We start from the raw sequence: 55,966 nt of genomic DNA, 5'->3' as shown, positions 1-55,966 counted from the left end.
GTACCGAAGTTCAGAATCGCCAGCTTTTCACCCTGACGTTTCACGACTGCTTTACCCAGCGGCAGACTCTGCAGCGGAGCCAGCGGCGTGCCGATACCGGTGCCGCGCGGATAGCGCACTGCACTTGGGCCAGCCTGATGGTGATAGCCGGTGTAAAGCATCTGCCGACACTCATTCTCATCGCTCGGCGTCATGATCACCATATCCGGCACGCAGCGGAGATAAGCGAGATCAAACGCGCCCTGGTGAGTCTGACCATCCGCGCCAACAATACCACCGCGATCGATAGCAAACAGGACCGGCAATTTCTGGATAGCGACGTCGTGGATCAGCTGATCGTAGGCGCGTTGCAGGAAGGTCGAGTAGATGGCCACAATGGGTTTATAGCCGCCAATCGCCATACCGGCCGCGAAAGTCACCGCATGCTGCTCGGCGATCGCCACGTCAAAATATTGCTTCGGGAATTCACGTGAGAAGGCCACCATGCCGGAGCCTTCACGCATCGCTGGCGTAATCGCCATCAGCTTCGGATCGTCGGCGGCCATTTCACACAGCCAGTTGCCGAAGATTTTAGAGTAGCTCGGCAGACCTTCTGCGCTTTTCGGCAGTTCGCCAATCGCCGGGTCAAATTTAGGAACGGCGTGCCAGGCAATCGGATCTTCCTCTGCCGGGGCGTAGCCTTTACCTTTCTTCGTCATGATATGCAGGAACTGCGGCCCTTTCAGGCTGCGCATGTTGCTCAGCGTATTGACCAGCGTCAGCACATCGTGACCATCAACCGGGCCGATGTAGTTAAAGCCCAGCTCTTCAAAGAGCGTGCCCGGCACGACCATGCCTTTGAGATGCTCTTCGGTGCGTTTGACCAGCTCTTTGATTGGCGGCAGATTTGTCAGCACCCGTTTACTGCCTTCGCGCAGTCGTGCGTATGTTTTACCCGACAGGATCTGCGCCAGGCGATTATTCAGCGCGCCGACGTTTTCGGAGATCGACATCTCGTTGTCATTGAGGATGACCAGCATGTCCGGCTTAATATCACCAGCATGGTTCATCGCTTCAAACGCCATGCCTGCGGTAATCGCACCATCGCCAATAATACAGGCGGTACGACGGCCCTGACCTTCACGTTCTGCCGCAGCGGCCATGCCCAGACCGGCACTGATTGAGGTCGACGAGTGACCGACGCTCAGGACGTCATATTCACTTTCACCGCGCCACGGAAACGGGTGTACGCCGTTTTTCTGACGGATAGTGCCGATGCGATCGCGGCGACCCGTCAGAATTTTATGCGGATAAGCCTGATGACCTACATCCCAGACCAGATGGTCAAACGGGGTGTTATAGACATAATGCAGCGCGACCGTCAGTTCAACCACGCCCAGACCCGATGCAAAATGGCCGCTGGAGCGGCTCACACTGTCTAACAGATACTGACGCAGTTCATCACACAGCGCAGGCAACTTCTCTTTCGGCAGGGCGCGTAGCGCCTGAACGGTGTCTGCCAGCGCCAGTGTCGGGTATTTAGCAATATCAAAACTCATCAGAGACTCATTATGGAAGTTATTTGTCGCGTTCAATTATGAAGCTCGCCAGCGCCTGCAGTGCTGTGGTGTTATAGGAGTGCGCAGCGAGCAATTCTAAAGCATCAAGAGCTTCCTGATACAAATCCCGCGCCTTGGCACGAGCATTTTCAAGGCCTAACAGTGAAGGATAGGTGCTTTTCCCCAGATCCTGATCGGCACCCTGGCGTTTTCCGATCACCGCTGTGTCACCGATCACATCCAGAATGTCGTCCTGCACCTGAAATGCGAGACCAATCGCCTCTGCATAGCGGTCGAGCAGCGGCAGCGCTTCGCGGCCCGCATCGCCTGCCGTTAATGCGCCTAAGCGCACCGCTGAGCGGATCAGCGCGCCAGTTTTATGGCGATGGATCTGTTCCAGCTGATCAAGATCGACGGATTTGCCTTCTGCCGCTAAATCCAGTGCCTGTCCGCCACACATCCCGGCTACGCCGCTGGCTTTTGCCAGTTCGGAGAGCATCAGCAGACGGTATTCGGCGCTGACACCGGGCATTGCTTCATCGGCCAGAATGGAGAAAGCCAGCGTCTGCAGGGCGTCACCCGCCAGAATCGCAGTGTCTTCGCCATATTTAATGTGACAGGTTGGCTGCCCGCGACGCAATGCATCATCGTCCATCGCAGGGAGATCGTCATGAATCAGAGAGTACGCATGAATGCATTCAACTGCGGCGGCAGGGGCATCCAGACTCGCCGGATTGGCGTGGAGCATTTCGCCGGTCGCGTAGACCAGAAAAGGACGCAGACGTTTACCGCCTAATAATGCCCCATAATGCATGGCATTCACCAGAGGAGAACTCTGAAAAGGAAGTGGCTCTATAAAACGCGTCAGCGCGGCGTTGACCTGCTGCTGATAGGCGTCGAGTAAGCGGGCAAAATCCATTAGTGGTTTTCCGGCATGAAAGCAGTGAGGTCGGCATCTTTATCATCGTTCAGCAGAATGCGGACCCGCTGTTCAGCCTGCTGCAGCGTCTGCTGGCCATTCCGCGCCAGCTGCACGCCGCGTTCAAATTCGTTCAGGGCTTCTTCCAGCGGCAGTTCACCACTTTCCAGACGGCTGACAATCTGCTCCAGCTGCTGCAATGACGTTTCAAAGCTGGCTGGCTGTTCGGCTTTTTTCGGCATATTTCGTGTCGACTCACGGTTGGGACATTATCTCGCAATCGGTCATGGTAGCTGAGACCCTATGATTAGCAAAATAATCAATGCGGCGGCTGATGAAGAAGCAGTCACCTGACAAAGGTGATATACTCCCGCGCCTCGGATGCGGTTGCGCCTTGCAGCCCGCAATTTTGTGATTTTACCAGCTAAGTGCCGCCTGTTTTAGCACTTATTTGCCCAACGAAGCTGTATCGCCATGAAGTTTATCATCAAGTTATTTCCTGAAATCACCATCAAGAGTCCGTCGGTGCGTTTGCGCTTTATCAAGATTCTTGCCAGCAATATCCGCAACGTCCTGAAAACCGTCAGCGACGACATCGCCGTTGTGCGCTTCTGGGATCACATTGAAGTGCGGTCAAAAAATGCGGCGCTGGCTGACATTATTCCCGATGAGCTTTCCCGCATTCCCGGTATCCATCACGTTTTAGCGGTTGAAGATCGTGAGTACACCGATATACATCACATCTTTGAGCAGACGTTAACGCAGTATCGCGACACTCTTGAAGGCAAGAGCTTCTGCGTACGTGTGAAACGTCGCGGTAAGCATAGCTTCAGTTCACAGGATGTAGAGCGCTATGTGGGCGGCGGCCTGAATCAGCATATTGAAAGCGCCCGCGTGCAGCTTAAAAACCCTGACGTGACGGTGAACCTTGAAGTTGAAGAGAATCGCCTGACACTGGTGACTGCACGTTACGAAGGTCTGGGTGGTTTCCCAATCGGCACGCAGGAAGATGTGCTGTCGCTGATTTCCGGCGGTTTCGATTCCGGCGTATCCAGTTATATGCTGCTGCGTCGTGGCAGTCGCGTGCATTACTGCTTCTTTAACCTTGGCGGTGCCGCGCATGAGATTGGCGTGCGTCAGGTTGCGCACTATCTGTGGAATCGTTTTGGTCGTTCACACCGCGTGCGCTTCGTGGCGATCAATTTTGAGCCGGTCGTCGGTGAGATCCTCGAAAAAGTGGATGACGGCCAGATGGGCGTGGTGCTGAAGCGCATGATGGTGCGCGCTGCTTCGACGATTGCTGAACGCTACGGCGTGCAGGCGCTGGTCACGGGTGAAGCGGTGGGGCAGGTGTCGAGCCAGACGCTGACCAACCTGCGACTGATTGATAACGCATCCGATACGTTGATTCTGCGTCCGCTGATTTCTCATGACAAAGAGCACATCATCAGAGTTGCCCGGGAGATCGGCACCGAAGATTTCGCCAGCACGATGCCGGAATATTGTGGTGTGATCTCAAAAAGCCCAACGGTGAAGGCGGTGAAGGCGAAGATTGAAGCGGAAGAGCAGAATTTCGACTTTGCGATTCTGGATCGGGTGGTGGAAGAAGCGACCAATGTCGATATCCGTACTATTGCTGAGCAGACAGAAGAGGAGGTGGTTGAAGTTGAGACCGTCGCGCTTCTGAGTGACAACGACGTCGTGCTGGATATCCGCTCTATTGATGAGCAGGAAGAGAAGCCACTGACGCTGAACGCTACAGAAGTGAAATCACTCCCATTCTATAAACTCAGCACGCAGTTTGGCGATCTCGATCAGAACCGGACCTGGCTGCTTTACTGCGATCGCGGTGTGATGAGCCGTCTGCAGGCGCTTTATCTGCATGAGCAGGGTTTTAAGAACGTTAAAGTTTACCGCCCGTAGTCACCATGTTGAGCCAGTCAGTGCCTGTTCAGGTCTGACTGGCTTTCTCGTTTTAAGCCTTTCTATCTAAGACTGAGTCTTTACGCCTGATAGTCATAAATGCCGGGAGCCAGCACCAGCTGTGCAGCTACCTCACGCGCCATCTCTTTTCCCACCAGCAGATCGATTAACTTCAGCGCAAAATCCATTGCGGTACCTGGCCCCTGGCTGGTCAGCAGATTGACGCGCGGATCCCAGACGACACGCCGCTCCATCCACTTTTCCTCCGGAATTGTCTCTTTCAGACCAGGAAAGCCTGTCATATTGCCGACCGGAAAGAGATCGTGAGGGATCAAAACCGTGCCTGAGGCTGCGCATATTGCCGCGACAATCTTCTCATTGAGGTGAAACTGACGCACCGTTTCGACTAACAGCGGACTGTCACGGAAGGTCTCAGCCCCTTTAAGGCCACCGGGCAGCACAATGGCGGCGAAATCATTGTCGGCGACTTCAACCAGCGTGACATCAGTCAGCAGACGAACACCGCGCGAGCAGACAATCTCACGGCTGCCATCGCTTTCGACGCTGGCGGTAACAACCTTCAGCCCGGCCCGAACCAGCAGGTCGATGGTGGTGACAGCTTCTGTTTCTTCACTGCCATGTGCCAGGCAAACCAGCACCGATGCGTTCGCGGTCATAATGGGACTCCTTGCGTTTTACAATGTCATACAGACGGGTATTCTCCGTGAGCACCAGGCCGTGCGTCCGGGCGCGGCGTAGCAGAAAGCCGCTGATATAGTCGATTTCGGTGAGCCGCTGGGCGCGAACGTCCTGCAGCATGGAAGAGGTGTTGGCCGCAGTGCTTTCGATCACGTCGAAGATGATGTCCTGCAAACTGTCACTGGCCACGTTCTGGCCTTCACGCTCCATGACCCAGCTGATCTCTTCGCACAGCTGCGCGATCTGCTCCGGATACGCGCGCAATGCCCCGTTCTGGCACTCATACTCCACGCTGAGCGGGTTAATGACACAGTTGACGGCCAGTTTGCGCCAGCAGGCCGCCCGGATATTGTCATGCCAGGCAACGTCGGGCAGGGCAGGGTGCAGTATATCGGCGAGATCACTGTAAGCGGCACTTTTGCGGTTACCGGGACCAATGTGGGTGATGCCACTGGCGATGTGCTTGATGACGGTGCCATCACGCATCGCCGCATGCGTGGTGACGCCACGCAGGAGTGGCTGAGTCAGCCCTTTCAGTTCCTCCAGCGTGCCCATACCGTTGTGCAGCAGCAGCACCGGGCAGTTTTCTGGCAGCACACTTTCCAGATTCTTCACGGCGGGTGAGACCTGTGGCGCTTTGAGTGTGACCAGCAGCAGCTGACTTTCCGCCAGAAACAGCGGATCGTTGGCGATAAATGTGCGATTCGAAATGTTGCCCTGTGGATCAATCACATTGGCTGAGCAGTAAGGCTGCGGCACGCGCAGCCATCCCTGTACTTCATGTCCCTGGCGGGCAAGCGCTGTCAGCCAGACCTGACCCAATGCACCGCAACCTAACACGGTAATTTTCATGCTGCCTCCCGCTGGCGGGCTAGCCATCTGTTATTGACTGTCACACCTACATTATAGCGTTGTGTGCAGCCTGATTTTATTTAGCACCTTAAGACGCGTATTATGCATGTCACTTTAGCGTCAGGAGAAGAAGAGATGCCATCTTTCGATATCGTTTCAGAAGTCGATCTGCAGGAAATTCGCAATGCGGTGGAGAATGCCAACCGTGAAGTGTCTACCCGCTTCGATTTCCGCAACGTGAGCGCCGAGTTTGAGCTCAACGAAAAGAATGAAACCATCAAAATCACCAGCGAGTCCGATTTTCAGGTTAAGCAACTGGTCGATATTTTGCGAGAGAAGTTGCTGAAGCGTGGGATTGAAGGCGGTGCTTTAGAGGTGCCGGAAGAGATTGAGCACAGCGGCAAGAGCTGGGCGGTCGATGCCAAACTGAAGAAAGGCATTGAAAGCGACGTGGCGAAGAAGCTGGTGAAGCTGATCAAAGACAGCAAGCTGAAGGTGCAGACCCAGATTCAGGGTGAAGCGTTGCGTGTGACCGGTAAAGCGCGTGACGATTTGCAGGGTGCGATGGCGATCGTGCGCGGCAGCAATCTGGGCCAGCCGTTCCAGTTTAAAAACTTCCGCGATTAAGTGGGGGAGGCTGTTTTTTTGGCCTGAATGCAGTGATAAAAAACCCGGCTCAGGCCGGGTTTTTTGTTATCTACCGCGTGCGCGTGCGCGTGCGCGATTCTAACTATCTGAATTTGCAAAACTTAGTCTGAGATATTTATGTGCTCGCACCTTGCTTATATCGCTTTGTGAGATGGATGTCGTCTGGAACATCGCGTTCAGGCTCAGGAAGCCTGTGCCTTTCGCAAAGACGCAAAAGCGCCATCCATGGCTGGCTCAGCGCGGGCCATCCCTGGCCCGCGATGCTTTGCTACAGGCACAGGCTCCCATCGCTTTAAGCTGATTAGTGGTCTGTAAGAAGGATTGTGCTGGGTGATATTTACTCAGAAATTTAAATGCGGCTGAACCTGGCAGCAACGCAAAAGCTAAGGGGCGCAGGGGACACGGTCAGAGGAGGAAAGCGTCCCGCGCCAGGACGGCGCGGGCCGAGCATGCCACGGATGGCGGCTTTTGCGTCTTTCCGATCTGAACGTGTTCCCTGAGCCAGCTCGATCCTGAAGCGAAACGAGCTGACGTTATCACTAAACTTTTTAAAGCTAGCAACTCCCCAGCAGCGCTTCCAGCTCAGGCCGGCTGGTGACCTTACTATCAATTTTGATATACGCGCTTTTCTCTTCCGGCACGATAAACACGGAATTAACGCCTTTCTGAGCCTTCAGACGCTGCTCCAGATTCGGCACAGCCAGTGCAGCATCACTCAGCACAATGCGCAGGCTGCTGACATAAGGCGGCTCCTGCATCGTCATGCTGACAAACAGCCAGGCTGCGGCCACCATCGCGCCCACCAGGAACACGGTCTGTGCATCGAAATGACCAAACACCCAGCCACCCATGCTGCCGCCAACGGCCACACCCAGGAACTGGCTGGTAGAATAAATCCCCATCGCCGTACCTTTGTATCCTGCAGGCGACTCTTTACTGATCAGCGAAGGCAGAATCGCTTCCATCAGGTTGAAGGCGAAGAAGAAGAGCTGAACACCCACTACCAGCGTCCAGAAGTGGCCTTCTGCACCCCACAGCACGATCTCAGCAATGACAATCATCCCGACGCAGCCGACAAAGACGCGCTTCATACGGCGCTTCACTTCGGCATAAATGATGAACGGCACCACGCCGGCAAAGGCGATTAGCATCGTGGAGAGATAGACTTTCCAGTGCTCGGGGGCCGGGAATCCAGCCTGTTCAAACTGCCCAGGCAACGCAACAAAGCTCGACATCAGCAGGACGTGCAGACAGAAAATACCGATGTTGAGCTTTACCAGACGCGGGTTAGCCATCACTTTGCGGAAGCTGCCTTTCACCATGCCCGATTCTCGGTTCAGGACATGATGAGAGGCCGATGGCACCACGAGAAGAGTGATCACGATGCCCAGTGACGCCAGAATCGCAATCATCCAGAACAACGCATGCAGACCCAATGCATGAGTCACAACCGGGCCGACCACCATCGCAATCGCGAAGGTCACACCAAAACTGATGCCGATAAACGCCATCGCTTTGGTGCGGTTCTGCTCGCGGGTTAAATCGGATAACAGTGCCATCACGGCAGCGGCAATTGCGCCCGAGCCCTGTAATGAGCGGCCCAGTATAATGCCCCAGATGGAGTCGGTGCAGGCTGCGATAATACTGCCCAGAACAAACAGCAACAGTCCGCCGACGATCAACGGCTTGCGGCCGATGCGATCAGAGAGCAGACCAAAAGGAATCTGAAATATTGCCTGGGCAAGGCCATAGATGCCAATCGCCAGACCAATTAAGGTTTCACTCGCGCCCTGTAATGCCATGCCATAAGTGGTCAGTACCGGCAGGACCATAAACATTCCAAGCATTCGCAGGGAAAAGACCGTACCGAGGCCCCATGTGGCGCGCAGCTCCACCGGAGTCATTTTATTATCGTTCATTCCAACCTCTGTTAATGTGCTGCTTTTATTCTAGGGGGCGGGGCAGGGCGGGTAAAACAATAGTTTTTAAGCAGTGGTAACAAAAAGAAAGGGCGCGAAAATCGCGCCCTTTTCATGCTGTATTGGTGCCGGTTACCAGACGTAGGTCAGCAGGTCCTTCGAAGCCGGAGCCATCGAATCTACTGACATCATCACGCTCAGTGCGGTGATGGTCACGATAGAGAAGACAAACAGCTTACGCGCCCAGACACGGTCATCTGCGGTTTTATAACCCGATAATGCCATGCCCAGCCACCAGACGCTGACCGCAGCGGCCACCACCAGATATTTGTAGCCTGCGTAACCGCCCAGCGTCAGCATCAGCGTGGCAATCATAAACGCCAGGATATAGAGCGTAATATGATTCTTCGCGACGGAAATGCCTTTCACCACCGGCAGAACCGGGATGTTCGCTGCCTGGTAATCTTTAAAGCGGAAGATAGCAATCGCGTACGAATGCGGCATCTGCCACAGGCTAAAGATCGCCAGCAGGATCAACGCGCCAGCATCAAACTGGTTAGAGACCGCGCAGTAGCCGATAACTGGCGGCGCAGCACCTGACAGACTGCCAATCAGCGTTCCGTAAACGGAATTACGCTTCATGTACAGGCTGTAGATGCCCACGTACACCACGAAGCCCATCACCGCCAGCCACATGGCCAGCGGATTAGCACCGAAGTAGAGCAACGCAAAGCCAGCAATACCCAGCACAGTGGCATAAACCAGGCTTACTTTCGCGGAGATAAGGCCTTTTACCAGCACCCGATTCCTGGTTCTCTCCATCTTGATGTCGATGTCGCGGTCAATCACGTTGTTGAAAACACAACCCGATGCAACCACCAGTGACACGCCCACCAGGGTGATGAGAAACAGGGCGTAATCCGTGTTGCCTTTTGAGGCCAACAGGAATCCGCCGATCACAGAAATTAAATTCCCGAAAATAATTCCTGGTTTTGTAACTTGCAGGTATTGCTTAAACATTACGCGTGACTCTTTAGTGAGGCATCATGTTGTAGTTGAGGTTCCACATGATCCACAGTGAGCCTACTACGACAATCAGGATGATGATGGCCGAGAAAACAATGGCTACCATGTTCCAGCCACCCTCAGATTTGCTGTCTAAGTGCAGGAAGTACACCAGGTGAACCAGCACCTGAATGACCGCACACACCAGAACAACACCGAGGATAGTACCGTGAGATGCACTGCCATCCATTACCATCCAGAACGGGATCGCCGTCAGAATGATAGAGAGGATGAAGCCGATCATGTAGGACTTCACGCTACCGTGTGAAGCGCCATGTTCGTTAACAGAATGACTCATTACATGGCTCCCATCAGGTAAACAACGGTGAAGACGCAAATCCAGACCACGTCCAGGAAGTGCCAGAACAGGCTCAGACACATGATACGGGTACGGTTAGTCGCGTTCAGGCCACGTTTGGAAATCTGGAACATCAGGACCAGCATCCAGATCAGACCGGAGGTCACGTGCAGACCGTGGGTACCGACCAGCGTAAAGAAGCCAGACAGGAAGCCACTGCGATCCGGACCAAAGCCTTCAGCAATCAGGTGATGGAATTCATAGATTTCCATCCCGATGAAGCCCAGACCGAACAGGAAGGTCAGCGCCAGCCAGCCGATAACGGCACCTTTTTGCTCCTTGTTCATGGAGATAACAGCCATGCCGTAAGTGATCGAACTCAACAGCAGCAGGGCGGTTTCTACCAGAACAAACGGCAGCTCAAAGATATCTTTACCTGCCGGGCCACCGGCAGTGTTGTTGACCATGACGGCATAGGTCGCAAACAGGGTTGCGAAGATAATGCAGTCACTCATCAGGTAGATCCAGAAGCCAAAGACTTTATTGGCTCCTGCATCGTGATGCCCATGCTCCGCATGGGCGTCGTGGTGATGTTTAATCAGAGTTTCAGTTGACATTATTTCAGACCTGCTTTGCTGATTTCGTCAAAGTGCTGGTTCTCAATCTTCTGAACTTCGGCAACCGGAACGTAGTAATCCACGTCTTCGTCGAAGCTCTTCACGATCCAGGTAACGATCATGCCGAGGAATGAAAGACCCGCCATCCACCAGATATGCCAGATCAGCGCAAAGCCCATCACAGTAGCGAATGCACAGATGACGATTGCCGCACCACTGTTTTTCGGCATATGAATCTCTTCATACGATGCCGGCTGCTTATACGCTTCGCCTTTCTCTTTCATTTCCCAGAACGCATCACGCTCGTGGACATGTGGGATCACAGCAAAGTTATAGAACGGTGGTGGTGAAGAGGTTGCCCACTCCAGCGTACGACCGCCCCACGGGTCACCTGTCACATCACGGTTCTGGTCGCGGTCACGTACCGAGACGTAGAACATGGTCAGCTGACACAGGATACCCAGCGCAATCAGACCCGCACCAACCGCAGCAACCACCAGCAGAGGATGGAACTGTGGATCGATATCCTGGCTCAGACGACGGGTCATACCCATGAAGCCCAGTGCGTACAGCGGCATAAAGGCAACGAAGAAGCCAATGATCCAGAACCAGAATGCGCGCTTACCCCAGGTTTCGTTCAGGGTGAAGCCGAATGCTTTCGGGAACCAGTAGGTCACGCCCGCCATACAACCGAAGACTACACCACCGATGATTACGTTGTGGAAGTGTGCAATCAGGAACAGGCTGTTGTGCAGAATGAAGTCAGCGCCCGGAACGGCCAGCAGTACGCCGGTCATACCCCCTACAGAGAAGGTTACCAGGAAGCCAACGGTCCACAGCATGGCAGAGTGCATCTGAATGCGGCCCTGATACATGGTGAACAGCCAGTTAAAGATTTTAACCCCGGTCGGAATCGCGATGATCATCGTCATAATACCGAAGAAGGCGTTAACGTTGGCACCCGCACCCATGGTGAAGAAGTGGTGCAACCAGACGATGAACGACAGCACGGTAATGGCGATGGTCGCCCACACCAGTGAGGTATAACCAAACAGACGTTTTTTGGAGAAGGTCGCGGTAATTTCTGCGAACACACCAAACACCGGCAGTACCAGGATATACACTTCCGGATGGCCCCAGACCCAGATCAGGTTGACATACATCATCATGTTGCCGCCCATTTCATTGGTGAAGAAATGGAAGCCGAGATAACGATCAAGGGTCAACAGCGCCAGGGTCACGGTCAGAACCGGGAACGCAGCGATGATCAGGACGTTGGTGCACAGCGCAGTCCAGGTAAATACCGGCATTTTGAACAGGCTCATGCCCGGTGCGCGCATCTTCAGAATGGTCACAAAGAAGTTAATACCGGTCAAGGTCGTACCAATACCTGAAAGCTGAAGGCTCCAGATCCAGTAATCGACCCCGACGCCGGGACTATACTCCGCGCCGGAAAGCGGCGGATAAGCCAGCCAGCCGGTCTGTGCGAACTCGCCCACACCCAGAGACAGGTTAACCAGGATCACACCGACCGCGGTAAACCAGAAACTCAGGTTGTTCAGGAAGGGGAACGCAACGTCACGTGCACCAATCTGCAACGGAACGGCGATGTTCATCAGGCCAACCACGAAAGGCATCGCCACGAAGAAGATCATAATCACGCCGTGCGCGGTAAAGATCTGGTCGTAGTGGTGCGGTGGCAGGATGCCCGCTTCACCGGCCGAAGCCATCACCTGCTGGGTACGCATCATAATGGCATCAGCGAAACCACGAATCAGCATGACGAACGCCATGATGATATACATGATACCCAGACGTTTGTGGTCAACTGACGTCAGCCATTCAGACCACAGGTATTTCCACTTACCAAAATAGGTAAGCGCAGCGACCAGCGCAGCACCACCTATCAGGATAGCGGCAACCGTAACCATGATAATCGGCTCATGGTACGGCACTGCATCAAGTGTTAATTTTCCTAACATCGTATTATTCCTCGGCTCCCGCGGAAGCGGCGTGACTCATGTCCATACCTTCATGCTGTGGCATGTCCATTTTCCCGTGGCTCATCTTGAACTTGTCGATGACTTGCATGAACAGTTTCGGATCAGCTGAAGAGAAATATTCCACCGGATGATTTTCGCTTGGCACAGCCACTTTCTCGAAATCTTCCATGGTGGTCAGCGTGTTAGGGGCTGCTTTAACTTTAGCCACCCACTGCTGGAATTCCGCATCGTCTTTGGTTGCAATGGCTTTAAACTTCATGCCAGAGAAACCACGACCACTAAAGTTCGCAGAGATACCGTCGAACGTGCCTGGCTCATTCGCAATCAGATGCAGTTTGGTCTGCATACCCGCCATCGCATAAATCTGGCTGCCGAGCGTTGGAATGAAGAAAGAGTTCATGACGGAGTTAGAGGTGATTTTGAAGTTCACCGGAGTATTTGCCGGGAAGGCAATCTGGTTCACAGTCGCAATACCCTGTTCCGGGTAAATGAACAACCATTTCCAGTCCAGTGCAACCACATCGATCTCAACCGGTTTCACATCAGATTGCAGCGGTTTGCTGGGCTCCAGTGCGTGGGTTGATTTCCAGGTCAGTACGCTGAGGAAGAGAATGATCAGGATCGGAATGGTCCAGACCACGGCTTCCACTTTGTTAGAGTGTGACCAGTTAGGGCTGTACTTCGCATTCGTGTTGGACGCCCGATACTTCCAGGCAAACACCACGGCCATCAGGACTGCGGGAATCACGACGATCAACATCAGGCCAAAGGCAGTCAGTATCAGCGAACGTTGCTCCAGTGCAATCTGTCCTTTGGGATTTAACAATGCACTATCGCAGCCACTCATTAATAAAGTGCCTGCAATTAATGACAAAATCCCCAAACTTTTATTGTATTTACTGAGTCTCATTTAACGACCTCAATGACAAAGGGCTCTATTGTCGTTTAAGTGTGCGCGCATTTTACGGGAAGGTTTATGCAGTGTAAACCAGCTTAAGGATGTGTCAGATACGTGTTGACACCTTTTGCTAAGGGTGTCACAGATGTTGCGCCAGGTGACAAATAATTAACGCAGACAAGCAGTTGGCATCAATATAACAAAAACCAATGGAAGTAACCGTAAAAAAATCAGGGAAAGGAATAACCCTTACTTTTAACTCCCAAATATTTAACAAGTCTGCATCATTTGCGCGATGAAATTTAACTAAAGTAATTGCTAACCGGTTTTTAGTATTTCCGCTACGCCTCCTAAGGATCTATTCTTATTTTTTAAAAATAACACGCGATGATAAATGACGGCGACTTATCCGGATGTCAAAAAATAAGCCGCACCCCGTTAACCTATCGATTTCACTTAAGCATCTGACGCGGGCAACACCGGCGTTCTCTTCAGTGCCCGATAGTCCAGCAAGACCCCGGCAAACACCGCCAGCAGGGAGAGGCTCATGCCCAGCTCAAACAGGCGGGTCAGCAGCGGTGCCAGCGCAGTCAGCCCCAGTGCATTCAGTGCCAGCACGACCAGCCAGAGAGCCAGCACGCCGCAGCCAGCTGCAAACAGACGATTAGTCCAGCGATAGCCATGAGGATAGTAGCTACGTGTGAGGAAATTGCCACTCTGCTCGACCTGATTCAATGTTTGCCGGCAAAAAGCCAGCAGCACCAGGCCTGGCAGACCCGCCATCACCGTGAAAGCATAGAATGTCGGCCAGCCCCAGAGTTCCACCAGCCAGCCCGCCGCCGGGCCGACATAGACCCGGCCGACTGCGGAGAGCGCCGATAACAGGGCAAACTGGGTGGCTGAGAACGACTTATTGCACAGCGTCATTAACAATGCGACAAAGGCCGCGGTGCTCATGCCGCCGCAGAGGTTTTCGACAAAGACTGCACTGGCCATGCTCCACAACTGTTTGTCGGTCACTGCCAGCAGCCAGTAACCAAAGTTCGAGACAGCCTGCAGCAGACCGAAAATCATTAGCGCCCGGAACAGGCTCAGACGCTGCATCAGTACGCCGCCATAAAGCGCGCCGATAATGGTCGCCAGCAGACCCAGCGTCTTATTGACCAGGCCGACGTCACCGGCATTGAACCCGACGCCGCGGATCAGAAAGGTAGTCGTCAGTGAGGCGGCAAAGGCATCGCCCAGCTTGTAGAGAATAATCAGCGTAATGAGTAGCCAGGCGTTGTTGCGCTGAAAGAAATCCTTGAGCGGATCGACAACTGCCTGTCGCAGTGAATGCGGGGTGGAAGTCCGTGTGTCCGGCTCGCTCGCCATCAGTGTGGCAATAATGCCCGGCACCATCATCAGCGCCATCAACCAGTAGGTCGCCTGCCAGCCCAGATAACGGTCAGCCAGCCACAAGGCCAGCCCGCCTGAAATCAGCATCGCCAGCCGATAGCCCAGCACGGTAATGGCTGCGCCGCTGCCGCGCTCTTCAGGTGGCAGAATATCCGTTTTCCAGGCGTCAAAAACGATGTCCTGGGAGGCGGAGCAGAAAGCGATCAGCACTGCCAGCGCCGCCATCAGGGTCAGATCGCGTTCTGGCTGCAGAAATCCCATCGCGACAATCCCGCCTGCCAGCGCCAGCTGACTCAGCAGTAACCAGCCGCGACGCCGGCCCAGAAACGGCGGCGTATAGCGGTCCATCATCGGCGACCAGAGAAATTTAAAGACATAGGCCTGGCCGACCAGTGAAAAGAAGCCGATGGTTTTCAGATCAACATTTTCCACCGTCATCCACGCCTGCAACGTGCCCGAAGTCAGTGCCAGCGGCAGTCCGGAAGCAAAACCAAGTAGCAGTAGTACGGCGGCATTTTTCTGGCTGAAGAGGCGAAGATAGTGGTTCATGCGGATCCTGCAGATAACAAAAAGCCCTGCACGAGGCAGGGCAGAGGTGAGACGATATTAACGGGCGTTCTGCTTGATGAAGTCGTTAACGCTGGTGTCCTGTGCCATATCCGCGATCACATCGCTCATGGTGGCGTTCACCGCGTCAGTAATCTTCTGGTTATTGGCGTTGAATGCGCCTTCTACGCTGTAAGTCTGGCGGTAGTTTTTAACCTGCTTGTTGCCATTTTTCGCGGTCGCAATAATAGAGATGTCCGCTTTGGTAGTGATGCTGTAGCGCACATTGCCCTGCGTCACGTCAGCGTAGAGATTGTTAACCACAATCTGAAGATCGACCGCGCCATCAGGACCAATCATATAACCACGTGCGGTCATCTGCTTCTCCAGCACTTCCTGCAGCAGGAAACGGAGATCGCGCGAAGGCGTCAGGGTCACTAACTGACCATCACGGTTAACTTTTGCCAGCGCCTGATCTTTACGCTGGTCGGCACCGTTGATGCTCACGGTCACGCCCATCAGGCCGGGATCCTGCTGCGGCAGCTGAATTTTAGGCTGGATAGTGAGGGTATTATTGCTGGTTGCACAGCCGGCTAAAATGAACGCAGCCAACAGTGGGAATAACAGTTTTTTCAACATACTTTTTCTCGTTGGTGTCAGGGGGTTGGTTTGCAAAAACTGCGGCCATCATAGCATTGCCCGGCAGTGAAAAAAGCCCTGTTGCGGGTGAAATTGTCTCTGAAACCGTTTTAAGCCTCTTCTCTGACAGGCAGGTTTGCTGATGGTTTCGACTGCGTTATGATGCACACCAGAAGCGGGCTGACATAAAATGCAATATTTAGCGTCCGCCGGCGGGTAAGCGCACTAAAAGCGACTAAGATTGAATGAGATGGGGCACCGCGCTCGCCATTGAGGAGTAATAGCCATGATCCGCGAACAAATAGAAGAAAAGCTGCGTGTGGCGTTTCAGCCAGCTCATCTGGAAGTGCATGACGAAAGTTACCGGCACAACGTGCCTGCCGGATCGGAAAGTCACTTCAAAGTGGTGATTGTCAGCGACTGCTTTGCAGGCCAGCGCTTCCTGGCGCGTCATCGTCTGATTTATAGCGAACTGGCGGCTGAATTAGCGGGCAGTGTCCATGCCTTAGCCCTGCATACTTACACCCTGAAAGAGTGGGAAGGGTTGCAGGATACCGTTCTGGCTTCGCCTAACTGTCGTGGTGCCGGAAGTCTCGCCTGATCTCCCTCCTCTGAAACGGCCTGCTGGCCGTTTTTTCTGTAATTTAGCGAAAAACGCGATCCCTGGCTCAAAAAAGCAGCAAACCTGCTGAAAAGTGGTGAGTTAGCGTCCTCGACTCATTCCAGCGATGCCGCTATAATGCTGCGTCTATTTTTCCGGAATGTCTTCGGGACGCTTCTGGTAACAGGGATCAGGTTCTCTTCACGGAAGCCGTCCCGGTTGTTGGATACGGCGCATTTCACTATGTGTGGTGTCTGAAGTTGACCGAGCACGTGATTTTTTGAGGTAACAAGATGCAAGTTTCTGTAGAGACCACTCAGGGCCTGGGCCGTCGCATTACGATTACTGTTGCAGCTGACAGCATCGAAAGCGCAGTAAAAAAAGAACTGGTTGACGTTGCCAGGAAAGTTCGCATCGATGGTTTCCGTAAAGGCAAAGTGCCGATGAACATCGTGGCGCAGCGTTACGGCGCTTCTGTCCGTCAGGACGTGCTGGGCGAGCTGATGACGCGCAACTTTGTTGACGCCATCATCAAAGAAAAAATTAATCCGGCTGGCGCACCAAACTATGTGCCGGGCGAATACAAAGAAGGCCAGGATTTCACCTACGCGGTTGAATTCGAAGTCTATCCGGAAGTTGAGCTGAAAGGCCTGGAAAACATCGAAGTCGAAAAACCTGTCGTTGAAGTAACTGATGCTGATGTTGATGCCATGCTGGATACTCTGCGCAAGCAGCAGGCCAACTGGATCGAAAGCGACGCAGCTGCAGGCCCGGAAGATCGTGCAACTATCGATTTCAACGGTTCTGTTGACGGTGAAGAGTTCGAAGGCGGCAAAGCCACTGATTTCGTTCTGGCCATGGGCCAGGGCCGCATGATCCCAGGCTTTGAAGAAGGCGTTGTGGGTCACAAAGCGGGCGAAACGTTCACTATCGACGTGAAATTCCCGGACGACTACCACGCAGAAACCCTGAAAGGGAAAGATGCGAAGTTCGAGATCGTGCTGAAGAAAGTTGAAACGCGTGAGCTGCCAGAGCTGACTGAAGAGTTCATCAAACGTTTCGGCGTTGAAGATGGTTCAGTAGCCGGTCTGCGCACTGAAGTGCGTAAGAACATGGATCGCGAGCTGAAAGGCGCTATCCGTAACCGCATCAAAACTCAGGCGATCGACGGCCTGGTTGAAGCGAACGAAATCGACGTGCCAGCTGCGCTGGTTGACAGCGAAATCGATGTTCTGCGTCGTCAGGCTGCACAGCGTTTCGGTGGCAACGAACAGCAGGCGCTGGAACTGCCACGCGAACTGTTTGAAGAGCAGGCTAAACGCCGTGTTGTTGTCGGTCTGCTGCTGGGCGAAGTGATTCGTACCCACGAGCTGAAAGCTGACGAAGCGCGCGTGAACACCATGATCGAAGAGATGGCTTCTGCGTATGAAGATCCGAAAGAAGTCATCGAGTTCTACAGCAAGAATAACGAGCTGATGAACAATATGCGCAACGTCGCGCTGGAAGAGCAAGCGGTTGAAGCGGTCCTGGCGAAAGCTAAAGTGACCGAGAAAGAGACCAACTTCCAGGATCTGATGAATCAGACCGCTCAGGCCTGATCACGCAGTTAACCGTCTGTGCTAAGCCCGTGACTGAAAAGTCGCGGGCTTTTTTGTATTTTGCGTACAGAACGCGACGCTTCGCCGCTATTTGCTTAATTAATCGGCAAATTATTCACGCATCGCTTTTTCCGGGTTAGCGAACAGGGAAAAGATTGTTATGCTTGAAACATGCGTGCAGCATCCCCAGATAGTGGGAGTATGCAGAAATGAGAGTGAGGCTGGCTGATTAACCGTCCTGAAGGTGTCGGAAAAGGTGCGACGTGGAGTTTCCCGAGCGTCTTACGTAGAATCGGTACAGAATGTTGCCAATGAAATTTATCCAGGAGACGGTAATGTCATACAGTGGCGATCGTGAATATACTGCACCGCACAATGCGCTGGTGCCAATGGTGGTTGAACAAACTTCGCGTGGTGAGCGTTCTTACGACATCTACTCCCGTCTGCTGAAAGAGCGCGTCATTTTTCTGACCGGTCAGGTTGAAGACCACATGGCTAATCTGATCGTGGCGCAGATGCTGTTTCTGGAAGCTGAGAACCCGGAAAAAGATATCTATCTCTACATCAACTCGCCAGGCGGTGTGATCACGGCCGGTATGTCGATTTACGACACCATGAAATTTATCAAACCGGATGTCAGCACCATCTGTATGGGACAGGCCTGTTCAATGGGGGCGTTTCTGCTGACAGCGGGCACTAAAGGGAAGCGTTTCTGTCTGCCAAACTCGCGCGTGATGATCCACCAGCCGCTGGGCGGCTATCAGGGCCAGGCGTCAGACATTGAAATCCATGCGCGTGAAATCCTTAAAGTTAAACAGCGCATGAATGAGCTGATGGCTGAGCATACCGGTAAAACGCTGGAAGAAATTGAGCGTGATACCGAGCGTGATCGTTTCCTCTCTGCAAATGAAGCGGTAGAGTATGGATTAGTCGATTCAATTCTGACGCATCGCCAATAAGACCCCGACTTACCGTTGTCACTGGTCTATAGTTAACAGGACAACGGTACTATTTATGGGTTGAATGAATTTCGGCCGTCCCTGTACGGCCTGAGCCGTACGCGGGTATGGCCTGAGAACAAGAAGAGGTTAACTGATGACAGATAAGCGCAAAGACGGTTCAGGAAAGTTGCTGTACTGCTCTTTTTGCGGCAAAAGCCAGCATGAAGTGCGTAAGCTGATTGCCGGGCCGTCAGTGTATATCTGCGATGAGTGTGTTGACCTGTGCAACGACATCATTCGCGAAGAGATTAAAGAAGTTGCCCCGCATCGTGAACGCAGTGCGTTGCCAACCCCACATGAAATTCGCCATCACCTCGATGATTATGTTATCGGTCAGGAAAGAGCGAAGAAAGTGCTGGCGGTTGCGGTTTACAACCACTACAAGCGTTTGCGTAACGGTGATACCAGCAATGGCATCGAACTGGGCAAAAGTAACATTCTGCTGATTGGCCCGACCGGTAGTGGTAAAACGCTGCTGGCAGAAACGCTGGCGCGCCTGCTGGATGTGCCATTCACTATGGCTGACGCCACCACGCTGACTGAAGCCGGTTACGTGGGTGAAGACGTTGAAAACATCATCCAGAAACTGCTGCAGAAATGTGATTACGACGTACAGAAAGCACAGCGCGGCATCGTTTATATCGATGAAATCGATAAAATCTCACGCAAGTCTGATAACCCGTCGATTACCCGTGACGTGTCAGGCGAAGGTGTACAGCAGGCTCTGCTTAAACTGATTGAAGGCACCGTGGCTGCCGTTCCGCCGCAGGGTGGACGTAAGCATCCGCAACAGGAATTCTTGCAGGTTGATACCTCGAAAATTCTGTTTATCTGCGGTGGCGCATTCGCCGGCCTGGACAAAGTGATCTCCCAGCGCGTGGAAACCGGATCTGGTATTGGTTTTGGTGCCACCGTGAAAGGGAAGTCACAGAAAGCCAGCGAAGGTGAACTGCTTTCACAGTGTGAACCTGAAGATTTGATCAAGTTTGGTCTGATCCCTGAGTTCATCGGTCGTCTGCCTGTGGTCGCGACCCTGAGCGAGCTGAGTGAAGAAGCGCTGATTCAGATTCTGCGTGAGCCGAAAAACGCTCTGACCAAACAGTACCAGGCGCTGTTTAACCTGGAAGGGGTTGAACTGGAGTTCCGTGACGAGGCATTAACCGCTATCGCGAAGAAAGCGATGTCACGTAAAACCGGTGCTCGTGGTCTGCGTTCTATTGTTGAAGGTGCGCTGCTGGAAACCATGTATGACCTGCCTTCCATGGATGACGTGGAAAAAGTAGTGATTGATGAATCAGTTATTGAAGGTCAGTCTGAGCCCATGTTGATCTACGGCAAGCATGAAGCGCAGGCATCTGGCGAATAATTAAACAGATCGTCCATGTTGTTCAATTAAAAAAGGGGAAAATGTTTCCCCTTTTGCTTTTCTCGCCTCTGTGACGTTGAATGTCGGACAATCATCCCCATATACTCAGATACCTGTGGGTTTAACTGCATACCTGCCTGATGCGGTTCCCATCACCTGGCGGACATTAAACAAAGAGAGAGCTCTATGAATCCTGAGCGTTCTGAACGCATTGAAATCCCCGTGTTGCCGCTGCGCGACGTGGTGGTTTATCCGCACATGGTAATTCCGTTGTTTGTTGGCCGGGAAAAATCAATTCGGTGCCTTGAAGCCGCAATGGATCATGATAAAAAAATCATGCTGGTCGCACAGAAAGAGGCTTCAACGGATGAACCTGGCATTAACGATCTCTTTTCAGTAGGGACCGTTGCATCAGTATTGCAAATGCTGAAACTGCCGGATGGCACTGTCAAAGTCTTGGTAGAAGGTTTACAGCGCGCCCATATTACGACGCTGGCCGACAACGGTGACCATTTTGTTGCACAAGCTGAATATCTGGTTTCGCCAGAGATTGAAGAGCGCGAGCAGGAAGTGCTGGTGCGTACGGCGATCAATCAGTTTGAAGGCTACATCAAACTCAATAAAAAAATTCCACCCGAGGTTTTAACCTCACTGAATAACATTGACGATGCGGCCCGCCTTGCTGACACCGTTGCAGCGCATATGCCACTGAAACTGGCAGACAAACAGTCTGTGCTGGAGATGTCCGACGTTAATGAGCGTCTGGAATATCTGATGGCGATGATGGAATCTGAAATCGATCTGCTGCAGGTTGAGAAGCGCATTCGCAACCGTGTTAAGAAGCAGATGGAGAAGAGCCAGCGCGAGTACTATCTGAATGAGCAGATGAAGGCGATTCAGAAAGAGCTCGGTGAGATGGACGACGCGCCTGACGAGTACGAAGCGTTAAAACGCAAAATCGACGCGGCAAAAATGCCGGAAGAAGCGCGTGAAAAAGCAGAAGCTGAGCTACAGAAGCTGAAAATGATGTCCCCGATGTCCGCTGAAGCGACCGTGGTTCGCGGCTACATCGACTGGATGGTGCAGGTTCCGTGGAACGCGCGCAGCAAAGTGAAGAAAGATCTGCGTAAAGCGCAGGAGACGCTGGACACTGACCATTACGGCCTGGAGCGCGTGAAGGATCGTATTCTTGAGTATCTTGCGGTTCAGAGTCGTGTCAGCAAAATCAAAGGGCCGATTCTGTGCCTGGTCGGACCGCCAGGGGTAGGTAAAACGTCCCTCGGTCAGTCGATCGCCAAAGCGACCGGACGTAAATATGTGCGTATGGCGCTGGGTGGCGTGCGTGATGAAGCGGAAATCCGTGGTCACCGTCGTACTTACATCGGCTCTATGCCGGGTAAACTCATCCAGAAAATGGCGAAAGTCGGGGTTAAAAACCCGCTGTTCCTGCTGGATGAGATCGACAAAATGTCTTCGGACATGCGCGGCGATCCTGCTTCAGCGCTGCTGGAAGTGCTTGATCCTGAGCAGAACATTGCGTTCAACGACCACTATCTGGAAGTCGACTATGACCTCTCTGATGTCATGTTCGTGGCAACGTCGAACTCAATGAACATCCCGGCACCGCTGCTGGACCGTATGGAAGTGATTCGTCTGTCGGGTTATACCGAAGATGAGAAACTGAACATCGCTAAGCAGCATCTGCTGACCAAGCAGATTGAGCGCAACGCGCTGAAAGTCAGTGAAATTACGGTTGAAGACAGCGCGATTGTCGGCATTATCCGTTACTACACCCGTGAAGCTGGCGTGCGTAGTCTTGAGCGTGAGCTGTCGAAATTGTGCCGTAAAGCGGTGAAATCACTGCTGATGGACAAGACGAAAAAGCACATCACCATCAACGGTGAAAACCTCAAGGACTTCCTGGGCGTACAGCGCTTCGACTACGGCCGTGCTGACAGTGAAAACCGTGTGGGTCAGGTCACTGGCCTGGCGTGGACGGAAGTGGGCGGCGATCTGCTGACCATCGAAACTGCGTGTGTACCGGGTAAAGGCAAGCTGACTTACACCGGCTCCCTGGGTGAAGTGATGCAGGAGTCGATTCAGGCTGCGCTGACCGTGGTGCGTGCCCGTGCCGAGAAACTGGGCATTAATGGTGACTTCTACGAAAAACGTGATATTCACGTTCACGTGCCAGAAGGCGCCACACCGAAAGATGGCCCGAGTGCCGGTATCGCAATGTGTACCGCGCTGGTCTCTTGTCTGACCGGTAACCCGGTGCGTGCGGATGTCGCTATGACCGGTGAAATCACCCTGCGTGGTCAGGTTCTGCCGATTGGCGGTCTGAAAGAGAAACTGCTGGCAGCACACCGTGGTGGCATTAAAACCGTGCTGATCCCGGACGACAACAAGCGTGATCTGGAAGAGATTCCACAGAACGTGATTGCCGATCTGGAGATCCATCCGGTGAAACGCATTGAAGAGGTGCTGAATCTGGCACTGGAAAATGCGCCTTACGGCATGCAGGTCGCAACAGCAAAATAGTGATTAACGGCATAAACCGTTAAAAAGCGGAGCTGGCAAGGCAATTGGCGCTTGCCAGCTTTTTTTTGTGCCGCTAATTTAGGTGGCTGTCGATGCGACGTTCTCAGAGAAATTCCGTTGTTTCGGCTCCACAGGCTTGATATAACTTGCTGCGCGTTCGTACCCGGCCGGAAGCCCGGTACGATGTGAAATAATAAAAGAGGGGATGAAGAGAGTGAATAAGTCACAATTGATCGACAAAATTGCTGCCGATGCTGATATTTCTAAAGCTGCAGCAGGACGTGTTTTAGATGCATTTATGGGCTCAGTTTCAGATGCGCTGAAAGAGGGTGATGAAGTGGCTCTGGTGGGTTTCGGCACATTCTCTGTGCGTGACCGCGCTGCACGTACCGGCCGCAATCCGCAAACCGGTAAAGAAATCACCATCCCGGCTGGTAAAGTACCGGGTTTCCGTGCTGGTAAAGCATTGAAAGACGCTGTCAATTAATAACAACGAATAGATTCATTGACGCATTTTCTTCAGTGGATTAGAGGACGATTAACCCGTTCTCATGTAACATACGGGCACATCAATGAGATGTGCCTTTTTTGTTTCAACCGGTGAGAATCGGGTCGTAAGATGGACCTGGACCGTATTGAGACTGCCAGCCAAGCCAGCAGTTACGTGAGTCGCCAGCCAGTGGCGAGTTGCGACCGAGCTTTACATTCACACTACAGCGGAGCGTTGCCATACCATGATGGACAATTTACGCGCGGCGTCGAACCATGTCGTGCTCAAGATTATTCTGGGACTGATTATCGTCTCTTTTGTGCTGACAGGCGTTGGCAACTATCTGATTGGCGGCAATAACGACTATGCGGCCAAAGTTAACGGTCAGGAGATTAGCCGGGGACAGCTGGAGCAGGCTTTCAACAGTGAACGCAGTCGTCAGCAGCAGATGCTGGGTGACCAGTTCTCGCAGCTGGCCAGCAACGATGGCTTCATGCAGCAGATGCGTCAGCAGGCACTGTCTCAGTTAATCGACCAGGCACTGCTCGACAGCTACATCAAAGATCTCCACCTCAGCATCAGTGACGATCAGGTTAAGCAGGCTATCTTCAATCAGCAGGCTTTCCAGACCAACGGCAAATTCGATAATGCTAAATATCTGGCGCTGATCGGCAACATGGGTTTCAGTGCCGACCAGTATGCTGAAGCGCTGCGTAAGCAACTCTCCAATCAGCAGCTGATCAATGCCGTGGCCAACACAGACTTCACGCTGAAAGGCGAAGCCAGCAAACTGGTGGATCTGGTTTCACAGCAACGTGATATTCGTCAGGCGACGCTGGACGTCAATGCCCTGATGGCGAAACAAACCGTCACCGACGACGAAATCAGTCAGTATTATCAGCAGCATAAAACCAGCTTTATGGCACCGGAGCAGTTCCGTGTCAGCTACATCCTGATGGATGCTGCCAGCATGCAGCAGGATGCCAGCGAAGCGGATATTCAGGCCTGGTACGACCAGCATAAAGCGGACTATTCGCAGCCACAGCGTACGCGCTACAGCGTCATTCAGACCAAAACTGAAGCCGATGCCAATGCGGTACTGGCTCAGCTGAAGGGGGGCGCTAACTTCGCGGATGTGGCGAAAGCCAAATCCATCGACCCAATCTCTGCGCGTAAGGGCGGTGATATGGGCTGGCTGGAACCGTCAACGACCCCTGATGAGCTGAAAAATGCCGGTCTGACGGAGAAAGGCCAGATGTCAGGCGTGATTAAATCTTCAGTGGGCTTCCTGGTGGTTCGTCTCGACGATATTCAGCCAGAGCAGGTTAAGCCACTGGATGACGTTCGCAGCGCTGTTGCCGCGAAAGTGAAGCAGGAGAAGGGCGTTGATGCCTTCTACAAACTGCAGCAGAAAGTCAGTGAAGCGGCCAGCAATGACAATGAGTCACTGGCGGGTGCTGAGCAGGCTTCGGGTCTGAAAGCGAAAGAGACCGGCTGGTTCAGTCAGGACACGCTGCCAGACGCGCTTAACTTTGATGCTGTGAAGCAGGCAATCTTTAACGGCGGTCTGGTGGGTCAGAACGGTGCGCCGGGCAACAACTCCGACATTATTACCGTCGACGGCGATCGTGCCTTTGTGCTGCGTATCAGCGAGCACAAACCGGAAGCGGTAAAACCGCTGGAGCAGGTTAAGGCGCAGATTACGGATACGCTTAAGCATGACAAAGCGACACAGCAGGCGAAAGCACAGGCCGATAAACTGCTGACCGATCTCAAAGCGGGCAAGCTGGAAGCACTGACTGCAGCAGGCCTGACGCTGAGCGCCAGCAAAACCGTTGACCGCAATGCGCAGGATCCGGTGGCACAGGCCGCCTTTAATCTGCCTCAGCCTGCTGATAATAAGCCTTCATGGGGTGTCAGCGAAGATATGCAGGGTAATGTGGTGCTGGTGGCGGTAGATAAAGTTAAAACCGGCAGCATGCCACAGGCGCAGATTGACGAAATGGTTAAGGGCGTCACGCAGAACAATGCGCAGCTGACGTTTGAAGCCTTACTGCAAAACCTCCGTAAAGAGGCGAAAATCAAGTACGGCGCTGCCGCACAAATGCAGTAAGCCTCGCAAAAGCTACGCAACGACTGTAACAATCAAAGGCCGCATTCGCGGCCTTTTCCATTTCTGAAATCCCGCTTTTGAGCCTTGTGCGGTGTAGTGCCACTCTGTCACTGCTGTTTACACACAAGGAGAAACACAGCATGGCTAAACATAAACTTGTTGCCTTTTATCTCTCACTCGCACTGGGCGGTACACTCTGTCACGGCAGCGTCTCTGCGGCACCTGAACCTGCCAGTCCGGCTGTGTCGCAGAACGCACATCCTGCACCGAAGCCGGAGACAGCCGCGCAGCTGCAGCCAAAGCAGGAACAGGTCAGCATCAATGAAGCGACAGCGGAACAGCTCTCTGCTGCTATGAATGGTGTGGGGCTGAAGAAAGCGCAGGCGATTGTGAACTATCGCGAACAGTACGGACCCTTTAGCGCGATTCAGCAACTCAGTGAAGTACCGGGTATCGGTAACGCGCTGATAGAGCGAAATGCGTCCCGGCTGAAATTGTGAGGCAGTACACATCTGTGATGCTTAACCCACGCTAATCAGGTGACTCTGCTAAAGTGAACAGGTCCAACCAGTTAACTTACAGTAGCAGGAGAGCATGATCATGCAGACCACCATAAAAGTGCGTGGCTATCATCTGGATGTCTATCAGCACGTCAACAATGCGCGCTATCTTGAGTTTCTTGAGGAGGCGCGCTGGCAATGGCTGGAAGAGGTTGAAGCGTTCCACTGGTTGCTGGAACAGAAACTGGCTTTTGTGGTGGTCAATATCAACATTAACTACCGTCGCCCGGCCGTGCTGGGCGACGTACTGGCTATCGACAGTGAGATTACGCAGTTAAATGGCAAAAGCGGCATTATTGCCCAGCGGGTGTTGCTGGCAGGTCAGGAGACCGTGGTGGCGGATGCCGCACTCACGTTTGTCTGTATTGATTTGCGGACCCAAAAGGCGGTTGCGCTGGAAGGGGAGTTACGTGAGCGGCTGATGCGTCTGATGGCATGAGCTGATAAAAAGCGGCAAACCTGACTGCTTTGCCGCCATGTCATACCGTCTTAGTTAAGGCCGCTTTTAGCTTTCATGGCAGACATTACGCCCGCCCGATCGCTGAGATAACCCTGCAGGCCATTGGCCCGTAAATGACAGGCAGCACACTCACCACATCCGTCGCCTTTTACGCCGTTATAGCAGGTCAGCGTCTGCTCGCGTACCAGCGAAAGTTGCTGCCAGTAATCTGCCAGCGCCCAGGTTTCCGCTTTATTGAGCCACATCAGCGGCGTCTCAAAACGCACCTCGCGAGCCATGCCAAGCGACACCGCATGGTTCAGCGCTTTGACAAACTCATCGCGGCAGTCGGGATAGCCGGAAAAATCGGTTTCGCAGACGCCGGTGATGACCGCTTCCGCTTCGACCTGATACGCGTAAACTGAGGCCAGCGTCAGAAAGAGAATATTGCGTCCTGGTACAAACGTACTGGGTAATCCACTGGCCTCAGGATTATAAGCCGGCACCGGAATGTTATCCCGCGTCAGGCTGCTGACAGCGAGTTCGTTCAGCATGGTCACGTCCAGCACTTTATGTGCGCGCGCACCCAGTGTCATCGCCAGATCGCGGGCGACATCGATCTCTTCCCGGTGGCGTTGTCCATAGTCGAAAGTGACACAGTGAACTTCATCATAAAGCTGTACAGCCTGAATCAGGCAGGTAGTGGAGTCTTGTCCACCGCTGAAAACTACAACCGCGCGTTTCATGGTGTTTCCCTGATAATTAATTTTGCGCTTATGGTAATGCCTCAGTCCGCTGCTGAACAGCTGCAAGGCGGATCAATGGGCGGTGGAATCCATGCGCGGCTGAAATCAAACCAGCCCAGCGTGTTCAGTTCAATCCCTTCTACGGCAGGGGGCGCATAAATCTGGTAGCGATAATTGAACAGAGGCAGCAGGATGCCGTCCCTCATCAGTTGATGATAAAGCTGCTGTAGCGCACGGGTACGGCTGTCGCTATCTGCTATCTGCTGGATAGCCAGCAGTTGCGCCTGGAGTTCTTCGCCATGCGGTGCAGACCACAGCCGACGCCATAGCGGGTCAATCTGTAACCAGCTCGCCAGTGTGAAGATCGGCGCATCGCCAATCAGCCGATCGCCCATCACGATATCCGCCTCATCAGGCGGGTCGATATGATGCCAGCTTTTCACCGGGTGAAAAACGACGTTCAGAGTACAACCGTGCTGTTTTAACAGGGCGACCAGTGCCTGTGACATCTGATGCAGCTCAACCGGTAGCTGATAATGCAGTGTCAGGGTGGTGGGCAAGGGGACCGGAACATTATCAATCAGCGGCACTTCCCAGCCAGGTAACAGCTCTTTGCTGGGGGTAATTAATCCCTCATCCAGTGGTAATCGGCTGACGATGCCGCTTTGCTGAATCAGCTGGAAAAGCGTGCGCGCCTGATCAGGGGTAAATCCGGCTCGCGGCCGGCAGACCAGATAACAGAAGCCGAGACTGATGCTACTGCTGACCGGCTTCAATGTCCTGAGTTCTGCGGCATCCCCTATCGCAATCTGCACCGGATGACGACAGCTGCTGCCGAGAGCGGGATCAAACAGCTGAGGAGTAATCCAGTACTCCACCGCCTGCAGCAGAGGACGCTGCAGATGCCAGCGCGCATGGCTTTCAATCCTCACCAGCTCAGCGCTGAAATGCCTCAGTTTCCACGGCCCGCTGCCTGTCTTCATATCAGCGGGATGGGGCAGCAGACACAAAAGATGGGCAAGTCGGTGAGGCAACCAGAAATCAGGTCGTCGCAGGGTAAACCGCAGCGCCAGCGGGTGAGGCGCATCCACGCTGACCACATCGGCAAGCAATATCCTGACACGCGTATCCCGCAACAGCTGGCGGAACTGCGTCACCAGTTGTGCGGCCTGCACCGGCTCGTCGTTATGCCACATCAGCTGAGGCCGTAACCAGAATAACCAGCTACATGACGCCTCATCGTGCTGCCAGTGATGCGCCAGGTCGCCGACCGGCGCATCCTGCTCAAAACGGGTCAGACCGGAATAGATCTGACGAACCAGGTGCTGTTCAGCCCGTCCGGTAATCTGGCGCGGCTCGGTACTCTCCATCGGACGATAGTAGGGGATACGCAGAACCGGCGTGTCGTTCTGCCATTGTCCGCCCATTAACGGCCGCAGCATATTGATCAGCCTTTCCGGCGGCAGATCCAGCAGCTGTAAGGCATCCGCCGCATCTCCGGCATCAAGCTGTTTTTGCAACAACTGCTGCCGTAACTGTTCAGGCGTGCGCAGAAACACTAACTGACCCTGTTTGCCACGGCCCGGCTCGCCGTGCCAGCTAAGCCAGCCAGCGTGCTGCCACTGTGACAGTAACGTGCGCAGATGACGCTCGCTGCAGATGCAGTGGCGCGCCATCTCTGCCACGCAGGTCTGCTGAGGGATGCCCTGGCTCTGCTGCCACAGGCGCTGAAACTGATTAAGGCGGTTAAGCTGACGCATCGTAAACCCGGAACAGTTTTTTAAAAGTATTCACTATTAGTTCCGCGATTAACAGGCAATAGTAAGCTCATCTTTTCAGCAGGAGGGTAACCATAATGCGTTTAGCCGCATTCGATATGGATGGCACATTATTGCTGCCGGATCATCAGCTGGGTCAGCAGACGCTGGATAGCCTGCAGGCGTTGCATCTGCGTGGCGTAAATCTGGCGCTGGCGACGGGCCGCCATCTGCTGGAGATGCAGATTCTGAGGGAGAAATTAATGCTGCCTGCGTGGCTGATTACCGGGAACGGCACTCGTGTACACGACAGGCAGGGCAATCTGATCTTTGCGCGTGATCTGCCCTCTGAGGTAGCCGAAGAGGTCATCCATCGCCACTGGGAAACATCCGCGTCGATCCACATTTTCAACGATCAGGGGTGGTTTACCGATCGCCCCCAGCCTGAGCTGCTGGTGGCCCATCAGATGAGCGGGTTTAGCTATCAGCTGTGCGATTTGAAAAGGCTTCCCGCGCATCAGGTAACAAAAATCTGCTTTATCGATCAGCATCAGCATCTGTGCCAGCTGAAAACGGAACTGGGTGCGGCGCTGGGTGAGCAGGCGAATATCTGCTTCTCTGCGGTGGACTGTCTGGAAGTGTTGCCCGCCAGTTGCAACAAAGGCAGCGCGCTGGCGCTGTTGTGCGACCATCTGTCACTGACGCTGGCGGAGTGCATGGCGTTCGGGGATGCAATGAATGACAGAGAAATGCTGTCGCAGGTTGGGCGGGGCTTCATCATGGGCAATGCGATGGCGCAACTGAAAGCTGCGCTACCGCATCTGCCGGTATTAGGGCATTGCGAGACACAGGCGGTGTCTCACTATTTAAATCACTGGCTGGCAACACCCGACCTCGCGTATTCCCCCGAATGCTGAGGATTGCCGTGAACCGGACTGGATGTCCGGTTTTTTATTCGAGTTCGCACTGCCACGGCGTGATATCGCCAATATGTTTTGCCACCCATTCCGGCTGATAGTAGCTATCGGGATAACGTTCGCCACTGTCGCACAGCAGTGTCACCAGGGATCCCTGCTGATTTGCTGCCCGTAAGCGTTTCGCCACCTGCATCATGCCCCAGAAATTGGTGCCCGTAGAGGCGCCCGGTTTGCGTCCCAGGATCTTTTCCAGCTTCAGCATGGCGGCCAACGTCGCACCATCCGGTACTTTGATCATTTCATCAATCACGTCAGGCATAAATGACGGCTCTACGCGCGGACGGCCAATTCCCTCGATCATGCTTCCGCGCGTGCTGGTCAGCGTTGCATCACGCTGTTGCCAGTAATCGAAAAACACGGAATGCTGGGGATCCACCACCAGCAGTTTCGTTTCCAGGCCCTGATAACGAATATAGCGGCCCAGCGTCGCCGAGGTGCCGCCAGTGCCCGCGCTCATAATCACCGTATGCGGAATCGGATAGGGTTCATGCTGCATCTGACGGAAAATGCTCTCAGCAATATTGTTATTACCGCGCCAGTCAGTAGCGCGTTCAGCGTAGGTAAACTGATCCATAAAATGGCCATTCAGCTCACGTGCCAGCCGTTCAGATTCTGCGTAAAGCTGGCAGGGATCCTCGACAAAATGGCACTGTCCACCATAAAAGGTGATCTGCTCAATTTTACGTTTCGCCGTGCTGGCGGGCATCACCGCAATAAAGGGCAGACCAAGCAGCCTTGCGAAGTACGCCTCTGAAACGGCCGTGCTGCCTGACGAGGCTTCGATAATCGGCGTATTCTCTTTAATCCAGCCGTTGGAGAGACCGTAGAGAAACAGGGATCGTGCCAGCCGATGTTTAAGACTGCCACTGGGATGGGTGCTCTCATCTTTCAGATAGAACCAGATGCCGGGAAAATCCGCCAGATCGAAACGGATCAAATGGGTTTCAGCCGATCGTTGAAAATCAGCGTTAATTTCGTTGATAGCGTGGCGAATCCAGCAGGTCTGCATTTCAGGCATCCGGTAAAGAAGTGATGCGGCTATTTTATGGCACGTGCAGGAAAAAGAGATTGCAAAAATACCGCTAAAATCGCGGTAATGGAGAAAATGATTCTCCGGGAGTCCCATATGCTAGATAAAACTGACCTTAAACTGCTCTCACTGCTGCAGCAGGATTGCACGCTGTCGCTGCAGGCGCTGGCGGATGCCGTCAACCTCACCACCACACCCTGCTGGAAGCGCCTGAAAAAGCTGGAAGATGATGGCATTATTCGCGCCCGGGTGGCACTGCTGGATGGGGATAAAATCGGACTGTCACTGACGGCGTTTATGTTTGTGAAAACCCAGCAGCATAGCCGCGACTGGTATCAGGCCTTTGTCTCGGTGGTAAGCAGCATGCCCGAGGTGATGGCCTTTTACCGGATGGCAGGCGAGTATGATTACCTGCTGCGCATTCAGGTGGCCGACATGAAGAGCTATGATGCTTTCTACAAGCGATTAGTGAACGGTGTGCCCGGCCTGATTGATGTGACATCCAGCTTCGCCATGGAAGAGATTAAATACACCACGGCTTTACCTGTCGCCCCCTGAGGGCCTGAGATTGAGAGCAGCGTTGTGCGATTATTCAGTCAATTAAGTTGGTATTTTCTGAGGGAGTGGCGGCGCTATCTGGGCGCGGTTATCCTGCTGATTGTTATTGCTATTCTGCAGTTGCTGCCGCCGCATGTGGTCGGTGTCATTGTTGATGGTGTCACACGTGACAACATGAGTACCAGTCGCATCATGATGTGGATTGGCATCATGCTGGCAACCGCAGTGGTGGTCTATCTGCTGCGCTACGTCTGGCGCGTACTGCTGTTTGGTGCCTCCTACCAGCTGGCGGTTGAGCTGCGCGAAGATTTTTATCGCCAGCTGAGTCGGCAGCAACCGGCATTTTATCTGCGTCACCGCACAGGTGACCTGATTGCGCGCGCCACTAACGATGTGGATCGGGTAGTGTTTGCAGCCGGGGAAGGGGTGCTGACGCTGGTCGACTCGCTGGTGATGGGCTGCGTGGTGCTGCTGGTGATGAGTACGCAAATCAGCTGGCAGCTGACGCTGCTGGCGCTGGTGCCGATGCCCATTATGGCGATCGTCATCCATCGCTACGGTAATCAGCTGCATCATCGCTTTAAACTGGCCCAGGCGGCCTTCTCCAGCCTTAACGACCAGACGCAGGAGAGCCTGACCAGCATCCGGATGATTAAATCCTTCGGTCTTGAACAGCATCAGTCGCAGCAATTCTCCGACATCGCCCGCGATACCGGTGAAAAGAACCTGCGCGTGGCGCGGGTCGATGCCCGTTTCGATCCCACTATCTACATCGCTATTGGTTTCTCAAACCTGCTGGCGATTGGCGGCGGAAGCTGGCTGGTGTGGCATGACCAGATGACGCTGGGGCAGCTTACCAGCTTTGTGATGTATCTCGGCCTGATGATCTGGCCGATGCTGGCGCTGGCGTGGATGTTCAATATCGTCGAACGCGGCAGCGCCGCCTGGAGCCGCATCGGTGCATTACTGGCGGAAGCGCCAGCGGTGGAAGATGGTGATAAGTCACTGCCACCTGACCCGGGCACGCTGCAGGTCGCGATTCGCGCCTTTCACTATCCGGCCAGCGCGGCTCCGGTGTTAAGTGATGTCAGCTTCCAGCTGAAGCCCGGCGAAATGCTGGGACTGTGTGGGCCAACCGGCAGCGGAAAAAGTACCTTACTGAGCCTGATCCAGCGCCATTTTGATATTCAGCAGGGCGACATCCGTTATCACCAGATCCCGCTGCCGCAGTTACGGCTGGACAGCTGGCGCAGTCGTCTCGCCGTGGTCAGCCAGACACCATTCCTGTTTTCGGACAGCGTAGCGAACAATATTGCGCTGGGGAAACCGGGCGCAACCCAGCAGGAGATTGAACAGGCCGCCACCCTGGCCTGCGTGCATGACGATATCCTGCGGCTGCCGCAGGGTTATGAAACCGAAGTCGGGGAGCGAGGTGTGATGCTGTCCGGTGGACAGAAGCAGCGTCTTTCGATTGCCCGGGCACTGCTGCTGAACGCAGAAATCCTGATTCTGGACGACGCACTCTCTGCGGTGGATGGTCGTACCGAGCACGAAATCCTGCATAACCTGCGCATCTGGGGGCAGGGAAAAACACTGATTATCAGCGCGCATCGCCTGTCAGCGCTGACGGAAGCCAGTGAAATTCTGGTGTTACAACAGGGCAGCGTGGCACAGCGTGGCAATCATGACGCGCTGACCGCCAGCGCTGGCTGGTATCGTGACATGTATCGTTACCAGCAACTGGAAGCGGCGCTGGATGATGATGAAAATGAGAAAGGAGTGCCGCATGGCTAAGTCTGCCCGCTTGTGGCCAACCCTGAAGCGCCTGCTGAGTTACGGTAAGCCCTGGCGTAAATCCCTGTCGCTGGCGGTAGGCATGCTGTGGATCGCTGCCGCGGCGGAAGTAACCGGTCCGGTGCTGGTCAGCTACTTTATTGATAACCTGGTGGCGAAGCATCAGATGCCCTGGGGACTGGTGGCCGGTCTGGTCATCAGCTTTGTCCTGCTTCAGCTACTGGCCGCCGGGCTGCACTACTGGCAGGCGCTGCTGTTTAATCGCGCTGCGATTGGTGTGGTGCAGCGGTTACGCAGTGACGTGATGAATGCTGCGCTTTGTCAGCCGCTGAGCGCCTTTGATACTCAGCCGGTCGGGCAGATTATTTCGCGCGTGACGAATGACACCGAAGTGATCCGCGATCTTTATGTCACAGTGGTTTCAACCGTACTGCGTAGCGCTGCGCTGGTCGGCGCCATGATGGTGGCCATGTTCAGTCTTGACTGGCGCATGGCGCTGGTAGCAATGATGATCTTCCCGCTGGTACTGATAGTGATGTTCATCTATCAGCGTTACAGCACGCCGATTGCCCGACGGGTTCGCAGCTATCTGGCTGACATCAACAACGGCTTCAATGAAGTGATCAGCGGCATGAGTGTGATTCAGCAGTTTCGTCAGCAGGCACGATTTGGTGAGCGCATGGGCGAAGCGAGCCGCTCTCACTATCTGGCGCGAATGGAGACGCTGCGCCTCGATGGCTTTCTGCTGCGTCCGCTGTTGAGCCTGTTTTCAGCGATGGTCTTGTGCGGGCTGCTGATTCTGTTCAGTTTCTCTGTGCCTGGTGTGTTTGAAGTGGGGGTGCTCTATGCCTTTATTACTTACCTGGGCCGTCTGAATGAGCCACTGATTGAGCTGACCACCCAGCAGTCGATGCTGCAGCAGGCGGTGGTTTCCGGTGAGCGTATTTTCGAGCTGATGGATGCCGCCCAGCAGCAGTATGGGGCCGATCAGCAGCCACTGGCTTCAGGTCGTATTGCCCTGAACAATCTCAGTTTTGCCTACCGTGAAAATCGTGATGTGCTGAGTGATATCAATCTTGAAGTCGCACCGCGTGAGTTTGTGGCGCTGGTGGGCCATACCGGCAGTGGCAAAAGTACCCTGGCTAATCTGTTAATGGGTTATTACCCAGTGACGCGTGGCGAAATCCGTATTGATGATCGCCCGATTGGCGGCTTGAGCCACGCCGTGCTGCGACGCGGTATCGCGATGGTGCAGCAGGATCCGGTGGTGCTGGCCGATACGCTGCTGGCCAATGTGCGGCTGGGCCGCGACATCAGCGAAGAGGCTGTCTGGACAGTGCTGGAACAGGTGCAACTGGCACCGCTGGCGCATGCCCTGCCGGAGGGGATTCACACCCGACTGGGCGAGCAGGGCAATAACCTGTCGGTCGGGCAGAAACAGCTGCTGGCGCTGGCCCGGGTACTGGTTGATCTGCCGCAGATTCTGATCCTCGACGAGGCAACCGCTAACATCGACTCCGGCACCGAGCAGGCGATTCAGCAGACGCTTGCGACACTAAGGCAACACAGCACGCTGGTGGTGATCGCTCACCGCCTCTCAACGATTATCGATGCGGATAAGATTCTGGTGCTGCATCGTGGTCGTGTGGTTGAGCTGGGCACCCATCAGCAACTGCTGGCGCTGCAGGGACGCTACTGGCAGATGTATCAGCTGCAGCAGGCAGGGGAAGATCTGGCGTCGGGCGTACCTGTAACATCTGAAAGCTGACTTGCACCTTTTTTGCGCAGCTTTATCGGAATAATCTGTATAAATGCACTCCTTTGACGCCTGGAGCACCAAAGGAGTGCAGTCTCAGCCTGCGATCCCTGTCACACACCCATTCTCATTCATATCTTCCCTGAAGCATCCCTTGCTCTGTCTCGCCTGACTCACTGATTAAGGGCACTTTTACACTCTGGCACAGGCTTTGCTTATATCCCTGCGTGTCCGTAAACGTTACCTATTTACTCGCTGGAGGGGATCCAATGAAGCTGGTTACCGTCGTAATTAAGCCATTCAAACTGGAGGATGTACGTGAAGCTTTATCCTCTATCGGCATTCAGGGACTGACCGTCTCCGAAGTGAAAGGTTTTGGTCGTCAGAAAGGCCATGCAGAGCTCTATCGTGGCGCAGAGTACAGCGTGAACTTCCTGCCAAAGGTCAAAATTGATATCGCCATTGCCGACGATCAGTTAGACGAAGTGGTGGATGTCATCAGTAAAGCGGCTTACACCGGCAAAATTGGCGACGGTAAAATTTTCGTGGCTGAACTGCAGCGCGTCATCCGTATTCGTACCGGCGAAACCGACGAAGCCGCTCTGTAATTAAGACTCAGTACTGTGATGGGATGGAATAAAAATGAATAAAATTTTCACTAAGCTGGGCCTCACCAGTCTGGCACTGTTACCCTCACTCGCAATGGCTGCGCCTGCCGTTGCGGACAAGGCTGATAACGCATTTATGATGATTTGCACCGCGCTGGTGCTCTTTATGTCAATTCCAGGTATTGCGCTGTTTTACGGCGGTCTGATTCGTGGCAAAAACGTTCTGTCGATGCTGACGCAGGTTGCTGTCACCTTCTCGCTGGTGTGCGTGCTGTGGGTGGTCTACGGCTACTCCCTGGCATTCAGTGAAGGTAACGCCTTTTTCGGCGGCTTTGGCTGGGCCATGCTGAAAAACATTCAGCTTACCGCCGTTATGGGCAGTTTCTATCAGTATATCCATGTAGCATTCCAGGCCTCGTTTGCCTGTATTACCGTGGGCCTGATTGTTGGTGCCATTGCAGAGCGTATCCGTTTCTCTGCCGTATTGATCTTCGTCGGTGTCTGGCTGACGCTTTCATATTTACCTATTGCACACATGGTCTGGGCGGGCGGTTTCCTGGCACAGGATGGCGCACTGGATTTCGCTGGCGGTACCGTGGTGCATATTAACGCCGCTATAGCGGGTCTGGTTGGTGCATATCTGGTGGGCAAACGTGCGGGATTTGGTAAAGAGGCATTCAAACCCCACAACCTGCCGATGGTCTTTACCGGCACCGCTATTCTGTACGTTGGCTGGTTTGGCTTTAATGCCGGTTCAGCTTCAGCAGCGAACGAAATCGCCGCGCTGGCTTTCCTTAACACCGTGGTTGCAACAGCAGGTGCGGTACTGGCATGGACCTTTGGTGAGTGGGCGGTACGGGGTAAGCCTTCACTGCTGGGTGCCTGCTCAGGCTTTATTGCCGGTCTGGTCGCGATTACCCCAGCCTGTGGCTATGTCGGTGTGGGCGGTGCGTTAATCATCGGCCTGGTCGGCGGACTGGCGGGACTGTGGGGCGTCACCACCCTCAAAAAATGGCTGCGCGTTGATGATCCGTGCGATGTGTTCGGCGTGCATGGCGTGTGCGGTATCGTGGGCTGTATCCTGACGGGCGTGTTTGCTTCCTCTTCACTGGGCGGCGTCGGTTATGCTCAGGGTGTAACCATGGGCCATCAGGTCTGGGTGCAGCTCTTCAGTGTGGGTCTGACGATTGTCTGGTCGGGCGTTGTTGCCTTCATTGGCTTCAAGCTGGCCGATCTGATTGTCGGACTGCGCGTACCGGAAGAGCATGAACGTGAAGGTCTGGATGTAAACAGCCACGGCGAGAATGCTTACAACCAGTAATGGACAGGCACTGAAATGAATAATCGGGGGCGAGCAATCGCCCCTTTTTTATTTCTCTTTATTCGCTGCGCTGGCGCATTACCCCTTCCTGAACTGTTGAGGCTATCAGCACACCCTGCTGATTGTAGAACTCGCCGCGGACAAAACCGCGTGCCCCGGAAGCTGAGGTACTGACCACGCTGTAGAGCAGCCATTCAGTGAAGTCGAACGGGCGGTGGAACCACATAGAGTGGTCGATCGTGGCGACCTGCATATCCGGCTCTAAAAAGCCTTTACCGTGCGGCTGCAGCGCAACCGGCAGGAAGTTGAGGTCGGACGCATAGCCGAGCAGGTACTGATGGATACGCAGGTCATCGGGCAGGGGGCCGGTGGCACGGATCCAGACCTGACGCTCCGGTTTATCCACATGTCCACGAAGCGGGTTATGGATCTGTACCGGGCGAATCTCCAGCGGACGTTCAGCAATGAATTTCTCGCGTAACTTTTCTGGCAGCAGATGCGCCATTTTCTGCGCCATCGCCTGTTCGGTTAACAGGTTCTCCGGCCCCGGCACCTGTGGCATCGGATTCTGATGTTCAAATCCGCTTTCAGGTGACTGAAAAGAGGCCGTCATATAAAAAATGGGCTGGCCATTCTGAATAGCGCTGACCCTGCGTGCGCTGAAACTTTTGCCATCACGCAGCGTTTCAACATCATAGATAATCGCTTTCTGGCTATCGCCGGGCCGCAAAAAATAGCTGTGAAATGAGTGAATAATGCGATCTTCCGCGACGGTTTGCTTTGCAGCATACAGCGCCTGACCCACCACCTGACCGCCAAACACCTGGCGCAGTCCCAGATCTTCGCTCTGGCCGCGATATAAACCCTCCTCCAGTTTTTCCAGATTCAATAAATTCAGCAGATTTTGCAGTGCCTGACTCATGGCGCATTCCTCAATATAGTGACCCGCTCAGTGTGAAAGATCGGACCAGTTGACGTCAATCAGACTTTCCGCTTTGCCTGTGCCAGGCAAAATTTCATTTTTGTGCCAATATTAAGCCCATACGGCGAGTGAAGCGCTGTAAGCAGGATTCGCTGCCGACAATCATTTTGATCAAATGGAGACGACATCAATGAAACTCAGGCATGTGTTCAGTGGGGTAGTTATTGCGGTTGCTGTTGCGGGATGTGCCGACAAGAGTAAACCAGTTCCAACGCCAACGCTGGGTTCTGCAGTGGCAGGACAAACGGCCGCGATTGCGCAGCCAAACGTAAGTGGTTCAGTCTTTATCCGCCAGCGCATTGCGCTGCCGCCGGATGCGGTATTAACCGTGACGCTTTCTGATGCCTCCGTATCCGATGCTCCATCAAAAGTGCTGTCGCAGCGCGTGGTGCGTACTGAAGGTAAACAGGCACCGTTCCAGTTTGTATTACCGTTTAACCCTGCCGACATTCAGCCCAATGCACGCATTCTGTTAAGCGCAGCCATCTCAATCGACGGCAAGCTGGCCTTTGTCACTGAAGGCGTGAAGCCGGTCATCAACCAGGGTGGCACCAAAGCTGAACTGCTGCTGGTACCGGTACCGTCAGTAGCGATGCCAACCCAGCCGGGCGCCGCGACAACTGTTCCGTCGACTTCACCCACTCAGGTGACGCTATCTGCTGCTGTTCCGGCACCAACACGTATTTAATTCTCTGCCGGGGCGACCTTGTCGCCCCTTCATCCTGCCTGAAATTGCCAGCGACAGGTCGAAAGATCGAGTTGCCCGTCATCACTGACCTCTATGCCTTCCGCTTCCAGCGCATCCCGCTGCCGCATCAGACGGTCGCCCTGTAGTGAAATTGTGCCATGGCGATTAACAACGCGATGCCAGGGTAGAGTAGTGCCTTCTGGTAACCGGCTCAGCACGCCGCCCACCTGACGTGCCGCGCGCGGGGAGCCCGCCAGTCGCGCAACGTCGCCATAAGTCGCGACGTGGCCATAGGGTATTGCGGCAACAATTTGCCAGATGCGTTGCTGGAAAGAGTCAGGCTGATCCATGTGCTTATTTATTCTGCTTTTTTCATCAGGAATTGGGTTTTAACTTTAGCATGAGGAGGATGAGGAAACAGTGTCAGCTCGGCGATTGTTCAAGAAAACAACGGTTGTCCCGACTACGCTTGCAATTGCCATCTCCTTCCCAGATAATGCCCCCGCTCTCGTAAAGAGGGCTTGTCAATGGGGGCCCTGTTGGTTCTCCCGCAATGCTAGCTTGTGAACTCGGTCAGATCCGGAAGGAAGCAGCCGCAGCAGGTGACGCGTGTGCCGGGATGTAGCTGGCAGGGCCCCCACCATTTTCCCCCTCTGAATATCTCTTCTCCCGAAACTGCAGACAGGCAAAACCCGCCTGGGCCGATCCTTTGCCGGCAGGCAGGAATATCCGGTACTAAAGAAGAGATTAAACGCAGCAACAATCCGTCAGATTAACGGACAAATTTCCATACTGAACCTGGGACTTTATCGTAGAGCTTGTTCATCGTCAGTTCCGCCAGGCGATGGTCGGCTGCGGAGTAAAATACCGCTAATTCATCCTCGGGTAATTCATACTTATTTTTTTCAATGACCCTTTCCAGGGTATCCAGAGAGCGGCAACGCCGCAGTCGCATCAAATAATCGGTTTTAGTCAGGGTTTTGTTCATAAATAAACCGTTCTCATGTCTGTACTATAATGAATGGCTTGGCTGGTGCAGAAAAGCGCACTCTTCAGTGAACAGATTAAATAAGCGTTTCGCTGAACGTTGCCACCGTTGAAGATCCGGACTGTTGATACCATAGTTGCTGAATAGCATAAAAGTATCATCAAGATATTCATCGATTTGCGAAATCAGCGCTTCATCTTCGACGTGCTTAATTTTGTAATTCATGGTGAAAGAGGCAATGTGTTCAATCAAATCGTTAAGCTGCAGATTGCTTTCAGAAGTGGGGTCATTCACCCAGCCGTGATGGCTGTCGGTTAATGTTGCCATGCTGTCGTCAAACAGGCTCTCACACAGATATTTAAGCTGGGCAATATCATGCCGTTTCGGTGAGTATTCGTCCATCTTTTTCCCCTCCATAGCTAGCTCAGTTGCCGCAGGGCGGCGATAGTGGATAACGCAGCCAGGAAGCGATTATTCGGGCAGTTATTAAACGGGATACCTTAAAGATAGTGTAAAACCATTAGTTCTGCTCACCTCCATTACTAAATATTACAATTCATCGCCAGGGGAGGGCTGCTGATTGTCGACCACATCAAACTCAAGTGCTCCGGGCTTAATGTGAAAGTTTACCTGCTCAGATTGCGTCACGGTTTCATTTAGATCCAGACAGGGATTAAATAAATTCCAGTCAAAATCGTAAAGTAATTTAAAACTATTCATATCCAGGTATTCAACAGAAACAATTTTTAAACTGCCTGGAACTAACTGCGCATTCTGTGAGTACCAGCGTAAATCACCTACCAGCAAATCTGTTATTTTGAGAATATTCCGCTGAACAATCTCTGCTATTTTTTCGCAGTCTGCTTCGCCCAGGGCAATATCACATTCAATACGTGACAGCATATCTGATCCACTAATAACCGTTAATAAACCTATCATTGGTTTTCTGCAACTGGTTTGCAAGCCAGCAGAGCACAAAACTGTCAGCATCTGCGCTTCAGCAGGCGGCAGTGCCTGCCAGCATCCTGCCGTAAGTCCTGTTGGTGTTTATCTTTTGATACACAATCACGCGTTTCCCTGACGGGAATATCCGGTATCTTATTTGTTATGTTATAACATATTGGTGAAGCGATGCGTCAGAGTGGATTACTTATGTCATTGGGTGGGAGGCTGAGTGTAGCCGTGCTATTCATCGCGCTGCTTGCCGTGGCCATAAAATGGGGGATCACATGATCCGGTTCAACACGCTTCGTGCTGGCTATCAGGGACAGAGCGTCACCCCGTTGGTTACCGGGCAGATTGCAGCTGGCTCGATGACAGCCTTAGTCGGTGCTAACGGCAGTGGCAAATCAACCCTGCTGAAAACTATTGCGGGTTTATTGCCACCGATAACCGGACGTTGTGAATTGCAGGTTTCGCGTCGGGATATCGGCTGGATGCCGCAGCGAACAGAACTTGAAACCCGTTTTCCCCTGACAGTATTTGAACTGGTCTCAATAGGCTGCTGGCCGCGCTGCGGCTGGTTCGGCGGTATTAACCGGGTACTACGCCGTGAAATCTGGCAGGCGCTGGAGGCCGTTCAGATGCATGATTATGCAGATGTGCAGCCCGCGACTTTATCAGGCGGACAACTTCAGCGCGTTTTGTTTGCACGACTGATGTTGCAGCGCAGCCAGCTCTGGCTGCTGGATGAGCCTTTTAACGGCATTGACAGCCAGACCGTGACATTACTGATGTCGATTCTTGAGCAGCAACAGCAGGCCGGCACAACCCTGCTGGTGGTGCTGCATGATCGTCCGCTGGTGGCGCGCTACTTCAGTAACGTCATGTCGATGGATGACAGTGAGGTCAGCTGCACCAGTCAGCCTGCTATCCCTTTGCGGAGTTGTGCGCCGTGACCCTGATGCAGCCTTTTATTGAGTTTGGTTTTATGCGGCGCGCGCTGGTGGCCTGTTTTGCACTGGCGGTCAGCGCTACGCCACTCGGCGTGTTCCTTTCGCTGCGCCGGATGAGCCTGATTGGTGATGCCTTATCACATGCAGTGCTGCCCGGTGCCGCTATTGGTTATCTGATCTCCGGCCTGTCGCTGGTTGCGATGGGTATCGGCGGCCTGATCGCCGGTTTAGCCGTGGCGCTGCTTTCTGGCGCGGTCAGTCGCTATACGCCCCTGAAAGAGGATGCCAGTTTTGCCGGGTTCTATCTTGGATCCCTGGCGCTGGGCGTCACGCTGGTCTCATTACGCGGCTCAAGCGTGGATCTGCTGCACGTTCTGTTTGGCTCGCTGCTGGCGGTGGATAACGGCGCGCTGCTGCTGGTCGGCGGCATCGCCGCCTTTACGCTGATTCTGCTGGCGATCATCTATCGTCCGCTGGTCATCGACGCATTTGACGGTGACTTTCTGCGGGCGCAGGGGAAATGGAGCGCGCCGCTGGTGCATGGTCTGTTTTTAATGCTGGTGGTGCTGAATCTAGTCGCGGGCTTTCAGGTACTGGGCACGCTGATGTCGGTGGGACTGATGATGCTACCCGCCGCCAGCGCCCGTTTCTGGAGCCGTCATCTTGCCGCCATGCTGGTGATTGCCATTTTCATGGCAATGATTTCAGCGCTGGCGGGACTGATGCTCTCCTGGCACTTTTCATTGCCGGCCGGCCCCGCTGTGGTGCTGAGCGCCGCCATGCTGTTTTTTCTCTCCATTCTTGCAGGGCCATGCGGCGGGATTTTTCGTCGCCATTAATCTAAAGGGGTATCTATGAAGAAATTACCGGTTAGCCTGGCGCTCGCAGCGCTGTTTGCCACGCCTTTTGCGATGGCAAAAACGGTGGATGTGGTGGCCAGCTTTACCGTGCTGGCAGACATCGTTAAGCAGGTCGGCGGCGACCATGTCAACGTGAAAAGCCCGGTGGGGCCGAATGGCGATCCTCATACATTTGAACCCACGCCGCAGGACAGTCAGGCACTTGCAAAGGCCGATCTGGTCTTTGTCAGTGGACTGGGACTGGAAGGGTGGATGGATCGGCTGGTCAGCGCCTCCGGATATCGCGGCCAGTCCGTTGTGGCCTCGGCGGGTGTCACCACCCGCAGCATGGAGGAGGAGGGCAAAACCGTTACCGATCCTCACGCCTGGAACAGCATGCAGAACGGCGTGATCTATGCCACTAACGTAATGAATGCGCTGGTCAAAGCCGATCCTGAAGATGCCACCGCCATTCGTCAGCGTGGTCAGAATTACATTCAGCAGCTGGAGGCGCTGGATAGCTGGGCAAAAACGGCCTTTGATGCTGTGCCTGCCGACAAGCGAAAAGTGCTGACCAGTCATGATGCGTTTGGTTACTTTGGACAGCGCTATGGCGTGACGTTTCTTGCGCCGGTAGGGTTCTCTACTGAAGCGGAAGCAAGTGCCAGTGACGTGGGTAGTTTAATCACCCAACTAAAGCAGCAGCATATCAACCGCTATTTTATAGAGAACCAGACTGATCCGCGCCTGGTAAAACAGATTGCCAGCGCCACGGGTGCCGAGCCGGGTGGTGAGCTCTATCCGGAAGCGTTGTCCACGGCCTCTGGCCCGGCAGCCACTTATGAGGCGGCCTTTAGACATAACGTGAATGCGATGCTGAAGAGCATGCGCTAAGCATAAAAAAGGCCGGGCAAGCCCGGCCAGTCATCACGACACATACTAGCGTTTTTTCTTTCTTCCCTGTACGGCTTTAAAGCGTGGATTCGTTTTACAGATCACGTAAATCCGACCCTTGCGGCGCACTACCCTGCAATCCCGATGGCGATTTTTTGCTGAGCGCAGCGAACTCAATACCTGCATGAATCTTTACCTTATTTACGGCCAAGAAAGCGCCCGAAACGCTGATTAAAGCGCGCGGTGCTGCCCTCTTTGGCGAAATCTTTCTGTTTGCCGGTATAGAAAACGTGTGAGGCCGACGACACATCCAGTGTGACGTAGGGCAGCGTTTCACCTTCAAACTCTACGGTGCGATCGGTTTTGATGGTCGAACCGATTTTGAAATAAACGTCAGCTGATGTGTCATGGAAGACCACGTGACGATAGTGAGGATGGATATTCGCTTTCAAAATACTCTCCTATGTAATGTTATAATATAACATTATTATGCGCCGCACTGTTCATGATTGCAACTGCCAGGACGTCAGCTCGCGTGAAGTGTCAGGAAGGGAGAAGGGCTGAATCGCAGGCATAAAAAAAGGCCGCTTGCGCGGCCTCAGATGATTTACAGCTTAGTGAGTCTGGTCAGCCTCAACCGGATGACTTCTGGATGATTCGTCTTTTTTCTTGCCAAAGCGGCGGCGTACCACCACAAAGAACACAGGAACGAAGAAGATCGCCAGTATGGTCGCGGTGACCATGCCCCCGATAACGCCAGTACCTACGGCGTTTTGTGAACCGGAGCCAGCACCCGTACTGATCGCCAGCGGCAGTACCCCGAGAATAAACGCCAGCGACGTCATCAGGATAGGACGCAGACGCATACGACAGGCTTCCAGTGCTGCTTCAATCAGCCCTTTACCCTCTTTATCCATCAAATCCTTGGCAAATTCGACGATAAGGATGGCGTTCTTGGTCGAGAGGCCGATGGTTGTCAATAACCCCACCACGAAGTAGACGTCATTACTCAGGCCACGCAGCGTGGTAAAGATCAGCGCACCTATGACCCCAAGTGGAACAACCAGCATGACCGAGAAGGGAATCGACCAGCTCTCGTACAGTGCGGCAAGACACAGGAAGACCACAATTAGCGAGATGGCATAGAGCGCAGGAGCCTGGTTGCCTGACAGACGTTCCTGATAGGACATACCGGTCCAGTCATAGCCGATGCCCGCAGGCAGCTTCGCCGCCAGCTCTTCCATCAGGTCCATTGCTGCACCGGAGCTTTTGCCTGGTGCGGCCTGTCCCAGAATTTCCATCGCAGGCAGACCGTTGTAACGTTCGAGACGCGGTGAACCATATTGCCACTTCGCTGACGAGAAGGCAGAGAAGGGCACCATAGTTCCACTGCTGTTACGCACGTACCATTTACCAATGTCGTCCGGCAGCATACGGGAATCCGCATTACCCATGACGTAAACTTTCTTCACACGACCGCGGTCGATAAAGTCGTTTACGTAAGAGCCGCCCCAGGAGGCTGCCAGCGTGGTATTGATATCACTCAGTGATACGCCCAGCGCCTGCGCTTTTTCCTGATCGATAGTCAGTTTGTACTGCGGTGTATCTTCCATCCCGTTAGGGCGAACACCCACCAGCGTATCAGGATGCTGCGCAATCATACCGAACAGCTGATTACGTGCTTCTGTCAGCTTATCGTGGCCAAGGTTGTTCTGATCAATCAGCTCAAAGTCAAAGCCGGTCGCATTACCCAGTTCGATAATTGCTGGCAGGTTGAAAGGAATGACCATCGCATCTTTGATCGCCCCCAGCGCCTGCATGGCACGGCCAGCAATCGCCGGAACTTTCATGTCGCTACCGGCACGCTCATCCCACGGCTTAAGACTGACAAAGGCGATACCGGTGTTCTGTCCACGACCAGCAAAGCCGAAGCCGTTAACGGTGAACACCGATTTAACCGTATCTTTCTCTTGCGTCAGGAAGTAATCCGACACCTGATCCAGCACTTTCTGGGTACGTTCCTGAGTAGCACCCGCTGGCAGCTGTGCCTGAGCGAGCAGCAGACCCTGATCCTCTTCCGGTAAGAATGAAGAGGGCAGTCGCATAAACAGAAACGCCATACCGACCACGATCAGCAGGTAGATCACCATATAGCGACCCGTACTGCGGATCATGTGGCCGACGCTGTCGACATAGTGGTGGGTGCTTTTGTCGAACATGCGGTTGAACCAGCCAAAGAAACCGGTGGTTTTACCGTGCTCGCCTTTTTTAACCGGCTTCAGCATGGTGGCACAGAGTGCCGGCGTCAGAATAAAGGCGACCAGCACCGACAACGCCATCGCTGAAACGATAGTGATTGAGAACTGACGATAAATAACGCCGGTCGAACCACCAAAGAACGCCATCGGAATAAATACGGCGGCAAGCACCAGCGCGATACCGACCAGCGCGCCCTGAATCTGCTCCATAGAACGCTTGGTCGCTTCTTTTGGCGGCAATCCTTCTTCCGCCATGACGCGCTCGACGTTCTCGACCACCACGATGGCGTCATCCACCAGCAAGCCGATGGCCAGCACCATCCCGAACATCGTCAGGGTATTTATCGAATAACCAAACGCGCTGATAACGGCAAACGTACCCAGCAATACCACGGGCACGGCGATGGTAGGAATCAACGTGGCACGGAAGTTTTGCAGGAACAGGTACATGACCAGGAACACCAGCACAATCGCTTCGATCAGCGTTTTCACTACTTCGAAAATCGAGATCTTAACGAATGGGGTGGTGTCATACGGATAGACTACTTTTAACCCGGCCGGGAACGTTGGCTGCAATTTGGCCAGTTCGGCTTTCACCGCATTGGCGGTATCCAGCGCATTCGCACCTGTGGCCAGCTTGATACCGATACCGGACGCAGGCTTGCCGTTATAACGGGCAATGATCTCGTAGTTTTCTGCGCCGAGCTCAATTCTGGCCACATCACGCAGACGAACCTGAGAACCATCCTCGTTCACTTTGAGCAGAATTTTACCGAACTCATCCGTTGAGGTCAGACGGGTTTGCGCAATGATTGAGGCGTTAAGCTGCTGGCCCGGAACCGGAGGCGTACCACCTAACTGACCGGCAGCGACCTGGGTGTTCTGAGTGTTCAGCGCGCTGATCACATCGACCGGTGTCAGGTTGTAGTTGTTCAGCTTGTGCGGATCCATCCAGATACGCATCGCGTACTGCGCACCAAATACCTGGGTATCACCCACGCCTTTAGTACGGCTGATGGGATCTTTGATGGACGACGAAATGAAATCAGAAATATCATTCTGCGTCATATTGTCATCGTCGCTGATGAAGCCCGCAACCATCAGGAAGCTGCTGGAGGATTTTTTAACCTGAATCCCCTGTTGCTGCACTTCCTGCGGCAGCAGCGGCGTCGCCAGCTGCAGTTTGTTCTGCACCTGAACCTGCGCGATGTCCGCATCTGTTCCTGACTCAAAAGAGATAGTCAGGGTCAGCGTACCGGATGAGTCGCTGCTCGAGGACATATACATCAGTCCATCGATACCGTTCATGTTTTGCTCAATGACCTGCGTCACCGAGTCCTGCAGCGTTTTTGCATCCGCACCAGGGTAGGTCGCCTGAATCTCAATTGCCGGCGGCGCAACATTGGGATATTGCTCGATCGGAAGTTTGAGAATCGATAGCGCACCGACCAGCATGATGATGATGGCGAGCACCCACGCAAAGATGGGGCGATCGATAAAGAACTTAGCCATGAATCAACGGCTCCTGTTATGACGATGACTTGTCAGACTGCGGTTTTGAATCGGGTGCCGCTTTCGCATCGTCTGAGACTTCTTGTGGAGTAACCTGTGCGCCTGGCTTGGCACGCTGCAGTCCGGTGCTGATCACACGTTCGCCTGCTTTAACGCCGTCGGTCACTAACCACTTGTCGCCAATCGCCTGAGAGGTGGTGACCTGACGTGATTCGACTTTGTTATCTGCACCTACGACCATCACGGTTGCCTGACCCGTTGGCGTGCGGGTAACTGCCTGTTGGGGCACCAGCATTGCATTCGGGTTGATCCCCTCATCCAGACGCGCACGAACAAACATGCCCGGTAACAGCGTGTGGTTCGGGTTCGGGACAATGGCGCGTAGGGTGATGGAACCGGTGGTTTCATCAACGGTCACGTCAGAGAACTCCAGCGTACCGGTCTGTGCATAGCTGCTGCCGTTCTGCATCAGCAGCGTCACGTTGGCTTTGCCATCGTTCTGCTTCAGCTGACCCGTCTCCAGTTCTGAACGTAAGCGCATGAAATCTTCGCTCGACTGGGTCACGTCGACATACATTGGATCAAGCTGCTGCACGGTAGCGAGCGCGTTGGTTTGTGCGCTTTGTACCAATGCACCTTCGGTAACAGAGGATTTACCGATGCGGCCACTGATAGGCGAGGTCACTTTGGTGTAAGCCAGGTTAATACGGGCCGTTTCAACATTGGCTTTTGCCACCTGCACGGCAGCATCGTTTTGCGCGGCAGTAGCAACGGCGGTGTCATAATCCTGCTGACTGATATATTTGGTGCCGAGCAGCGGTTTATAGCGCTTGACGGTCAGCTGAGCGATGCGAGCATTCGCCTGAGCCTGTGTCAAATCGCCTTTAGCGCTGTCGTAAGCAGCCTGATAAGTCGCCGGATCGATCTGATAAAGAGACTGACCTGCTTTGACATCGCTGCCTTCAACAAAATTACGCTTCAGAATGATACCGGAAACCTGCGGACGGACTTCAGCCACACGATATGCTGAGGTGCGGCCAGGGAGTTCAGTCGAAATTTTCAGGGGTTCAGTTTTAAGTGTCACAACACCCACTGCTGGCGGTTGCTGGGCGGCTTGTTCGGATTTATTGTTGTCACATCCTGTTAACAAAAAGCTGCCTGATAGCATCAGGACGGCCGCCAGAGGCGATAATCCTCTGATTTTATTCATAAATAAACCTCTAGTGTCCGATATCAATTGGTCAATGGATCACAAACTGAAAAACCCATTGCTGTGTCAAGTCGCAGGTCATGCTATGGTACATACATTCACAAATGTATGTAAACTTACCTGTTTGTAAAAAAAGCCCCTTATGGCACGAAAAACCAAAGCGCAAGCACTTGAAACGCGACATCAAATTCTTGATGCCGCCATTGTTCTGTTTTCGCAGCAGGGCGTCTCAGCCACTTCTCTTGCAGAGATTGCCACCGCGGCCAGTGTCACGCGTGGGGCTATCTACTGGCACTTCAAAAATAAAGCCGATGTGTTACATGAAATATGGCTTCGTTGTGATGCTGGTCTGGACGATGTGGAACTTGAGTATCAGACAAAATACCCTGGCGATCCACTCTCTGTGTTGCGCGCAATGCTGGTCTATATCTTTGATGCAACAGCAAAGGATCCACAGCGCCGCGCTTTGATGGAGATCATTTTCCATAAATGTGAATTTGTGGGCGAAATGTCGGCGCTGAAAAATATTCAACAAAGCCTGCTGCTGGAGTGCTATGACAAAATAGAAGATGTTCTGCGTCAGTGTATTGAAGCCGGACAACTTCCGGGTAGTCTCAGTACGCGACAGGCCGCACTTATCCTGCGTGGTTACGTTAATGGCATGATGGAAAGCTGGCTTTTTGCGCCTGAAAGTTTTGATTTAGCCGCTGACGCGCCAACGCTGGTCAATGCCTTTATTGATATGCTGCGTCTTAGCCCGACGCTGACTGCTCAGCGCTAAGCAGGCTGCCCATCGCGCTTGTTCTCGAAATCGCGCTGCACGATGGCCAGCGCTGAAAGCACCGTTTCCACCGGTAACTGATGCTCTTCCAGAAGCTGGATCAAATCCACTGCCAGTTTGACGTCGTCAGGGGCATTTTCCAGTGACATTTTTTCTCCTAAATACGTAAGCGGGCCGCGACCAGCAGCATCAGCACTGCGCCGAGGATCGCCATGCCCAGCGCGCCAGCATGCAACGTTGCCAGCGAGCCCAGTTCAAAATAGGTGGCGATATAGCCGCCAATCAGTGCGCCGATCATCGACAGCGTCAGGGTTGCCATCAGACCGCCGGGTCGTCCCAGCATCAGCAGACGCTTCAGCAATCCCAGTAGCAGCCCGCATAGCAGCCAGCTCAGTAAGCCCATTTTTCGTCTCCGCGCCGAATTACACCCAGTATAGAAGCGCTTTTATCTCGTTGCGCTTTATTCGCCGTCTTCACTGCCGCGCAATGACGAGGCCCACTCAACCGAGCGAATCGCCTGTCGACAGCGTGCCAGTCGTCCCTCTAACGTTTCCAGATCCTGCTTAAGCTGATGCTGTACCGCCAGGGTTTCAGCGAGTGCCAGCCGCTGCTCACGCTGATCGATCATCGCCAGTAAACGCCGTTCAAATTCACGGTACTCCTGATATCTGGTCGCGCGTGGGTTCTTTATTGGCTGTTCGCGTCGGGTACGCAGCTGTTGGGTACTCGCCTCGCGTTGCAGGGCGGCAATCTGATCGACCAGGCGTTCAGCCAGCCAGGCACTGCGGGCCAGGTCATGGCTGACATCGCATAATCGGGCGAAGTTCTGTTCCACCTCCTGCAGATAATCCGCCAGTCGCGTGCCTTTGGTCTGGAATAGCTGCGTATCAAAACGTGGCAGACGGCAAACGCCATCGGGATGGCGGGCTATCTCCTGACGCAGGGCGATAAGGAGCTGGTGCAGGCGCTGTTGTACACCGATCGCACTCATCGTGTGGCCCTGAGTTGTGCTAACTTACGCTGATGAGGAAAGAGCTGGGCGAGATTCATGCAACGCATTCTGTTATTAACCCTCGGCTGGCTGGCGATTGTGCTGGGGACGCTGGGCATTGTATTACCATTATTACCCACCACGCCATTCATGCTGCTGGCGGCCTGGTGTTTTGCCCGTTCATCGCCGCGTTTCCATCACTGGCTGCTGTGGACATCGCCTTTTGGCCGCTATCTGCGTCACTGGCAACAGCATCGCGCCATGCCACCGGGTGCCAAAGTGCGCGCGATCTTCCTGATAGTCGCGACCTTTAGTCTCTCACTTTTTCTGGTGCATCAGCTCTGGGTTCGCATCGTGCTCCTGATCATGCTGGCGGCGCTGCTGCTGTTTATGTGGCGTATTCCGGTGGTGGCAGAAACAGCGGACGCACCGCCGCCGCCGCGATAAAGTTGCATTTAGCCGGTCATTTGCTTAGATTTGGGCGTCTTCGTGCGTGGCTTCCCTTTGTGAATTGACTTCCGCTGAGCCTTTTATCAGGTATTAGCGCTTTTGAAGCTGCGCGAAACAGAATTTTTTACCAGGCGTATCATTATGACCGACACTGCGCAGCAGCTTGAATTCATTAAAAACAGCATTAAAAGTATCCCCGATTATCCTAAGCCGGGCATCCTGTTCCGCGATGTCACCAGCCTGCTGGAAGATCCGAAAGCCTATGCTGCGTCGATTGCGCTGCTGGTTGAGCGTTACCGTAATAAAGGCATCACCAAAGTGGTAGGCACGGAAGCGCGCGGTTTTCTGTTTGGTGCACCCGTGGCATTAGGTCTGGGTGTCGGTTTTGTTCCGGTTCGTAAACCTGGCAAACTGCCGCGTGAGGTTTACAGCGAATCCTATGAGCTGGAATACGGCACCGATAAGCTGGAATTGCACAAAGATGCCATCCAGCCAGGCGATCTGGTGCTGGTGGTTGACGATCTGCTGGCGACCGGCGGGACTATTGAAGCGACGGTTAAACTGATTCGCCGTGCTGGCGGTGAAGTGAAAGACGCAGCCTTCATTATTAACCTGTTCGATCTGACTGGTGAATCGCGTCTCAATGCCCTGGGCGTTGAAAGCTATAGCCTGGTCAAATTCCCCGGCCACTAAGCCACGCTTTTGGCCTCGCCACCCGGCGAGGCCGTCACGCCTCCGGCGTCAAGATAACGAGTGCCAGCCAAAAGCGTAGCTGATAGACTACTGCAATCTTATACAGGGGTTGCAGAGCGTCTGCGCTCATCTTTCCATCCAACTTCGTCGAATCCACATGAGCTATCAGGTACTTGCGCGAAAATGGCGTCCCCAGGCTTTTGCTGATGTTGTCGGTCAGGAACATGTTCTGACGGCGCTGGCGAATGGATTGTCTCTGGGACGCATCCATCATGCTTATCTCTTCTCCGGCACCCGCGGCGTAGGGAAAACCACTATTGCGCGTCTGCTGGCCAAAGGCCTTAACTGCGAAACCGGTATCACCGCCACGCCCTGTGGTCAGTGCGATAATTGCCGTGAAATCGAGCAGGGCCGCTTTGTCGATCTGATTGAGATTGACGCCGCATCACGCACCAAAGTTGAAGACACCCGCGATCTGCTCGACAACGTGCAGTACGCGCCGGCGCGTGGCCGTTTCAAAGTCTATCTGATCGATGAAGTGCACATGCTGTCGCGTCACAGCTTTAATGCGCTGTTAAAGACGCTGGAAGAGCCACCTTCACACGTTAAATTTCTGCTGGCGACCACCGATCCGCAGAAACTGCCGGTGACCATTCTCTCGCGCTGCCTGCAGTTCCACCTCAAAGCGCTGGATGTTGATCAAATCCGTCAGCAGCTTGAGCATGTGCTGAAGCAGGAACAGATTGAGAGCGAAACCCGGGCACTGCAGCTGCTGGCGCGCGCCGCCGATGGCAGTATGCGCGATGCGCTGAGCCTCACCGACCAGGCGATTGCCATGGGGCAGGGCGCGGTGACCAGCAGCACGGTCAGCGTTATGCTCGGCACGCTGGATGATGAACAGCCGCTGGGGCTGCTTGAAGCGCTGGTTGACGGTAACGGTCAGCAGGTAATGAACCTGCTGAGCCAGGCCGCGTCACGCGGGGTGGAGTGGGAGGCGCTGCTGGTCGAGATGCTGCGCCTGCTGCACCAGATTGCGATGGTGCAACTGCTGCCGGCCTCGCTTAATGACGACGACGAAAGCAATGCGATCCGGCTGCGTGAACTGGCCCGCGTCGTACCACCCGCCGATTTGCAGCTCTATTATCAGACACTGCTGATGGGCCGCAAGGATCTGCCGATTGCACCCGATCGCCGCATGGGCGTTGAGATGACGCTGCTGCGCGCCCTGGCGTTTCATCCTAAAGCGGCGGTGGCAGAACCCATTGCGCGTCCCGTGTTAACGGAACAGATGGCATCTGTTGCTCCTGCGCCGACGTCACCGACACCATCCGGTCCTTCGCCTGTAGCACGACACACGACAGCACAGCCAGCCACACCGTCACCTGCCCAGACAAGGTCGCCTGTAGCTCAGCAGCCGATGCCTGCGTCGCAACAGCAGGTTGCCGCTCAGCCACAGATGGCCGCGCCCGATCCGGCTCTGCAGCCTGCGCCGCCACCGGATGCGGCACCTGACACTGCACTCTCCAGCTCCACCAGCCAGCTCCTGCAGGCGCGCACGCAGTTGCTGCGTCAGGGAGCGAACAAGCCAAAAAAGAGTGAGCCGGCGGCGCCAGGTGCGCGGCCGGCCAACTCCGCGCTGGAGCGGCTGGCCTCGGTCACCGAGCGCAGTCAGCAGCGTATCCGCGATCGTGAGCCTGCCGTCCCGGTAAAAGAGGAAGCATACCGCTGGAAAGCGGTTAATCAGCCGGTTGAAGTAGCGGAGCCGGTGGCGACGCCTAAGGCCTTGCGTTCCGCGCTGCAGCATGAGAAAACCCCTGAGCTGGCGGCGCGTCTGGCGGAAGAAGCCCAGCAGCGCGATTCCTGGGCCGCAGAGATTGCAACCCTGCCGTTGCCGAAGCTGGTGCAGCAGCTGGCATTAAATGCCTGGAAAGAGACAACCGAAAATGGCGTCTGCCTGCACCTGCGCAGCAGCCAGCGTCACCTTAATTCACCGTCGGCGCAGCAGGTCTTAAGCGATGCGCTTAGCCAGAGTGCAGGGCAGAAAGTTGAACTCTCTGTCGTTGAAGACGATAATTCATCGGTGTTGACGCCACTGGAGTGGCGTCAGGCCATTTACGAAGAGAAACTGGCGCAGGCGCGTCAGTCGATCACCTGTGATACCCACATCCAGACGCTGCAGCGATTTTTTGATGCCGATCTGGATGAGGAGAGTATCCGACCTGTTTAGACACGCTGCTGCTATTGTAACGATAGCGTTGTAGCCTTAGCTGAGAGAGAAAACTATGTTTGGTGGTAAAGGCGGATTGGGCAACCTGATGAAACAGGCCCAGCAGATGCAGGACAAAATGGCCAAGGTTCAGGAAGAGATCGCCGCGATTGAAGTGACCGGTGAATCGGGTGCTGGCCTGGTAAAAGTCACCATTAACGGCGCGCACAACTGCCGTCGCGTGGAAGTCGATCCCAGCCTGCTGGAAGATGACAAAGATATGCTGGAAGATTTGATTGCCGCCGCGTTCAACGATGCGGCACGTCGCATTGATGAAACCCAGAAAGAGAAGATGGCGTCTGTTTCCTCAGGCATGCAGCTGCCACCAGGCTTTAAGATGCCGTTCTGATGCAAACCAGTCCACTGCTTGAATCATTGATGGAGTCGCTGCGCTGTCTGCCTGGCGTTGGGCCGAAGTCGGCACAGCGCATGGCTTTTCAGCTGCTGCAGCGCGATCGCAGCGGTGGCATGCGGCTGGCGCAGGCGCTGACCCGCGCGATGTCGGAGATCGGACACTGTGCCGACTGCCGGACATTTACCGAGCAGGAAATTTGCACCATCTGCGCCAATCCACGGCGTCAGCAGAATGGTCAAATCTGCGTGGTGGAAAGCCCGGCAGATATCCACGCCATTGAGCAAACCGGCCAGTTTGGCGGTCGCTATTTTGTGCTGATGGGGCATCTCTCGCCGCTCGACGGCATCGGTCCGGCGGATATCGGCCTGGACCGTCTGGAGCAGCGGCTGGAGAATGAAACGCTGCAGGAAGTGATTCTCGCCACCAACCCGACGGTAGAAGGCGAGGCAACCGCAAACTACATCGCGGAGCTCTGTGGTCAGTATGGCGTTGACGCCAGCCGTATCGCGCACGGTGTGCCGGTAGGCGGAGAGCTGGAGATGGTGGATGGCACCACGCTGTCCCACTCGCTGGCAGGCCGCCAGAAGTTTAAATTTTAATCACTTGCCGGTGTTGTGACAGACACCGGCTTGAAATTCCTTCTGTCATCCCCACATCAACCTCAACGTTTGTTCAACCTGTTTTGTTGAGGTAGCAATGACCATGAAAGGACAAGAGACCCGTGGCTTTCAGTCGGAAGTAAAACAACTTCTGCACCTGATGATCCATTCTCTCTATTCAAACAAAGAGATTTTCCTGCGTGAGCTGATCTCCAACGCCTCGGATGCGGCAGACAAACTGCGCTTCCGCGCCCTGTCAGATTCCAGCCTCTATGAAGGTGATGGCGAGCTGCGTGTCCGTCTCTCTGTTGATAAGGACAACCGTACCCTCACGCTCAGTGATAACGGCATCGGTATGCGTCGCGATGAGGTTATTGAGAACCTCGGGACTATTGCCAAATCAGGCACCAAATCTTTCCTGGAATCCCTGGGCTCCGATCAGGCGAAAGACAGCCAGCTGATCGGTCAGTTCGGTGTCGGTTTCTACTCTGCCTTTATCGTGGCGGATAAAGTCACGGTGCGTACCCGTGCCGCGGGCGCATCAGCCGATGAAGGCGTGTTCTGGGAATCCGCGGGCGAGGGCGAATATACCCTGGCTGAGATCGAGAAAGCCGATCGCGGTACTGAGATCACCCTGCATCTGCGCGAAGGCGAGGATGAGTTCCTGGACGCATGGCGCGTGCGCAGCATCATCAGCAAATATTCCGATCACATCGCGCTGCCGGTTGAGATTGAGAGCAAAGACGAAGAGGGCGAAGGAACGCACTGGGAGAAGATCAACAAAGCCCAGGCGCTGTGGACCCGCAACAAGTCTGAGATCAGCGACGACGAGTACAACGAGTTCTACAAGCATATCGCCCATGACTATAGCGACCCTGTCGCCTGGAGCCACAATCGGGTGGAAGGTAAGCAGGAATATACCAGCCTGCTCTACATCCCGGCGCGTGCGCCATTCGATATGTGGAACCGCGATCAGAAACATGGCCTGAAACTCTACGTGCAGCGCGTCTTTATCATGGATGACGCTGAGCAGTTTATGCCGAACTATCTGCGCTTTGTGCGTGGTCTGATTGACTCCAACGATCTGCCGCTGAACGTCTCCCGTGAGATCCTGCAGGACAGCCGCGTGACCCAGAGCCTGCGCGCTGCGCTGACGAAGCGGACCCTGCAGATGCTGGAAAAACTGGCGAAAGAGGACAACGAGAAATATCAGACCTTCTGGAATGAGTTCGGTCTGGTGCTGAAAGAAGGTCCGGCAGAAGATCACGCCAACCAGGAAACGATCGCTAAGCTGCTGCGCTTCGCCACCACCCAGAGCGAAGGTTCAGCACAGACCATTTCGCTGGA

At 54.0% G+C, this 55,966-nt stretch carries 56 protein-coding genes, 1 other RNA gene and 1 other annotated feature (2 of these 58 cut by a window edge); of the genes, 29 read left to right on the top strand and 28 right to left on the bottom strand.

What is annotated here, in order from left to right:
- The 3 genes in view from dxs to xseB are tightly spaced (at most 19 nt apart) and all read right to left on the bottom strand, a layout consistent with a single transcriptional unit that may run on beyond the window.
- On the bottom strand, positions 1-1,538 hold the 5' portion of the coding sequence (gene dxs / locus ACTJKZ_RS09680) for a 1-deoxy-D-xylulose-5-phosphate synthase (protein ID WP_161735257.1). 328 nt of this gene lie to the left of the window's left edge; only the first 1,538 of its 1,866 coding nucleotides appear in the window; it begins with the start codon at positions 1,536-1,538; its stop codon lies off the left edge, out of view.
- Between the two features lie 19 nt (positions 1,539-1,557).
- Positions 1,558-2,457, bottom strand: coding sequence for a (2E,6E)-farnesyl diphosphate synthase (ispA, locus tag ACTJKZ_RS09675; RefSeq protein WP_161735255.1), 900 nt, complete (start codon positions 2,455-2,457; stop codon positions 1,558-1,560).
- Positions 2,457-2,699, bottom strand: coding sequence for an exodeoxyribonuclease VII small subunit (gene xseB, locus ACTJKZ_RS09670; protein WP_285086269.1), 243 nt, complete (start codon positions 2,697-2,699; stop codon positions 2,457-2,459). The genes ispA and xseB overlap by 1 nt, the downstream gene beginning before the upstream one ends.
- A 232-nt stretch (positions 2,700-2,931) precedes the next feature.
- Between xseB and thiI the strand changes: the two genes are divergently transcribed.
- Positions 2,932-4,380 (top strand): tRNA uracil 4-sulfurtransferase ThiI, encoded by a 1,449-nt coding sequence (thiI, locus tag ACTJKZ_RS09665; protein WP_260057617.1) that lies wholly within the window; start codon positions 2,932-2,934, stop codon positions 4,378-4,380.
- A gap of 80 nt (positions 4,381-4,460) precedes the next feature.
- Here the strand turns inward: thiI and yajL are convergent, their stop codons facing one another.
- A complete protein-coding gene (yajL, locus tag ACTJKZ_RS09660; protein ID WP_161735249.1) occupies positions 4,461-5,057 on the bottom strand; it encodes a protein deglycase YajL in 597 nt (198 codons plus the stop codon).
- The gene (gene panE, locus ACTJKZ_RS09655; RefSeq protein ID WP_033731754.1) at positions 5,011-5,931 is read right to left on the bottom strand and encodes a 2-dehydropantoate 2-reductase; all 921 of its coding nucleotides are present in this window, start codon (positions 5,929-5,931) and stop codon (positions 5,011-5,013) included. The genes yajL and panE overlap by 47 nt, the downstream gene beginning before the upstream one ends.
- Positions 5,932-6,066: 135 nt before the next feature.
- Here panE and ACTJKZ_RS09650 point away from each other — a divergent pair, with 135 nt between their 5' ends.
- Positions 6,067-6,558: a YajQ family cyclic di-GMP-binding protein gene (locus ACTJKZ_RS09650; RefSeq protein WP_003852530.1), complete on the top strand. Its 492-nt coding sequence runs from the start codon at positions 6,067-6,069 to the stop codon at positions 6,556-6,558.
- A 575-nt stretch (positions 6,559-7,133) separates the two neighbouring features.
- On the opposite strand, the gene ACTJKZ_RS09645 is transcribed toward ACTJKZ_RS09650, so the two are convergent.
- The 8 genes from ACTJKZ_RS09645 to ACTJKZ_RS09610 all read right to left on the bottom strand — a co-directional run bounded on the left by ACTJKZ_RS09645 (position 7,134) and on the right by ACTJKZ_RS09610 (position 15,962).
- Entirely contained in the window at positions 7,134-8,498 is a 1,365-nt protein-coding gene (locus ACTJKZ_RS09645) for an MFS transporter (protein ID WP_440829488.1), read from the bottom strand.
- Positions 8,499-8,630: 132 nt separating this feature from the next.
- Positions 8,631-9,518 carry a heme o synthase gene (gene cyoE, locus ACTJKZ_RS09640; RefSeq protein WP_010255394.1) on the bottom strand — a complete coding sequence of 296 codons (888 nt, stop codon included), beginning with the start codon at positions 9,516-9,518 and terminating at the stop codon, positions 8,631-8,633.
- Positions 9,519-9,531: 13 nt separating this feature from the next.
- Positions 9,532-9,861, bottom strand: coding sequence for a cytochrome o ubiquinol oxidase subunit IV (locus ACTJKZ_RS09635; protein WP_008924889.1), 330 nt, complete (start codon positions 9,859-9,861; stop codon positions 9,532-9,534).
- Positions 9,861-10,478 carry a cytochrome o ubiquinol oxidase subunit III gene (locus ACTJKZ_RS09630; protein WP_009091720.1) on the bottom strand — a complete coding sequence of 206 codons (618 nt, stop codon included), beginning with the start codon at positions 10,476-10,478 and terminating at the stop codon, positions 9,861-9,863. The genes ACTJKZ_RS09635 and ACTJKZ_RS09630 overlap by 1 nt, the downstream gene beginning before the upstream one ends.
- On the bottom strand, positions 10,478-12,460 hold the full coding sequence (cyoB, locus tag ACTJKZ_RS09625) for a cytochrome o ubiquinol oxidase subunit I (protein WP_013356988.1): 1,983 nt from the start codon (positions 12,458-12,460) through the stop codon (positions 10,478-10,480). The genes ACTJKZ_RS09630 and cyoB overlap by 1 nt, the downstream gene beginning before the upstream one ends.
- 4 nt (positions 12,461-12,464) lie before the next feature.
- Positions 12,465-13,391, bottom strand: coding sequence for a cytochrome o ubiquinol oxidase subunit II (gene cyoA, locus ACTJKZ_RS09620; protein ID WP_150037820.1), 927 nt, complete (start codon positions 13,389-13,391; stop codon positions 12,465-12,467).
- Positions 13,392-13,835: 444 nt separating this feature from the next.
- Entirely contained in the window at positions 13,836-15,326 is a 1,491-nt protein-coding gene (gene ampG, locus ACTJKZ_RS09615; RefSeq protein ID WP_440829487.1) for a muropeptide MFS transporter AmpG, read from the bottom strand.
- A 57-nt stretch (positions 15,327-15,383) separates the two neighbouring features.
- Positions 15,384-15,962 carry a lipoprotein gene (locus ACTJKZ_RS09610; protein ID WP_161736019.1) on the bottom strand — a complete coding sequence of 193 codons (579 nt, stop codon included), beginning with the start codon at positions 15,960-15,962 and terminating at the stop codon, positions 15,384-15,386.
- 286 nt (positions 15,963-16,248) lie between these two features.
- Between ACTJKZ_RS09610 and bolA the strand changes: the two genes are divergently transcribed.
- The 9 genes from bolA (at position 16,249) to ACTJKZ_RS09565 (ending at position 26,671) form a co-directional block, all read left to right on the top strand.
- A complete protein-coding gene (bolA, locus tag ACTJKZ_RS09605; protein ID WP_033731761.1) occupies positions 16,249-16,563 on the top strand; it encodes a transcriptional regulator BolA in 315 nt (104 codons plus the stop codon).
- Positions 16,564-16,856: 293 nt separating this feature from the next.
- The gene (tig, locus tag ACTJKZ_RS09600; protein ID WP_161736020.1) at positions 16,857-18,161 is read left to right on the top strand and encodes a trigger factor; all 1,305 of its coding nucleotides are present in this window, start codon (positions 16,857-16,859) and stop codon (positions 18,159-18,161) included.
- 335 nt (positions 18,162-18,496) lie between these two features.
- Positions 18,497-19,120 carry an ATP-dependent Clp endopeptidase proteolytic subunit ClpP gene (clpP, locus tag ACTJKZ_RS09595; protein ID WP_010255410.1) on the top strand — a complete coding sequence of 208 codons (624 nt, stop codon included), beginning with the start codon at positions 18,497-18,499 and terminating at the stop codon, positions 19,118-19,120.
- Between the two features lie 136 nt (positions 19,121-19,256).
- Positions 19,257-20,528, top strand: coding sequence for an ATP-dependent protease ATP-binding subunit ClpX (gene clpX, locus ACTJKZ_RS09590; RefSeq protein WP_003850494.1), 1,272 nt, complete (start codon positions 19,257-19,259; stop codon positions 20,526-20,528).
- A gap of 186 nt (positions 20,529-20,714) precedes the next feature.
- Entirely contained in the window at positions 20,715-23,069 is a 2,355-nt protein-coding gene (gene lon, locus ACTJKZ_RS09585) for an endopeptidase La (RefSeq protein ID WP_161736021.1), read from the top strand.
- 214 nt (positions 23,070-23,283) lie between these two features.
- Positions 23,284-23,556, top strand: coding sequence for a nucleoid-associated protein HU-beta (hupB, locus tag ACTJKZ_RS09580; protein WP_033731763.1), 273 nt, complete (start codon positions 23,284-23,286; stop codon positions 23,554-23,556).
- A gap of 247 nt (positions 23,557-23,803) precedes the next feature.
- The gene (gene ppiD, locus ACTJKZ_RS09575; protein WP_260057630.1) at positions 23,804-25,672 is read left to right on the top strand and encodes a peptidylprolyl isomerase; all 1,869 of its coding nucleotides are present in this window, start codon (positions 23,804-23,806) and stop codon (positions 25,670-25,672) included.
- Positions 25,673-25,812: 140 nt separating this feature from the next.
- Entirely contained in the window at positions 25,813-26,172 is a 360-nt protein-coding gene (locus ACTJKZ_RS09570; RefSeq protein ID WP_161736023.1) for a helix-hairpin-helix domain-containing protein, read from the top strand.
- Between the two features lie 100 nt (positions 26,173-26,272).
- The gene (locus ACTJKZ_RS09565) at positions 26,273-26,671 is read left to right on the top strand and encodes a YbgC/FadM family acyl-CoA thioesterase (protein WP_150013161.1); all 399 of its coding nucleotides are present in this window, start codon (positions 26,273-26,275) and stop codon (positions 26,669-26,671) included.
- 50 nt (positions 26,672-26,721) lie between these two features.
- Here ACTJKZ_RS09565 and queC read toward each other — a convergent pair whose 3' ends face one another.
- Positions 26,722-27,417, bottom strand: a complete 696-nt coding sequence (gene queC, locus ACTJKZ_RS09560) for a 7-cyano-7-deazaguanine synthase QueC (protein WP_161736024.1) — start codon at positions 27,415-27,417, stop codon at positions 26,722-26,724.
- Positions 27,418-27,458: 41 nt separating this feature from the next.
- Complete coding sequence (locus ACTJKZ_RS09555; protein ID WP_440829486.1) at positions 27,459-29,177, bottom strand: SgrR family transcriptional regulator; 1,719 nt, start codon at positions 29,175-29,177, stop codon at positions 27,459-27,461.
- Between the two features lie 92 nt (positions 29,178-29,269).
- Here ACTJKZ_RS09555 and cof point away from each other — a divergent pair, with 92 nt between their 5' ends.
- On the top strand, positions 29,270-30,091 hold the full coding sequence (cof, locus tag ACTJKZ_RS09550; protein ID WP_440829522.1) for an HMP-PP phosphatase: 822 nt from the start codon (positions 29,270-29,272) through the stop codon (positions 30,089-30,091).
- Between the two features lie 34 nt (positions 30,092-30,125).
- Here cof and ACTJKZ_RS09545 read toward each other — a convergent pair whose 3' ends face one another.
- On the bottom strand, positions 30,126-31,160 hold the full coding sequence (locus ACTJKZ_RS09545; protein WP_161736026.1) for a PLP-dependent cysteine synthase family protein: 1,035 nt from the start codon (positions 31,158-31,160) through the stop codon (positions 30,126-30,128).
- 117 nt (positions 31,161-31,277) lie between these two features.
- Between ACTJKZ_RS09545 and ACTJKZ_RS09540 the strand changes: the two genes are divergently transcribed.
- From ACTJKZ_RS09540 to amtB, 5 genes are all read left to right on the top strand, one after another.
- Positions 31,278-31,739 (top strand): Lrp/AsnC family transcriptional regulator, encoded by a 462-nt coding sequence (locus ACTJKZ_RS09540; protein WP_033782182.1) that lies wholly within the window; start codon positions 31,278-31,280, stop codon positions 31,737-31,739.
- 24 nt (positions 31,740-31,763) lie between these two features.
- Complete coding sequence (locus ACTJKZ_RS09535; protein ID WP_161736027.1) at positions 31,764-33,533, top strand: SmdA family multidrug ABC transporter permease/ATP-binding protein; 1,770 nt, start codon at positions 31,764-31,766, stop codon at positions 33,531-33,533.
- Positions 33,526-35,301, top strand: coding sequence for a SmdB family multidrug efflux ABC transporter permease/ATP-binding protein (locus ACTJKZ_RS09530; RefSeq protein ID WP_440829485.1), 1,776 nt, complete (start codon positions 33,526-33,528; stop codon positions 35,299-35,301). The genes ACTJKZ_RS09535 and ACTJKZ_RS09530 overlap by 8 nt, the downstream gene beginning before the upstream one ends.
- Positions 35,302-35,558: 257 nt before the next feature.
- Complete coding sequence (glnK, locus tag ACTJKZ_RS09525; protein ID WP_003850469.1) at positions 35,559-35,897, top strand: P-II family nitrogen regulator; 339 nt, start codon at positions 35,559-35,561, stop codon at positions 35,895-35,897.
- Between the two features lie 34 nt (positions 35,898-35,931).
- Complete coding sequence (amtB, locus tag ACTJKZ_RS09520) at positions 35,932-37,218, top strand: ammonium transporter AmtB (protein WP_161736029.1); 1,287 nt, start codon at positions 35,932-35,934, stop codon at positions 37,216-37,218.
- Positions 37,219-37,276: 58 nt separating this feature from the next.
- On the opposite strand, the gene tesB is transcribed toward amtB, so the two are convergent.
- A complete protein-coding gene (gene tesB, locus ACTJKZ_RS09515) occupies positions 37,277-38,140 on the bottom strand; it encodes an acyl-CoA thioesterase II (protein ID WP_440829484.1) in 864 nt (287 codons plus the stop codon).
- A 190-nt stretch (positions 38,141-38,330) separates the two neighbouring features.
- Between tesB and ACTJKZ_RS09510 the strand changes: the two genes are divergently transcribed.
- Entirely contained in the window at positions 38,331-38,888 is a 558-nt protein-coding gene (locus ACTJKZ_RS09510) for a YbaY family lipoprotein (RefSeq protein ID WP_440829483.1), read from the top strand.
- 29 nt (positions 38,889-38,917) lie between these two features.
- Here ACTJKZ_RS09510 and ACTJKZ_RS09505 read toward each other — a convergent pair whose 3' ends face one another.
- Positions 38,918-39,238, bottom strand: coding sequence for an MGMT family protein (locus ACTJKZ_RS09505; RefSeq protein WP_161736031.1), 321 nt, complete (start codon positions 39,236-39,238; stop codon positions 38,918-38,920).
- A gap of 187 nt (positions 39,239-39,425) precedes the next feature.
- On the opposite strand from ACTJKZ_RS09505, the gene ffs reads away from it, so the two are divergent.
- An RNA gene (gene ffs, locus ACTJKZ_RS09500) (signal recognition particle sRNA small type) lies at positions 39,426-39,522 on the top strand.
- Between the two features lie 138 nt (positions 39,523-39,660).
- Here ffs and ACTJKZ_RS09495 read toward each other — a convergent pair.
- The 3 genes from ACTJKZ_RS09495 to ACTJKZ_RS09485 all read right to left on the bottom strand — a co-directional run bounded on the left by ACTJKZ_RS09495 (position 39,661) and on the right by ACTJKZ_RS09485 (position 40,779).
- Complete coding sequence (locus ACTJKZ_RS09495; protein WP_003850458.1) at positions 39,661-39,876, bottom strand: HHA domain-containing protein; 216 nt, start codon at positions 39,874-39,876, stop codon at positions 39,661-39,663.
- Between the two features lie 24 nt (positions 39,877-39,900).
- Positions 39,901-40,278 carry an Hha toxicity modulator TomB gene (gene tomB / locus ACTJKZ_RS09490; protein ID WP_161736034.1) on the bottom strand — a complete coding sequence of 126 codons (378 nt, stop codon included), beginning with the start codon at positions 40,276-40,278 and terminating at the stop codon, positions 39,901-39,903.
- 147 nt (positions 40,279-40,425) lie between these two features.
- Positions 40,426-40,779, bottom strand: a complete 354-nt coding sequence (locus tag ACTJKZ_RS09485) for a hypothetical protein (RefSeq protein ID WP_222924426.1) — start codon at positions 40,777-40,779, stop codon at positions 40,426-40,428.
- 326 nt (positions 40,780-41,105) lie between these two features.
- Between ACTJKZ_RS09485 and ACTJKZ_RS09480 the strand changes: the two genes are divergently transcribed.
- Genes ACTJKZ_RS09480 through ACTJKZ_RS09470 form a run of 3 tightly spaced genes read left to right on the top strand, consistent with a single transcriptional unit; the run spans position 41,106 to position 43,504 of the window.
- Positions 41,106-41,774 carry a metal ABC transporter ATP-binding protein gene (locus ACTJKZ_RS09480; protein ID WP_222924425.1) on the top strand — a complete coding sequence of 223 codons (669 nt, stop codon included), beginning with the start codon at positions 41,106-41,108 and terminating at the stop codon, positions 41,772-41,774.
- Positions 41,771-42,610: a metal ABC transporter permease gene (locus ACTJKZ_RS09475; RefSeq protein ID WP_260057635.1), complete on the top strand. Its 840-nt coding sequence runs from the start codon at positions 41,771-41,773 to the stop codon at positions 42,608-42,610. Before ACTJKZ_RS09480 ends, ACTJKZ_RS09475 begins: the two co-directional genes overlap by 4 nt.
- A gap of 15 nt (positions 42,611-42,625) precedes the next feature.
- Entirely contained in the window at positions 42,626-43,504 is an 879-nt protein-coding gene (locus tag ACTJKZ_RS09470) for a metal ABC transporter substrate-binding protein (RefSeq protein WP_440829482.1), read from the top strand.
- A gap of 45 nt (positions 43,505-43,549) precedes the next feature.
- Here ACTJKZ_RS09470 and ykgO read toward each other — a convergent pair whose 3' ends face one another.
- The 4 genes from ykgO to ACTJKZ_RS09450 all read right to left on the bottom strand — a co-directional run bounded on the left by ykgO (position 43,550) and on the right by ACTJKZ_RS09450 (position 48,484).
- Positions 43,550-43,690: a type B 50S ribosomal protein L36 gene (ykgO, locus tag ACTJKZ_RS09465; RefSeq protein ID WP_009091664.1), complete on the bottom strand. Its 141-nt coding sequence runs from the start codon at positions 43,688-43,690 to the stop codon at positions 43,550-43,552.
- Positions 43,691-43,701: 11 nt separating this feature from the next.
- Complete coding sequence (locus ACTJKZ_RS09460; protein WP_033782196.1) at positions 43,702-43,956, bottom strand: type B 50S ribosomal protein L31; 255 nt, start codon at positions 43,954-43,956, stop codon at positions 43,702-43,704.
- Positions 43,957-44,118: 162 nt separating this feature from the next.
- On the bottom strand, positions 44,119-47,274 hold the full coding sequence (locus tag ACTJKZ_RS09455; protein WP_222924419.1) for an efflux RND transporter permease subunit: 3,156 nt from the start codon (positions 47,272-47,274) through the stop codon (positions 44,119-44,121).
- A gap of 16 nt (positions 47,275-47,290) precedes the next feature.
- The gene (locus tag ACTJKZ_RS09450; RefSeq protein WP_440829481.1) at positions 47,291-48,484 is read right to left on the bottom strand and encodes an efflux RND transporter periplasmic adaptor subunit; all 1,194 of its coding nucleotides are present in this window, start codon (positions 48,482-48,484) and stop codon (positions 47,291-47,293) included.
- 142 nt (positions 48,485-48,626) lie between these two features.
- On the opposite strand from ACTJKZ_RS09450, the gene acrR reads away from it, so the two are divergent.
- The gene (gene acrR, locus ACTJKZ_RS09445; RefSeq protein WP_033731781.1) at positions 48,627-49,265 is read left to right on the top strand and encodes a multidrug efflux transporter transcriptional repressor AcrR; all 639 of its coding nucleotides are present in this window, start codon (positions 48,627-48,629) and stop codon (positions 49,263-49,265) included.
- Here the strand turns inward: acrR and rsmS are convergent.
- From rsmS to priC, 3 genes are read right to left on the bottom strand one after another with little or no spacing between them, the layout of a single operon-like run.
- Positions 49,262-49,414 carry a pleiotropic regulatory protein RsmS gene (rsmS, locus tag ACTJKZ_RS09440; protein ID WP_161731957.1) on the bottom strand — a complete coding sequence of 51 codons (153 nt, stop codon included), beginning with the start codon at positions 49,412-49,414 and terminating at the stop codon, positions 49,262-49,264. The genes acrR and rsmS overlap by 4 nt on opposite strands.
- Before the next feature lie 8 nt (positions 49,415-49,422).
- The gene (locus tag ACTJKZ_RS09435; protein WP_440829480.1) at positions 49,423-49,668 is read right to left on the bottom strand and encodes a hypothetical protein; all 246 of its coding nucleotides are present in this window, start codon (positions 49,666-49,668) and stop codon (positions 49,423-49,425) included.
- A 57-nt stretch (positions 49,669-49,725) separates the two neighbouring features.
- Positions 49,726-50,256, bottom strand: coding sequence for a primosomal replication protein PriC (gene priC, locus ACTJKZ_RS09430; RefSeq protein WP_253421227.1), 531 nt, complete (start codon positions 50,254-50,256; stop codon positions 49,726-49,728).
- Positions 50,257-50,313: 57 nt separating this feature from the next.
- Between priC and ACTJKZ_RS09425 the strand changes: the two genes are divergently transcribed.
- The 6 genes from ACTJKZ_RS09425 to htpG all read left to right on the top strand — a co-directional run.
- Positions 50,314-50,703 carry a DUF454 family protein gene (locus ACTJKZ_RS09425; RefSeq protein ID WP_161731963.1) on the top strand — a complete coding sequence of 130 codons (390 nt, stop codon included), beginning with the start codon at positions 50,314-50,316 and terminating at the stop codon, positions 50,701-50,703.
- Between the two features lie 144 nt (positions 50,704-50,847).
- A complete protein-coding gene (apt, locus tag ACTJKZ_RS09420; protein ID WP_013357022.1) occupies positions 50,848-51,399 on the top strand; it encodes an adenine phosphoribosyltransferase in 552 nt (183 codons plus the stop codon).
- A 157-nt stretch (positions 51,400-51,556) separates the two neighbouring features.
- Positions 51,557-53,626, top strand: a complete 2,070-nt coding sequence (gene dnaX / locus ACTJKZ_RS09415; RefSeq protein ID WP_440829479.1) for a DNA polymerase III subunit gamma/tau — start codon at positions 51,557-51,559, stop codon at positions 53,624-53,626.
- Positions 52,968-53,029: a sequence feature (DnaX frameshifting element), on the top strand. Its footprint overlaps the gene before it by 62 nt.
- Positions 53,627-53,681: 55 nt before the next feature.
- On the top strand, positions 53,682-54,014 hold the full coding sequence (locus tag ACTJKZ_RS09410; protein ID WP_003850423.1) for a YbaB/EbfC family nucleoid-associated protein: 333 nt from the start codon (positions 53,682-53,684) through the stop codon (positions 54,012-54,014).
- Positions 54,014-54,619, top strand: coding sequence for a recombination mediator RecR (recR, locus tag ACTJKZ_RS09405; RefSeq protein ID WP_222924412.1), 606 nt, complete (start codon positions 54,014-54,016; stop codon positions 54,617-54,619). Before ACTJKZ_RS09410 ends, recR begins: the two co-directional genes overlap by 1 nt.
- A 97-nt stretch (positions 54,620-54,716) precedes the next feature.
- On the top strand, positions 54,717-55,966 hold the 5' portion of the coding sequence (gene htpG, locus ACTJKZ_RS09400) for a molecular chaperone HtpG (RefSeq protein ID WP_161731969.1). It continues 625 nt past the right edge of the window; the window shows 1,250 of its 1,875 coding nt (coding positions 1-1,250); the start codon lies at positions 54,717-54,719; its stop codon lies off the right edge, out of view.

It is taken from the genome of Pantoea sp. 22096 (assembly GCF_052045955.1).
GTDB lineage: Bacteria > Pseudomonadota > Gammaproteobacteria > Enterobacterales > Enterobacteriaceae > Pantoea > Pantoea alfalfae.
Note: the sequence above shows the minus strand (reverse complement) of the source record. Positions and strands in the feature narration are given on the sequence as shown.

What these genes read in the sequence shown, in the direction of transcription:
- ACTJKZ_RS09425 (WP_161731963.1), top strand. Translation starts at nt 50,314, where the DNA reads ATGCAACGCATTCTGTTATTAACCCTCGGCTGGCTGGCGATTGTGCTG.
- yajL (WP_161735249.1), bottom strand. Translation starts at nt 5,057, where the DNA reads ATGACCGCGAACGCATCGGTGCTGGTTTGCCTGGCACATGGCAGTGAA.
- glnK (WP_003850469.1), top strand. Translation starts at nt 35,559, where the DNA reads ATGAAGCTGGTTACCGTCGTAATTAAGCCATTCAAACTGGAGGATGTA.
- clpX (WP_003850494.1), top strand. Translation starts at nt 19,257, where the DNA reads ATGACAGATAAGCGCAAAGACGGTTCAGGAAAGTTGCTGTACTGCTCT.
- ACTJKZ_RS09455 (WP_222924419.1), bottom strand. Translation starts at nt 47,274, where the DNA reads ATGGCTAAGTTCTTTATCGATCGCCCCATCTTTGCGTGGGTGCTCGCC.
- priC (WP_253421227.1), bottom strand. Translation starts at nt 50,256, where the DNA reads ATGAGTGCGATCGGTGTACAACAGCGCCTGCACCAGCTCCTTATCGCC.
- ACTJKZ_RS09480 (WP_222924425.1), top strand. Translation starts at nt 41,106, where the DNA reads ATGATCCGGTTCAACACGCTTCGTGCTGGCTATCAGGGACAGAGCGTC.
- panE (WP_033731754.1), bottom strand. Translation starts at nt 5,931, where the DNA reads ATGAAAATTACCGTGTTAGGTTGCGGTGCATTGGGTCAGGTCTGGCTG.
- ACTJKZ_RS09570 (WP_161736023.1), top strand. Translation starts at nt 25,813, where the DNA reads ATGGCTAAACATAAACTTGTTGCCTTTTATCTCTCACTCGCACTGGGC.
- clpP (WP_010255410.1), top strand. Translation starts at nt 18,497, where the DNA reads ATGTCATACAGTGGCGATCGTGAATATACTGCACCGCACAATGCGCTG.
- acrR (WP_033731781.1), top strand. Translation starts at nt 48,627, where the DNA reads ATGGCACGAAAAACCAAAGCGCAAGCACTTGAAACGCGACATCAAATT.
- ACTJKZ_RS09610 (WP_161736019.1), bottom strand. Translation starts at nt 15,962, where the DNA reads ATGTTGAAAAAACTGTTATTCCCACTGTTGGCTGCGTTCATTTTAGCC.
- ACTJKZ_RS09635 (WP_008924889.1), bottom strand. Translation starts at nt 9,861, where the DNA reads ATGAGTCATTCTGTTAACGAACATGGCGCTTCACACGGTAGCGTGAAG.
- ampG (WP_440829487.1), bottom strand. Translation starts at nt 15,326, where the DNA reads ATGAACCACTATCTTCGCCTCTTCAGCCAGAAAAATGCCGCCGTACTA.
- ACTJKZ_RS09435 (WP_440829480.1), bottom strand. Translation starts at nt 49,668, where the DNA reads ATGGGCTTACTGAGCTGGCTGCTATGCGGGCTGCTACTGGGATTGCTG.
- ACTJKZ_RS09565 (WP_150013161.1), top strand. Translation starts at nt 26,273, where the DNA reads ATGCAGACCACCATAAAAGTGCGTGGCTATCATCTGGATGTCTATCAG.
- ACTJKZ_RS09530 (WP_440829485.1), top strand. Translation starts at nt 33,526, where the DNA reads ATGGCTAAGTCTGCCCGCTTGTGGCCAACCCTGAAGCGCCTGCTGAGT.
- cyoB (WP_013356988.1), bottom strand. Translation starts at nt 12,460, where the DNA reads ATGTTAGGAAAATTAACACTTGATGCAGTGCCGTACCATGAGCCGATT.
- ACTJKZ_RS09470 (WP_440829482.1), top strand. Translation starts at nt 42,626, where the DNA reads ATGAAGAAATTACCGGTTAGCCTGGCGCTCGCAGCGCTGTTTGCCACG.
- cyoA (WP_150037820.1), bottom strand. Translation starts at nt 13,391, where the DNA reads ATGAGACTCAGTAAATACAATAAAAGTTTGGGGATTTTGTCATTAATT.
- apt (WP_013357022.1), top strand. Translation starts at nt 50,848, where the DNA reads ATGACCGACACTGCGCAGCAGCTTGAATTCATTAAAAACAGCATTAAA.
- cyoE (WP_010255394.1), bottom strand. Translation starts at nt 9,518, where the DNA reads ATGTTTAAGCAATACCTGCAAGTTACAAAACCAGGAATTATTTTCGGG.
- recR (WP_222924412.1), top strand. Translation starts at nt 54,014, where the DNA reads ATGCAAACCAGTCCACTGCTTGAATCATTGATGGAGTCGCTGCGCTGT.
- ACTJKZ_RS09630 (WP_009091720.1), bottom strand. Translation starts at nt 10,478, where the DNA reads ATGTCAACTGAAACTCTGATTAAACATCACCACGACGCCCATGCGGAG.
- dnaX (WP_440829479.1), top strand. Translation starts at nt 51,557, where the DNA reads ATGAGCTATCAGGTACTTGCGCGAAAATGGCGTCCCCAGGCTTTTGCT.
- tomB (WP_161736034.1), bottom strand. Translation starts at nt 40,278, where the DNA reads ATGGACGAATACTCACCGAAACGGCATGATATTGCCCAGCTTAAATAT.
- ACTJKZ_RS09645 (WP_440829488.1), bottom strand. Translation starts at nt 8,498, where the DNA reads ATGAACGATAATAAAATGACTCCGGTGGAGCTGCGCGCCACATGGGGC.
- ACTJKZ_RS09410 (WP_003850423.1), top strand. Translation starts at nt 53,682, where the DNA reads ATGTTTGGTGGTAAAGGCGGATTGGGCAACCTGATGAAACAGGCCCAG.
- ACTJKZ_RS09505 (WP_161736031.1), bottom strand. Translation starts at nt 39,238, where the DNA reads ATGGATCAGCCTGACTCTTTCCAGCAACGCATCTGGCAAATTGTTGCC.
- queC (WP_161736024.1), bottom strand. Translation starts at nt 27,417, where the DNA reads ATGAAACGCGCGGTTGTAGTTTTCAGCGGTGGACAAGACTCCACTACC.
- rsmS (WP_161731957.1), bottom strand. Translation starts at nt 49,414, where the DNA reads ATGTCACTGGAAAATGCCCCTGACGACGTCAAACTGGCAGTGGATTTG.
- ispA (WP_161735255.1), bottom strand. Translation starts at nt 2,457, where the DNA reads ATGGATTTTGCCCGCTTACTCGACGCCTATCAGCAGCAGGTCAACGCC.
- tig (WP_161736020.1), top strand. Translation starts at nt 16,857, where the DNA reads ATGCAAGTTTCTGTAGAGACCACTCAGGGCCTGGGCCGTCGCATTACG.
- ACTJKZ_RS09495 (WP_003850458.1), bottom strand. Translation starts at nt 39,876, where the DNA reads ATGAACAAAACCCTGACTAAAACCGATTATTTGATGCGACTGCGGCGT.
- bolA (WP_033731761.1), top strand. Translation starts at nt 16,249, where the DNA reads ATGATCCGCGAACAAATAGAAGAAAAGCTGCGTGTGGCGTTTCAGCCA.
- ACTJKZ_RS09545 (WP_161736026.1), bottom strand. Translation starts at nt 31,160, where the DNA reads ATGCAGACCTGCTGGATTCGCCACGCTATCAACGAAATTAACGCTGAT.
- ACTJKZ_RS09510 (WP_440829483.1), top strand. Translation starts at nt 38,331, where the DNA reads ATGAAACTCAGGCATGTGTTCAGTGGGGTAGTTATTGCGGTTGCTGTT.
- tesB (WP_440829484.1), bottom strand. Translation starts at nt 38,140, where the DNA reads ATGAGTCAGGCACTGCAAAATCTGCTGAATTTATTGAATCTGGAAAAA.
- ACTJKZ_RS09485 (WP_222924426.1), bottom strand. Translation starts at nt 40,779, where the DNA reads ATGCTGTCACGTATTGAATGTGATATTGCCCTGGGCGAAGCAGACTGC.
- ACTJKZ_RS09540 (WP_033782182.1), top strand. Translation starts at nt 31,278, where the DNA reads ATGCTAGATAAAACTGACCTTAAACTGCTCTCACTGCTGCAGCAGGAT.
- ppiD (WP_260057630.1), top strand. Translation starts at nt 23,804, where the DNA reads ATGATGGACAATTTACGCGCGGCGTCGAACCATGTCGTGCTCAAGATT.
- ykgO (WP_009091664.1), bottom strand. Translation starts at nt 43,690, where the DNA reads ATGCAGGTATTGAGTTCGCTGCGCTCAGCAAAAAATCGCCATCGGGAT.
- amtB (WP_161736029.1), top strand. Translation starts at nt 35,932, where the DNA reads ATGAATAAAATTTTCACTAAGCTGGGCCTCACCAGTCTGGCACTGTTA.
- thiI (WP_260057617.1), top strand. Translation starts at nt 2,932, where the DNA reads ATGAAGTTTATCATCAAGTTATTTCCTGAAATCACCATCAAGAGTCCG.
- lon (WP_161736021.1), top strand. Translation starts at nt 20,715, where the DNA reads ATGAATCCTGAGCGTTCTGAACGCATTGAAATCCCCGTGTTGCCGCTG.
- ACTJKZ_RS09450 (WP_440829481.1), bottom strand. Translation starts at nt 48,484, where the DNA reads ATGAATAAAATCAGAGGATTATCGCCTCTGGCGGCCGTCCTGATGCTA.
- ACTJKZ_RS09650 (WP_003852530.1), top strand. Translation starts at nt 6,067, where the DNA reads ATGCCATCTTTCGATATCGTTTCAGAAGTCGATCTGCAGGAAATTCGC.
- xseB (WP_285086269.1), bottom strand. Translation starts at nt 2,699, where the DNA reads ATGCCGAAAAAAGCCGAACAGCCAGCCAGCTTTGAAACGTCATTGCAG.
- ACTJKZ_RS09555 (WP_440829486.1), bottom strand. Translation starts at nt 29,177, where the DNA reads ATGCGTCAGCTTAACCGCCTTAATCAGTTTCAGCGCCTGTGGCAGCAG.